General features: G+C 66.4%; 44 protein-coding genes. 15 read left to right on the top strand and 29 right to left on the bottom strand.

Annotated elements, in window-relative coordinates:
- Positions 1-164: 164 nt before the first annotated feature.
- From GM910_RS20110 to GM910_RS20135, 6 genes are all read right to left on the bottom strand, one after another.
- Positions 165-1469: a TRAP transporter large permease gene (locus GM910_RS20110; protein ID WP_159590533.1), complete on the bottom strand. Its 1305-nt coding sequence runs from the start codon at positions 1467-1469 to the stop codon at positions 165-167.
- On the bottom strand, positions 1466-2014 hold the full coding sequence (locus GM910_RS20115) for a TRAP transporter small permease (protein WP_159590535.1): 549 nt from the start codon (positions 2012-2014) through the stop codon (positions 1466-1468). Before GM910_RS20115 ends, GM910_RS20110 begins: the two co-directional genes overlap by 4 nt.
- A 267-nt stretch (positions 2015-2281) precedes the next feature.
- Positions 2282-3403: a C4-dicarboxylate TRAP transporter substrate-binding protein gene (locus tag GM910_RS20120; protein ID WP_159590537.1), complete on the bottom strand. Its 1122-nt coding sequence runs from the start codon at positions 3401-3403 to the stop codon at positions 2282-2284.
- A 69-nt stretch (positions 3404-3472) separates the two neighbouring features.
- On the bottom strand, positions 3473-4342 hold the full coding sequence (locus GM910_RS20125; RefSeq protein WP_159590539.1) for an amidohydrolase family protein: 870 nt from the start codon (positions 4340-4342) through the stop codon (positions 3473-3475).
- Between the two features lie 167 nt (positions 4343-4509).
- Positions 4510-5001 carry a MarR family winged helix-turn-helix transcriptional regulator gene (locus tag GM910_RS20130; protein WP_159590541.1) on the bottom strand — a complete coding sequence of 164 codons (492 nt, stop codon included), beginning with the start codon at positions 4999-5001 and terminating at the stop codon, positions 4510-4512.
- Positions 4998-5786, bottom strand: a complete 789-nt coding sequence (locus tag GM910_RS20135; RefSeq protein ID WP_159590543.1) for a crotonase/enoyl-CoA hydratase family protein — start codon at positions 5784-5786, stop codon at positions 4998-5000. Before GM910_RS20135 ends, GM910_RS20130 begins: the two co-directional genes overlap by 4 nt.
- A gap of 333 nt (positions 5787-6119) precedes the next feature.
- Here GM910_RS20135 and GM910_RS20140 point away from each other — a divergent pair, with 333 nt between their 5' ends.
- Positions 6120-7982 carry a feruloyl-CoA synthase gene (locus tag GM910_RS20140; RefSeq protein ID WP_159590545.1) on the top strand — a complete coding sequence of 621 codons (1863 nt, stop codon included), beginning with the start codon at positions 6120-6122 and terminating at the stop codon, positions 7980-7982.
- 261 nt (positions 7983-8243) lie between these two features.
- Here GM910_RS20140 and GM910_RS20145 read toward each other — a convergent pair whose 3' ends face one another.
- From GM910_RS20145 to GM910_RS20215, 15 genes are all read right to left on the bottom strand, one after another.
- Positions 8244-9512 (bottom strand): LysR family transcriptional regulator, encoded by a 1269-nt coding sequence (locus GM910_RS20145; RefSeq protein ID WP_246226239.1) that lies wholly within the window; start codon positions 9510-9512, stop codon positions 8244-8246.
- 261 nt (positions 9513-9773) lie between these two features.
- Positions 9774-10829, bottom strand: a complete 1056-nt coding sequence (locus tag GM910_RS20150) for a 4-oxalomesaconate tautomerase (RefSeq protein ID WP_159590547.1) — start codon at positions 10827-10829, stop codon at positions 9774-9776.
- A complete protein-coding gene (locus tag GM910_RS20155; protein ID WP_159590549.1) occupies positions 10822-11493 on the bottom strand; it encodes a 4-carboxy-4-hydroxy-2-oxoadipate aldolase/oxaloacetate decarboxylase in 672 nt (223 codons plus the stop codon). Before GM910_RS20155 ends, GM910_RS20150 begins: the two co-directional genes overlap by 8 nt.
- Entirely contained in the window at positions 11493-12224 is a 732-nt protein-coding gene (locus tag GM910_RS20160; protein ID WP_159590551.1) for a PIG-L deacetylase family protein, read from the bottom strand. The genes GM910_RS20155 and GM910_RS20160 overlap by 1 nt, the downstream gene beginning before the upstream one ends.
- A 115-nt stretch (positions 12225-12339) precedes the next feature.
- Positions 12340-13308 (bottom strand): catechol 2,3-dioxygenase, encoded by a 969-nt coding sequence (locus GM910_RS20165; RefSeq protein ID WP_159590553.1) that lies wholly within the window; start codon positions 13306-13308, stop codon positions 12340-12342.
- 56 nt (positions 13309-13364) lie between these two features.
- Entirely contained in the window at positions 13365-14669 is a 1305-nt protein-coding gene (locus tag GM910_RS20170) for a TRAP transporter large permease (RefSeq protein WP_159590555.1), read from the bottom strand.
- Positions 14666-15181: a TRAP transporter small permease gene (locus GM910_RS20175; protein ID WP_159590557.1), complete on the bottom strand. Its 516-nt coding sequence runs from the start codon at positions 15179-15181 to the stop codon at positions 14666-14668. The genes GM910_RS20170 and GM910_RS20175 overlap by 4 nt, the downstream gene beginning before the upstream one ends.
- Positions 15182-15367: 186 nt before the next feature.
- Entirely contained in the window at positions 15368-16363 is a 996-nt protein-coding gene (locus GM910_RS20180) for a TRAP transporter substrate-binding protein (protein WP_159590559.1), read from the bottom strand.
- 527 nt (positions 16364-16890) lie between these two features.
- Positions 16891-18300 carry a syringate O-demethylase gene (desA, locus tag GM910_RS20185; protein ID WP_159590561.1) on the bottom strand — a complete coding sequence of 470 codons (1410 nt, stop codon included), beginning with the start codon at positions 18298-18300 and terminating at the stop codon, positions 16891-16893.
- 299 nt (positions 18301-18599) lie between these two features.
- Positions 18600-19349, bottom strand: a complete 750-nt coding sequence (locus GM910_RS20190) for an IclR family transcriptional regulator (protein ID WP_159590563.1) — start codon at positions 19347-19349, stop codon at positions 18600-18602.
- A 391-nt stretch (positions 19350-19740) separates the two neighbouring features.
- On the bottom strand, positions 19741-20244 hold the full coding sequence (locus GM910_RS20195; protein WP_159590565.1) for a GAF domain-containing protein: 504 nt from the start codon (positions 20242-20244) through the stop codon (positions 19741-19743).
- Between the two features lie 16 nt (positions 20245-20260).
- Entirely contained in the window at positions 20261-21007 is a 747-nt protein-coding gene (locus GM910_RS20200) for an ABC transporter ATP-binding protein (RefSeq protein WP_159590567.1), read from the bottom strand.
- Positions 21004-21840: an ABC transporter ATP-binding protein gene (locus GM910_RS20205; RefSeq protein ID WP_159590569.1), complete on the bottom strand. Its 837-nt coding sequence runs from the start codon at positions 21838-21840 to the stop codon at positions 21004-21006. The genes GM910_RS20200 and GM910_RS20205 overlap by 4 nt, the downstream gene beginning before the upstream one ends.
- Positions 21837-22742 (bottom strand): ABC transporter permease, encoded by a 906-nt coding sequence (locus tag GM910_RS20210; protein WP_159590571.1) that lies wholly within the window; start codon positions 22740-22742, stop codon positions 21837-21839. The genes GM910_RS20205 and GM910_RS20210 overlap by 4 nt, the downstream gene beginning before the upstream one ends.
- Positions 22739-23767, bottom strand: a complete 1029-nt coding sequence (locus tag GM910_RS20215; protein WP_246226243.1) for an ABC transporter permease — start codon at positions 23765-23767, stop codon at positions 22739-22741. Before GM910_RS20215 ends, GM910_RS20210 begins: the two co-directional genes overlap by 4 nt.
- A gap of 442 nt (positions 23768-24209) precedes the next feature.
- Between GM910_RS20215 and GM910_RS20220 the strand changes: the two genes are divergently transcribed.
- Both GM910_RS20220 and GM910_RS20225 read left to right on the top strand, forming a co-directional pair.
- A complete protein-coding gene (locus GM910_RS20220; protein ID WP_246226240.1) occupies positions 24210-24911 on the top strand; it encodes a helix-turn-helix domain-containing protein in 702 nt (233 codons plus the stop codon).
- Positions 24908-26506, top strand: coding sequence for an ABC transporter substrate-binding protein (locus tag GM910_RS20225; RefSeq protein ID WP_159590577.1), 1599 nt, complete (start codon positions 24908-24910; stop codon positions 26504-26506). Before GM910_RS20220 ends, GM910_RS20225 begins: the two co-directional genes overlap by 4 nt.
- 72 nt (positions 26507-26578) lie before the next feature.
- On the opposite strand, the gene GM910_RS20230 is transcribed toward GM910_RS20225, so the two are convergent.
- Both GM910_RS20230 and GM910_RS20235 read right to left on the bottom strand, forming a co-directional pair.
- Positions 26579-26887: an addiction module antidote protein gene (locus GM910_RS20230; RefSeq protein WP_159590579.1), complete on the bottom strand. Its 309-nt coding sequence runs from the start codon at positions 26885-26887 to the stop codon at positions 26579-26581.
- Positions 26868-27188 (bottom strand): type II toxin-antitoxin system RelE/ParE family toxin, encoded by a 321-nt coding sequence (locus tag GM910_RS20235; protein ID WP_159590581.1) that lies wholly within the window; start codon positions 27186-27188, stop codon positions 26868-26870. The genes GM910_RS20230 and GM910_RS20235 overlap by 20 nt, the downstream gene beginning before the upstream one ends.
- Positions 27189-27306: 118 nt before the next feature.
- Between GM910_RS20235 and GM910_RS20240 the strand changes: the two genes are divergently transcribed.
- Complete coding sequence (locus tag GM910_RS20240) at positions 27307-27528, top strand: CopG family transcriptional regulator (protein WP_159590583.1); 222 nt, start codon at positions 27307-27309, stop codon at positions 27526-27528.
- Between the two features lie 8 nt (positions 27529-27536).
- Here GM910_RS20240 and GM910_RS20245 read toward each other — a convergent pair whose 3' ends face one another.
- Positions 27537-29012 (bottom strand): mannitol dehydrogenase family protein, encoded by a 1476-nt coding sequence (locus GM910_RS20245; RefSeq protein WP_159590585.1) that lies wholly within the window; start codon positions 29010-29012, stop codon positions 27537-27539.
- Positions 29009-30226 (bottom strand): mannonate dehydratase, encoded by a 1218-nt coding sequence (uxuA, locus tag GM910_RS20250; protein WP_159590587.1) that lies wholly within the window; start codon positions 30224-30226, stop codon positions 29009-29011. The genes GM910_RS20245 and uxuA overlap by 4 nt, the downstream gene beginning before the upstream one ends.
- Positions 30227-30559: 333 nt before the next feature.
- On the opposite strand from uxuA, the gene GM910_RS20255 reads away from it, so the two are divergent.
- The 5 genes from GM910_RS20255 to GM910_RS20275 all read left to right on the top strand — a co-directional run bounded on the left by GM910_RS20255 (position 30560) and on the right by GM910_RS20275 (position 35378).
- Positions 30560-31255: a GntR family transcriptional regulator gene (locus tag GM910_RS20255; protein WP_201285557.1), complete on the top strand. Its 696-nt coding sequence runs from the start codon at positions 30560-30562 to the stop codon at positions 31253-31255.
- 29 nt (positions 31256-31284) lie between these two features.
- The gene (locus GM910_RS20260; RefSeq protein ID WP_159590591.1) at positions 31285-32253 is read left to right on the top strand and encodes a TRAP transporter substrate-binding protein; all 969 of its coding nucleotides are present in this window, start codon (positions 31285-31287) and stop codon (positions 32251-32253) included.
- A 290-nt stretch (positions 32254-32543) separates the two neighbouring features.
- On the top strand, positions 32544-33050 hold the full coding sequence (locus GM910_RS20265; RefSeq protein WP_159590593.1) for a TRAP transporter small permease: 507 nt from the start codon (positions 32544-32546) through the stop codon (positions 33048-33050).
- Positions 33047-34324 carry a TRAP transporter large permease gene (locus GM910_RS20270; protein WP_159590595.1) on the top strand — a complete coding sequence of 426 codons (1278 nt, stop codon included), beginning with the start codon at positions 33047-33049 and terminating at the stop codon, positions 34322-34324. The genes GM910_RS20265 and GM910_RS20270 overlap by 4 nt, the downstream gene beginning before the upstream one ends.
- Before the next feature lie 7 nt (positions 34325-34331).
- On the top strand, positions 34332-35378 hold the full coding sequence (locus tag GM910_RS20275; protein WP_159590597.1) for an L-idonate 5-dehydrogenase: 1047 nt from the start codon (positions 34332-34334) through the stop codon (positions 35376-35378).
- Positions 35379-35619: 241 nt separating this feature from the next.
- Here GM910_RS20275 and GM910_RS20280 read toward each other — a convergent pair whose 3' ends face one another.
- From GM910_RS20280 to GM910_RS20295, 4 genes are all read right to left on the bottom strand, one after another.
- Complete coding sequence (locus tag GM910_RS20280; RefSeq protein ID WP_159590599.1) at positions 35620-36729, bottom strand: ABC transporter ATP-binding protein; 1110 nt, start codon at positions 36727-36729, stop codon at positions 35620-35622.
- A 6-nt stretch (positions 36730-36735) separates the two neighbouring features.
- Positions 36736-37566 (bottom strand): carbohydrate ABC transporter permease, encoded by an 831-nt coding sequence (locus GM910_RS20285; RefSeq protein ID WP_159590601.1) that lies wholly within the window; start codon positions 37564-37566, stop codon positions 36736-36738.
- Positions 37563-38474, bottom strand: coding sequence for a carbohydrate ABC transporter permease (locus tag GM910_RS20290; RefSeq protein ID WP_159590603.1), 912 nt, complete (start codon positions 38472-38474; stop codon positions 37563-37565). Before GM910_RS20290 ends, GM910_RS20285 begins: the two co-directional genes overlap by 4 nt.
- Positions 38475-38839: 365 nt before the next feature.
- Positions 38840-40201, bottom strand: coding sequence for an extracellular solute-binding protein (locus tag GM910_RS20295; protein WP_246226241.1), 1362 nt, complete (start codon positions 40199-40201; stop codon positions 38840-38842).
- Positions 40202-40570: 369 nt separating this feature from the next.
- Here GM910_RS20295 and GM910_RS20300 point away from each other — a divergent pair, with 369 nt between their 5' ends.
- The 6 genes from GM910_RS20300 to GM910_RS20325 all read left to right on the top strand — a co-directional run bounded on the left by GM910_RS20300 (position 40571) and on the right by GM910_RS20325 (position 46139).
- Positions 40571-41587: a LacI family DNA-binding transcriptional regulator gene (locus GM910_RS20300; protein ID WP_159590619.1), complete on the top strand. Its 1017-nt coding sequence runs from the start codon at positions 40571-40573 to the stop codon at positions 41585-41587.
- 383 nt (positions 41588-41970) lie between these two features.
- Positions 41971-43920 (top strand): DUF5054 domain-containing protein, encoded by a 1950-nt coding sequence (locus tag GM910_RS20305; RefSeq protein ID WP_159590605.1) that lies wholly within the window; start codon positions 41971-41973, stop codon positions 43918-43920.
- Between the two features lie 62 nt (positions 43921-43982).
- Positions 43983-44336 carry a DUF1428 domain-containing protein gene (locus GM910_RS20310; protein ID WP_159590607.1) on the top strand — a complete coding sequence of 118 codons (354 nt, stop codon included), beginning with the start codon at positions 43983-43985 and terminating at the stop codon, positions 44334-44336.
- Positions 44337-44644: 308 nt separating this feature from the next.
- Positions 44645-45328, top strand: a complete 684-nt coding sequence (locus GM910_RS20315) for a glutathione S-transferase family protein (RefSeq protein ID WP_159590609.1) — start codon at positions 44645-44647, stop codon at positions 45326-45328.
- Positions 45325-45678, top strand: a complete 354-nt coding sequence (locus GM910_RS20320; RefSeq protein WP_159590611.1) for an ArsR/SmtB family transcription factor — start codon at positions 45325-45327, stop codon at positions 45676-45678. The genes GM910_RS20315 and GM910_RS20320 overlap by 4 nt, the downstream gene beginning before the upstream one ends.
- Positions 45675-46139, top strand: a complete 465-nt coding sequence (locus GM910_RS20325; protein WP_159590613.1) for an SRPBCC family protein — start codon at positions 45675-45677, stop codon at positions 46137-46139. The genes GM910_RS20320 and GM910_RS20325 overlap by 4 nt, the downstream gene beginning before the upstream one ends.
- The last annotated feature ends 136 nt before the right edge of the window (positions 46140-46275 follow it).

Below are 46275 nucleotides of genomic sequence, written 5' to 3' on the forward strand. Positions count from 1 at the left end.
GGGGGAGATTGTGCTGGCCGCTTGCTTCGGCGCCATCCCTGCAATGCTTGCGATTGGCGAAAACCGCCATGACGGCCAATCTCCCCCCTTGCGGGGGAGATGTCCGGCAGGACAGAGGGGGGCGCGAAGGGGCGCCCGCGTCTCCATACCCAGCCAACCATGTCTCACCGCCCCCGCAACCCCGCAACCAACGTCACAAGCTCCGGAAACGCGATCAACAGCCCGATGATGACGATGTCGGCCACGATGAACAGGGCAACGCCGCGGAAGATGTCGCCGAGGCTGGCATATTTGTGCGCCACGTTGCGGATGACGAAGACGTTCATGCCGAGCGGCGGGGTGATCATGCCGACCTCCAGGAGCTTCACCAAGAGAACGCCGAACCAGATCAGGTCGATGGACGCCGCGTTGAGGAGCGGCAGGAGAACCGGCAGGGTGATCAACATGGCGCCGAAGGGCTCCATGAACATGCCGAGGATCAGATAGAGAATGACGATCAGCACCATTAATTCGACATAGCCAAGCTCCCAGGCCGTCAGCGTCGTCGAGATGAAGCCGGCGGTGCCGCTGAGCCCCAGGAAGCGGGTGAACATCACCGCGCCGACGCCGATGATGAAAAGCGAAACCGACGTTCCGACCGTCTCCAGGAGCGCGGTGCGGAAGCGCGCCCATGGGAGCCTGCCGGTGAGCGCGGCGATGACGATCGCGCCGGCAGCGCCGACAGCGCCGGCTTCCGTCGCCGTGAAGGCGCCGCCGAAAAGGCCGCCGAAGACGAGGACGACCAACACCAGGATGGGCCAGACGTCCCGGAGGATATTGCCATCGGCAGCACTTCGCGGTTCTTTCGGCAAGGGGGCGATGTCCGGGCGCAGCTTGGCGGTGAGGAAGATCAAGAGGCAGTAGACGGCTGCCGTCATGACGCCCACCGAGATGCCGCCGAGGAAGACCTTCGTCACCGACTGTTCGGCGAAGACGCCGTAGATGATCATGAGGATGGAGGGCGGGATGAGCGCGCCGATGGTGCCGCCGGCGGCCAGCGTTCCCGTGGCGAAGCTCGGCCGGTAGCCGGCCTTGATCATCTCGGGAATGGCGATGCGCCCCATCGCCGCCGCGCAGGCCAGGCTCGAGCCGGAGACCGAGGCGAAGCCGGTGCAGGCGAGCACGGCGGCCATCCCCAGCCCGCCGGGCAGGCGATGCAGCACCCGGTCGGCGGCGGCAAAGAGCCGCGTCGTCAGCCCGGCATGGAAGGCGACGAACCCCATGAGCAGGAACATCGGCACCGCCGAAAGGGTCCAGCTGGCGACGAAATCGTACGGCGTCGTCGTCAGGATGCCGACGGCCGGCGCGAAGCCAAGCATCAGCCAGATGCCGCCGAAGGAGACCAGGATCAGCGCCACCGCCACCGGTACGCGAAGCGCGAGCAGCAGGAGAAGCACGCCGATGCCGGCGAGGCCGGTGGCAACGCTCACGACGATGCGCCCCCCTCGCCATGCTCGGAAAACGCCGCGCCGTCGGCACTGTCCTCCGTGCCGGTGAGGCAGAGATAGAGCTTGAGAACGGAAACGAGGCTCGCCAGCGCGAAGGCGAGCGGCAGGACGAAATATCCCGGCCACACCGGCACCGCCACGCTGAGCGACAGGACGAAGCTTCCCGAACCGAATTCGCGCATCGCGGCGAACCAGGTCGTGTAGGCGAGAAAGGAGAAGGCGGCGAAGCTGAAGAGATTCACCACCGCCATGTCGATGCGCCCCCACCGGCCCTTGAACAGGCTGGCGAAGACGTCGACGGCGATCATCTCGCCACGCCGCTCCGTCCACGCGAGCGGCAGGAAGGCGATGAGGACCATGTAGTAACGCGACACGATCTCCACCGTCGCTGGCACCGGCCGGCCGAAAAGCTGCCGCCCGACGATATCGGCCGTGACGTGGAGGAGCATGGCGAGCACGCCGGCGGCTGCGATGAGGGCGAGCGCGTCGGTGAGGTGGCGGAGGAGGGTCAGGATGCGGGCGCGCATTGGGGGGTTGGCCCTTTGGAACATTCCGCATTTCGGTGGACACGACCGAATGGCACACGTCGCGTCCACCCCCCTCCGCCTGCCGGCACCTCCCCCACAAGGGGGGAGGAAGGCTGGCCGCTTGCTCCGGTGCTTCTTCTGCAATGCTGGCGATTGGCGAAGGCCGTCGCGACGGCTTTCCTCCCTCCTTGTGGGGGAGGTGCCGGCAGGCAGAGGGGGGTGGTGGCGACCTGTGCCGTCATCTCCGATGTCCAGCGTGTCACCCCCTCACATCCCATAGCTCTCGTAGTCGACCTTGTCCCACACCTCCGCCTGCACCGCCGCCGCGATCGCTTCGGGATCATGCCCGGCGTCCTCGACAATGCCGGTCCACTTCTCCACCAGCTCCCGGAAGCGGGCGATCTTCGCTTCGGCGTCGGCAATACCGTACTGGTTTTCCGCAATGCCCACCGCAGCCTCCAGGTCGTCCTCGACGAACGTCTCTGTCAATTCGACCAGCGCCGCATCCGGCTCGATGAACTCCAGCCCCGCCTCGCGCGCCGCCTCACGCGCCTGATCGGGCCGCTCGAACCCCCAGTTCTGCGTGAAGGCGGTGTTGGCCTTGTTGGCGGCACGCATGAAGCCCTTGCGTTCCTCGGTGCTGAGCGAGCGCCAGGTGTCGCTATTGACCGTGAAGTTGGACGTCGCGTGGTAGGTGCCGAGCGGCAGCTCCACCACGTAGCGCGCAAGGTCCACCAGCCGGTAGGACGTCAGGTCGGAGACCGAGCCCATCGTGCCGTCGATCACGCCCTGCGACATGGTCTCGAAGGTGTCGCTGACGGGCACGTTGGCCGGCACCGCGCCGACATATTCGGCCCAGCGGGCAAAGGGCGCACCGCCGCTCCTCAGGCGCAGCGCCTGAAGGTCGGCCTTCGTGCGCACCGGCTTGGTCGTCAGAAGCACGTAGACATCCGACGAGCCGGCGCCGGCGAACACGCCGCCCATCCTGGCGAACTCCGCCTGGCAATCCTCGCAGGTGGCGACATACTCGGTCATGGCCGCCCCCATCACGTGCGGGTCGCGGCCCAGAAACGCCAGGTCCCCCACGAGAGCCGAGTTCGGCAGGTCGCCCGGATAGTAGAGCGGCAGCACGTTGCCCACCTCGGCCACCGACGATTGGAGAGCGCCCTTCATGCCGCCGATATTGACCACTTCGGTGCCCAGGATGATGCCGGTGAGCGCGCCGTCCGTCTCCTTCGGCAGTTCCTCGGCGAGCGTGGAATAGAGCGGCGTATGAGCGGGGTGGGTCGGCGGGCCGCCGGGCGCCAGCCGCAATTCGCGCGCCTCGATGGTGGCGATGGATGCGCAAAGGCTGGTGGCCAAAGCGACGGCAGTGACAAACGCTTTCATGGCTTCTCCTCCTCTTTTACGCGCTCTCCCCCGAACGCGCTTGCAATCGATGCCGCCTCCTCGCAGCCGTCAGATGTTCAGGAGCCTGCGGGCATTCTCCTTGAGAATTCGCGGCCTCACCTCGGGCTTGATGTCGAGCTTCTCGAAATCGGCAAGCCAGCGGTCCGGCAGGATCGCCGGCCAGTCGGAGCCGAAAAGGACGCGGTCCTTGAGCAGCGAATTGGCGTATTTCACCAGGATCGGCGGGAAGTATTTCGGCGACCAGCCGGAAAGGTCGATCCACACATTGGGCTTGTGGGTGGCGACCGCCAGCGCCTCCTCCTGCCAGGGGAAGGAGGGGTGCGCCATGACGATCCGCATCTGTGGGAAATCGGCCGCCACGTCGTCGAGATGGATCGGGTTGGAGTATTTCAGCCGCATGCCGTTGCCGCCCGCCATGCCCGCCCCCACCCCTGTCTGGCCGGTGTGGAACAGCGCCGGCACACCGGCTTCCGCGATCGCCTCGTAGAGCACGTAGGCGCTGCGGTCGTTGGGGTAAAAGCCCTGCATGGTGGGGTGGAACTTGAAGCCCTTGATGCCGTAGTGCTCCACCAGCCGCCGCGCCTCGCGCGCGCCCATCCTGCCCTTGGCGGGGTCGATCGAAGCGAAGGGGATGAGGATGTCGCTGTGCGCGGCGGCAAGCTCGGCCATCTCCTCGTTGTTGTAGCGGCGAAAGCCCGTCTCGCGCTCCGAATCGACGGGAAAGATCACCGCACCGATCTTGCGCTCGCGGAAATAGGCGGCGGTCTCGGGGACGGTCGGCGGGTGCTTGAAGGGCGAGCGGAAATAGGCGGCCATGCCGGCCTGGAAGTCGTCGTAGCCGTCGTCGGCATGGGTGCCGCACGGCTCCTCGGCGTGGGTGTGGATATCGATGGCGACGAGAGCGTCAGGGTCGAGCATCATGGCCTCCATTCAGCCAGGTTGTCGCACATGGACGGGGACCTTGTTCTGCTTCGCCTGGACCCCCACCCCTCCCCTCAAGGGGGAGGGGGGCGCCAACGCCTCAGAATCCCCCTCCCCCTTGAGGGGAGGGGTGAGGGGTGGGGGTCCGATCAGGGGGCGCGGCATCACAGCGGCGGCCATCCCGACACCTTTCTGAGCAGCGCCAGGAACGTCGCGTGCTCCTCGTCCGACAGCATGGGAAGGGCGCGCCGGTCGGCTTCGTACATGAGCGGCGAGAAGGCTTCGAGCAGCTTGCGGCCCTCTTCCGTCAACCGCAGCTCGACCGAGCGGCGGTCCTGCGGCGGCACGAAACGCTCCACCAGCCCCCGCCCCTCCAGCGAGCGCACCAGCTTGGTCATGTTCGACCATTTTATCTTCAAGACATCGGCCATCGCGCCCTGGCGCACGCCGGGGTTTTCCGCGATGGCGAGAAGGATGGTGAACTCGCCGATCTTGACGTCAGCGCCCTTCAGTTCCGCGAACATGCGCTCGAACGCCGTGAGCTGGGCAATGCGCAGGAGGAACCCGGCGGAGCGCTCGAACTTGCCGAAGGAGAGGCCGGCCTTGCCCTCCTCGATCTCGGCCGCCCCGGCCGGCAGGGTCTGCGCGCCGCTCATGGTCGGGCCTCCGTTCCGGTCGGGATGGCGAGGCGCTCCGCCTTCTTGTCGAGGAAGGCGCGCAGCCGCTCATGAGCCTCCGGCGTTGCCTGGGTGAGCGAGGCGATCATGGATTCGAAGAACAGCCCCTCGTCGTAGCCGCTGTCGTGGATGCGCTGCAGGGCATTGACGATGGCGTAGTTGGAAAGCGGCGCGTTCTTCGCCGCAAGCTTTGCCAACTCCTTCGCCCTGGCGAGCGCCCCGCCGGGCTCGGTCAGGTAGGTGACGATGCCGTAGCGCTCGGCCTCGTCGGCCGAAAGCACGCGGCCGGTCAGCATCATGTCGGTCATCCGCGCCACGCCCATCAGGCGGGCGACGTTCACCGAGCCGCCGCCGCCGACGAAGATGCCGCGCTGGCCCTCCGGCAGGGCGAAACGGGTGTTGGCGTCGGCAACCCGCACATGGCCGGCGGCCGCCAGCTCCAGCCCGCCGCCCACCACCGCGCCGTGGAGCGCGACGAAATAGGGGATGGCACCGCGCTGGATGCGGCTGAAGACGGCGTGCCAGCCGCGCGAGCCGGCGATGCCTTCCATGACCGACTTTTCAACCTGCTCGGAAAGGTCGAGCCCGGCGCAGAAGTGCTCTCCCCTCCCGGCGATCACGGCGGCCCTCGCTTCGCCCGCGGCGCGGTCGACCGCGGCGCCGAGATCGGCCAGCATGGCGTCGCTCATGGCGTTGCGCTTCTGTGGCCGACAGAGCGTCAGGACCGCGATGCCGTCGTCGATCTCGTAATTGACCAGCGCCATTGGCCGGGAGCCTCCGTTCTCATGTCTCGGATCAGTGTTCTTGTTGAAATTGACACTGTTCACTTTTCAATTATTACTAATGACCGAATGCATTCGTTTGTGTCAAGTGAGGCGGCCCCCACTCCGGGCCGGCCGAGCAGGGCTATCGCATATGGGTTCTGAGTCCTTGATGGTACCCCCACCCCTCACCCCTCCCCTCAAGGGGGAGGGGGACGAAGCCGTGCTCGGCCTGCCTCCCTCCCCCTTGAGGGGAGGGATTGAGGGTGGGGGTTCCGGCGAAGCCGGCAAAAATGACTCATATGCGATAGCCCTGGGGCTCCGAGGGAGGACTGTATGAACGAATCCGCGCCGCGGCAGCGCCCCTGGCTCGCGGCCCCGTTTCGTCCCGTGCGGTGCTGGGCGCCCGAGGTAGAGGTCCGGCACGGGCCGGGCGGCGTCCTTTACCTGGAGCAGAAGGCTCCCCTGCCGCCCTATCCCGAGCGCATCGCCGACATGCTGGTCCATTGGGCGGCCCGCGCGCCCGACCGGACGGTGCTGGCAGAGCGCGGCGCGGACGGGGACTGGCGCCGCATAAGCTACGCCGAGGCACTCGCCCATGCCCGGCGCCTCGGCCAGTATCTGATCGACCGCGGCCTCTCCGCTTCCGCCCCGCTGGCCATCCTTTCCGGCAACGACATCGAGCACGCGCTGCTCGGCCTCGCCGCCGTCTATGCCGGCATCCCCTATGCCGCCATCTCGCCCGCCTATTCGCTGGTCTCCACCGATTACACGCGGCTGCGCGGGACCTTCGAGACGATCCGCCCCGCCCTCGTCTTCGCCGCCGATGCCGAACGCTTCGGCCCCGCCATCGAGGCGGTGGCGCCGGGGATAAAGCGCCTCTTCACGAAGGGTGCGCGCAGCCCCGAGGAAGATTTTGCCGAGGCGCTGGCGACCGAGCCGGGTCCCGCGGTCGATGAGGCGTATCGCTCCGTCACCGGCGAGACGATCGCCAAGTTCCTCTTCACCTCGGGCTCCACGGGAACGCCGAAGGCGGTCGTCAACACGAACCGCATGATCTCGTCCAACCAGATCATGAGCCGCGAGACCTTCGCCTATTTCAAGGACGAGCCGCCGCTGCTGCTCGACTGGGCGCCCTGGCACCACACGGCCGGCGGCAACAAGCTCTTCTACATGCCGATCTTCAACGGCGGCACGCTCCATATCGACGACGGCCGCCCCACGCAGGCCGACATCGGCAGGACGGTGCGCAACCTCAAGGAGGTTTCGCCGACCTGGTATTTCAACGTCCCCAAGGGCTTCGAGGCGCTGATCCCGCATCTTCAGGCCGACGCCGCCTTGCGCGAGAGCTTCTTCAAGGACCTGAAGCTCCTGTGGTACGCCGGCGCCGGCATGGCGCAGCACACCTGGGACGCGCTGGAGCGGCTTGCAGTCGAAACCACCGGCCGGCGCATCGTCATCGCCACCGGGCTCGGCGCCACCGAGACGGCACCGGCGGCGCTCATGTGCACCTGGCCGCAGGAGAAGGCCGGCAATGTCGGCCTGCCCTGCCCCGGCGTGTCGCTCAAGCTGGTGCCGCTCGACGGCAAGCTCGATGCGCGCGTGAAGGGGCCGAACATCACGCCGGGCTACTGGAACGCGCCGGCTTTGACGGCGGAAGCCTTCGACGAGGAGGGCTACTACCGCTTCGGCGATGCGCTGCGCTTTGCCGATCCGGACGACATGCAGGCCGGCTTCTTCTTCGACGGCCGCACGGCGGAGAACTTCAAGCTCGACACCGGCACCTGGGTCAGCACCGGCGCCTTGCGCACCCGCTTCATCGACCATTTCGGCGCGGCGGTCCGCGATGTCGCCATCGCCGGCGCCGACCGCCCCTACCTCGCCGCCCTCGTCTTCCCCGACCTGGGCGTCCTCGCAAAGCTTGCCGCTCCCGGCACACCGAAGGAGGCGCGAAGCCTCGCCGCGGACGAGAACGTGCGCGCCCATCTGCGCGAGAAGCTGAAAGGCCTCGCCGCGACCAGCACCGGCTCCTCGACGCTGATCCGCAGGATGATCCTCGTCGATCCCCCTCCCTCCATGGACAGGGGCGAGATGACCGACAAGGGCTCGATCAACCAGCGCGCCGTGCTGCGCAGCCGAAGCGAATGGGTGGAGGAGGTTTATTCGGACAGCGGGCGGGTGATTGGTATCGGGGAATAGAACACTCTGCTGTTGGGTGGGTTCGCCAAATGGATATGATGACACTCCTTCGCGCCCCCCTCTGCCCTGCCGGGCATCTCCCCCACACGGGGGGAGATTGGCTGTCACGACGACTTTCGCCAATCGCCGAGGCAGAACAGGCGCCGGAGCAACCGGCCAGCGCAATCTCCCCCCGTGTGGGGGAGATGCCCGGCAGGGCAGAGGGGGGCGCGAAAGGGCGCCGGCATATCCATTTGGCCGGCCCCACCAAAAGCACCACCCCTACCCCCGCGCCGCCTCCCGCAACGCGTCGACGAAATCGCGCTGCAGCGCCGTCGGCTGCCAGTCGCTGCGCGCGGTCATGCCGATGGGCCGCTCCGACTGCGGCAGCGCGAAGGGGATGACCTTGAGGAGGCCCGCCTTCTCGTCGTACTCGATCTGCTGGCGCGAAAGGATCGTCAGGCGGTCCGTCTGCATGAGGATGCCGCGCACGGCGATCAGCGAGCCGGTGACGACCGCCCCGTTCCACCGCCACTGCGGCGGGAAGTTTTCGGCAAGCGCGTTGAAGATCGCCCGCGTCGGCGTCCCCTGGCGCGGCAGCACCCAGGGGTAGCCGGCCAGGTCCTCGTAGGTGACCGTCCGTTTGTGCACCAGCGGATGGTCGGCGCGGCCGATGATCGACACCCCGTCGCTGAACAACGTCTCCTCCACCAGGCCCTTCCCCACGGCACCGCGCCGCAGGGCGCCGACGAGAAGGTCGATCTTGCCGATCAGGAGCGCGCGGATCAGGCTGTCATAGTCGCCGTCGAGGATCTCGACCGTCGCCCGCGGGCGCGAGGCGCACAGCCTGGCAATGGCGCTCGGGATGATCCTGGTGCGCACCAGCGGCAGCGTGCCGACGATGACGCGGCCGTCGAAGGTGCCTTCATATTCGCGCACTTCCTCCAGCGCGCTCTCGAACTCCCTGAGGATCAGATGCGCATGGCTGGCGAGCGTCAAACCGGCCGGCGTCAGGTGGAGTGCGCGATAGGCGCCGTCGAACAGGGGAACCCCGCCGATGCGCTCCACCTGGCGCGCCGCGCGCTGCACCGAAGGCTCCGCCTGGCCGAGAAGCCGCGCCGCGCCCTGGAACGTGCCGGCCTCGGCGAAGGCGGCGAGCGCGCGCAGCTGGGTGCTCGTCGCATGCACCTCCAGGAGATCGACCGCCAGCCCCTTGCCGATGCGCGACTGCCGCGCAAGGCTCACGCTCGCCGCGCGCAGAAGCTCCAGGCTCCGCCGGGCGCGCCGGGCGAGGATGGCGCCGCGCTCGGTGGGAAAGACGCCGGCGCCCTGCCGGTCGAGCAGCGGGCCGCCGAACAGCTTCTCGAGCCGGGAGATCGCCTGCGAGGCGGCCGGCTGCGAGATGTGCACCTTCTCGGCGGCCCTCGAAAGGGAGGAGGAGGCGATTGCGGCGTCGAACAGCCGGACATGGCGCAGGTTGGGTTGCGTCTGCATGCCGTACTCTACGACAGCAGGCGTCTCATCGGAATGTGCCGAAGTCATCGACGACATGCTATGCCTTCCGCTCGTAATCGGCAGAGAGAAAGCGCTCCGTCGCGCCCCCCTCTGTCCTGCCGGACATCTCCCCCACACGGGGGGAGATTGCGCCGGCCGCCTGCTCCGACCCCTATTCCGGGAGGGGGACTGGCGAAAGCCGGTGCGACGGCCAATCTCCCCCCGTGTGGGGGAGATGTCCCGCAGGACAGAGGGGGGCGCGACGGGGCGCCAAGTTTTCCGCCTGCCCGCTTTTCGCTCCCGCTCGCCCCACTCCACTCAGGGAAAAACAACCCCATCCGCAAGCTTCCGCGCCGTCCTCAAGACGCCGGCCGATTGCACCTTCCCATCCTCGCCGAGATTGGCGATAACGGTGAACTCACCCGTCGGGTGTTCCACCGACATGGATTTCGTGCGCCCTTCCGGCACCTTCGCGTGCCGCGCCGCCGGCCCCTCGGGCAGCAGGCAGGCGGTGGCCACGCTGACGGCGCCGAGAACGCCGATAGCCGCATGGCAGCGATGCGGAATGAAGGTACGGGTGGAGATCGCCCCGCCATGGCGCGGCGGGCTCACCAGCGTCATCTTCGGCACGGACTTTTCCTTCACGTCGCCGAGGTTCATCATCGGCCCCGCCTCGAGGCGGATGGCCTCGAGGCGGGCCTTCAGCGCCGCATTCGCCTCCAGTTCTGCCGGCGTCTCGTCGCCCCTGATGCCGAAGTCCGCCGCGTCGAGCACGACGCAGGGCATGCCGTTGTCGATCAGCGTGACCTCCACGCCGCCGACCGTGTCGACTTCCCTGCCCGACGGCAGAAGCGCCCCGCAGGTGGAGCCGGCGGTGTCCTCGAAGACGATGGGAATGGGCGCCGCCGCGCCGGGCACGCCGTCGATGCGCGCCTCGCCCATATAGTTGACCCTGCCGCCGGGTGTGGCGACCGTGGCGACTGCGACCTGGCCGGTGTTCTCCATAAAGATGCGCACCTCGGTCTCCTCCGACCGCGCCTTCACCAGCCCGCGCTCGATGGCGAAGGGCCCGACGGCGGCCAGGATGTTGCCGCAGTTCTGGCTGTCGGTGACGATCGCCTGGTCGACGAAGACCTGCAGGAACAGGTAGTCCACATCGACGCCTTCCCGCTCCGACCGCCGAACCACGGCGACCTTGGACGTCAGCGGATCGGCTCCGCCGAGGCCGTCGATCTGGCGCGGGTCGGGCGAGCCCATGATGCGCAGGAGCATGGCGTCGCGCATCTTCGCATCCTGCGGCAGGTCGGCGGCGAGGAAATAGCCGCCCTTCGACGTGCCGCCCCGCATCCACATGGCGCGAATACCCTCAGACATATTTGAGACCCTTCTCCTTCAGCCGTTCGCGCATGCCGTAGATATCGAGGCCGAGCTCGCCGGCGGCGAGCCGCTTGCGCTTGGCCTCCTCGTTCGCCATGCGCGCCTCGGCAGCCTTCAGGACATCGCCGGCGGCCTCGCGGCGGACGACGCAAACGCCGTCGTCGTCGGCGACGATCACATCACCCGGATTGACGAGAGCGCCGGCGCAGACCACCGGCACGTTGACCGAGCCCGGCGTCTCCTTGACGGTGCCCTGCGCGCAAACGTGGTGCGACCAGATGGGGAAGCCCATCTTCGTCAGATCGGCGACATCGCGCACGCCAGCGTCGATCACCAGCCCCCTGCAGCCGCGCGCCATCGCAGAGGTGGCGAGAAGGTCTCCGAAATAGCCGGCATCCGATGGCGAGGTGGGCGCCAGCACGAGGATATCCCCGTCCTTGAGCTGCTCGATGGCGACATGCACCATCCAGTTGTCGCCCGGAGGCGCGGAGATCGTCACCGCCGAGCCGGCAATGCGCGCACCGGGATAGATCGGCCGCATATAGGAGGCGAGGAGCCCGCTGCGCCCTTGCGCCTCGTGCACGGTCGCCACGCCGCATTCGGCCAGCCCGGCGATGACTTCCGGGTCGGCCCGCTCGATATTCTCAACGACGATGCCCATCACAACTGATCCACGGTTCTCGGGAAGATCGACTGGAACGCCTCGGCGTATCTGGCGGCGCGCCCGCCCGCCTGCCCGCCGGAGTTGCGGCGGAACTGGTTGGCCCGGTTCTCCGCGACGTTCGTGTAGTAATCCCACAGGTGCTGCTGGCCCTCCATGCACTCGATGGCCGCGCGCTTCTTGTCCCATACCTCGGTGATGTCGAGGATGGTGTCGGGCTTCCAGCCGCATTGCTCCGTCTGATGCGGCTCGAAGAGGTAGAGCTGCGGCGCCCCCAGCACCTTCTCCCCCGGCTTGTGCCCCCAGGCCTGCGCGATCATGCGGCATTCGAGCGCCATCCGCGTCGCATAGGGATGGTCGGTGTTGTACGGGTCGTCGAGCGAGTGCGAGAGCATGAAGGCCGGCTGCACCCGGCGGATCACGTCCACCAGCCGGTCCTTTCCCTGGCGGTCCATCTCCAGCGGATAGTCGCCGAGGTCGAAGAATTCGATCTCGTGTGCGCCAAGCGCCTTCGCCGCGTTCTCCGCCTCCTTGCGCCGCGCTGCCTTGACGCCTTCCAGGCTCGCCCCTTCATCCTTCCAAAGCTTGGCGCTCTCCCCGCGCTCGCCATAGGAGAGGCAGACGACGGTGACGTCGAAACCTTGCTCCTGATGCAGCGCGATGGCGCCGCCGCAGCGCCAGACGAAGTCGGCCGAATGGGCGCTGATCACCAAAACTGTCTTTTCGCTCATGGCTTGGCTCCTAATTTTACAGTTACGATTTACCGCCGCGCCCCTTCGCGCGCCCCCCTGTCCTGAGCTTGTCGAAGGGCCGGACAGAGGGGGCGTGAAGGGGCGCTGACCATTGCTAGGCTTTGTCCGTGCTTGCCTTCACCGGCGGCGTGCCGTGGGTGTGGAACGATTCGATCGTCTTGAGCCCCCAGGCCTGCCCCTTCCTGCGCTCCGCCTCGGTCCAGGTGACGGGCTGCCAGTCCGGCCTGAGGATCAGCCGCGCCCCGGCATTGGCAACCTCCACGCGGTTGCCCGCCGGCTCGTACACATAGAGGAAGAAGGTGCCCTGGATGGCGTGCTTGTGCGGCCCGGTCTCGATGAAGACGCCGTTCTCCAGGAAGATGTCGGCCGCGCGCAGCACGTCCTCGCGGCTGTCGACCGCATAGGTGACGTGGTGGAAGCGGCCGGACATGCCGGAATGGTCTTCGGTATAGGCGATGTCGTAGCTCTTGTTGTTGACCGTGAACCAGCAGCCGCCGAGCCGCCCGTTGTCGAGCTGGATCTGCTCGGTCACGCGGCTGCCCAGCGCCGTGCACATGAAGTCGCGGATGACGGCTATGTCCCGGGCGAGAAGGTTGAGATGGTCGATCCGCCGCACGCACACGCCCCGCCCATGGTAGCGCTGCGCCAGGTTCTTGAGCGCCGGGCGCTCCTCCGGCGGCGCCTCGTAGGGCTTCGTGTCGTAGTAAAGTTCGAAGATGTGGCCGTCCGGATCGGTGAAGCGGTAGGCCCTCCCGTGCCCCAGATCGCCCTCCACCCAGCCGATCCCCCAGCCCATCGCCTCGATCACGGCGACCCGCCGCTCTAGCGCCTCGGGCGAAGAGGTGCGGTAGGCGACGTGGCCGACGCCGGTGTTGTCGGACCGGGTGAGCTTGAGCGTGTGGAACTCGTAGTCGTCCCAGCCGCGCAGATAGGCCGACGCATCGTCGCGGCCGCTCTCGGTCAGCCCGTAGACGTTGACGAAGAAGTCGAGGCTCTCCTCGAACTTGTCCGTCAGCACCTCCACATGGCCAAGATGGGCAACGTCGAAACAGGGTTCGGTCATTTCATCATCTCCCTTTACTTCATTCGGAGAAACATACGTGCCGCCATGTCGCTCCCCTATCCGATCATCGTGTTCGGCAGGAACAGTGCGATCTGCGGGAAAAGGACGAGCAGGATCACCGCGATCAGCATCACGAACCAGAACGGCATGACGCCGGCGAAGATGTCGCGCAGCGGGATATTCGGCGCCACCGACTTGACGATGAAGACGTTGACGCCCACCGGCGGGCTGATCAGCCCCATCTCCAGCGTCAGCACCACCAGCACGCCGAACCAGATGGGATCGAAGCCGAGCCCGACAACGATCGGGAAGAAGATCGGCATCGTCAAAACCAGCATGGCGAAGCCTTCGAGGAAGAGGCCGAGCACGAGATAGCATAGAAGGATGAGCGCCAGGATGCCGGTCGGGCCGATATCGAGGCCGGTCAAAAGCGTTGCCACCTCATGCGGGATCCGGCTCAAGGCGAGGAACGGGTTGAGCAGGTGCGCGGAGATCAGGATCAGCATGACCGTCGCCGTAGTAGTGATGGAATCGCGCACCGCATGGTAGAACGACTTCATCGTCAGCTGGCGCGCCACGACGCTGAAGAGCGTCACCAGCCCGGCCCCCACCGCCGCCGCCTCCACCGGCGAGAAGAAGCCGACATAGATGCCGCCGATGGTCAAAAGCACGATACCGATGATCGGGACGGCGCCCAGGAGGGCGGCCGACTTCTCCCGCAAGCTCCTGTGCGGGCCGCTCGGCCCGTAGCTGGGCCGCAGGATGGACAGCGCCGTGATGAGCAGGATGAACAGGAGCAACAGCATGATGCCCGGCAAAACGCCGGCGAGGAACAGGCGGCCGATCGATTGCTGCGTCAGGATGGCGTAGACCACGAAGCCGGTGGACGGCGGAATGAGGATGCCGAGCGTGCCGCCGGCCGCCACGGCACCCGTCGAAAGCCTGGGGTCGTAGTTGAACCGCTCCATCTCGGCGAGCGACACGCGGCCCATGGTGAGCGCTGAGGCGACCGAGGAGCCGCACAGCGCGGCAAATCCGCCGCAGCCGACGATGGTGGCCGAGGCAAGCCCGCCCCTGATCGAGCCGATGATCGCGTAGGCCGCGTCGTAGAGCCGCCGGCTCATGCCGCTGGCGGTCGCCACGTTGCCCATGAGGATGAAGAGCGGCACCACGATCAGCTCGGCACTGGAGGCCAGCGTGAAGGTCTCGCTGGCGAGGAGGTTGAACGCGTTGGCCGGGCTCGACAGAACCGACACGCCGGCAAGCCCGACGACGAACATGGCGAAGGCGACGGGAATGCGGAGCGCCAGAAGCGCGAACAGCGCGAGGATGCCGATCAGGCCGACCAGGCCCGGGCTCAAAGCACCTCCCTCCCCTGTTCTCCGCCGGCCTCAAGGCCCGCCAGAACGATCTCGGCGGCCCGCAGCGCCATCGTCAGCGCGGTGAGAATGGAAAAGCCGGCCAGCGCCCACTGGAACCACGCCTTGGGCAGGTTGATGATGTTGGTGGACAGGTTGAGCATCAGCGACAGCTGGGCCGACTGGATGATCTTCCAGGCAATGGCCGCGAAGATCGCAGCACCGAGCAGCGCGACGGCGATGTCGATCGCGCGGTTCAGCCGCGGCGGAAAACTGTTCTCGAAGATGTCGACGGCGATGTGCCCCTTGATGCGGTCGCAATAGGCCATGCCGCCGAAGACGATGATCACCATCGACATCTGGCCGATGTCCTGCGCCCCGCGCAGCGGCGCCCCGAAATAGCGGCCGATCACATCGACGAGCACGACACAGGTGACGAGCACCAGCGCCGCGCTGCCGGCCATGCTGGACAGGCCGATCAGCCTGTCCACGTTTGTCCGCAAGAAATCCAGCATCGAACCCGCTCGCTGTAGATTATTGGAACGACGCATCGTGCTTTCCGAAAATCGATCCCGATTTTCGGGCCGATGCGCTGGAGCAATTCCAGGAAAAGTGGACACCGGTTTTCCGTCCGGAATTGCGTAAAATCAAAAGCTTAGATCGTTTCAGCGTTTCCGTGAAACACTGAAACGATCTAGCCGTCAGTTGCCGGTCATGGCCGCCAGCACGTCCTCCGCCCCCATGTCTTCGAGCAGTTTCTCGCGCAGGGGGTCGGCGATCTCGGTGAAGGCGGCGACCTCCTCCTCCGTCAGGTCGATCACCGTGTTGTCCGGGTTGTCGCGCAGCGCCAGCAGCGTGCGCTCGGCCAGGGCGTTCCATCCCTCCTCGCCCTTCTGCGAGAGGCCGCGCCCGGTGTGCTTGTCGAGGATGGCGCGATGCTCCTCGCTCAGGCCCTCATAGCGCGCCTCGTTCATGACCAGGTAGAACATGATGTGGCCGAGCGGCGCGCCGACCGAATAGGAATTCGCCACCTCGTCGAGCTTGAAGTCGTTGACGGCGCTGGCGCCTGTCACGATGCCGTCGATCAGCCCCGTCTGCAGCGCATTGTACATCTCGCCGGCGGGCATCTGCACGGGCGTCGCGCCGAACGCCTCGACAAGCGCGCCCGGCACCGAGCCGGAGACGCGGATGCGCAGGCCTTTCAGATCCTCGGGCGAGCGTATCTCGCGGTCGCGCATGATGAAGATGCTGGGCTCGGAGACCCACAGCGCGAGCGGCCGCGTGCCGGGAAACTCGTCGGACAGATGCTCGTCGAGGGCGTTCCACAGCATGTCGTAGCCGGTCACGCCCTCGGGGATGGCGCCGGGCATCTCGACGATCATCGACTTGGGAAACTGCGAGGACGTATAGCCCGACAGCCCCCAGGTGATGTCGGCGACGCCCTGGACGGCGCGCACATACTGCTCCATCGGGCCGGCGCCCAATTCGCCGCCGGGATGGACCTGGATCGTCAGGTCGCCGCCGCTGTCGGCCTCCACGCCCTTCGACAACGGCTCCACCACCGAGGCGGTGACCACATGCGCGGGCGCCACGAAATGCGCCAGCGACAGCGTCTCGGCGGGCGCCATTGCCGGCGCCGCGATCATGCTTGACGCCAGCATCAGCAAACCGGCGGACTTATTGAAGAAAGCTTTCATCTCATTCTCCTCCCTCATGCCAAAAGGACCGCCGGCGCCGATACCGGCACGGGCCCGATGACGAACGCAATGGTTAGGCCCGGCCCCGGCTCCAGGCCAATTCGAAGTCGGTTCGCGGCATAAGTTTTTGCTATAATTGTGTTTGAAGGGATGGCCTTGGCGCCCCTTCACGCCCCCCCCTCTGTCCTGCCGGACATCTCCCCCACACGGGGGGAGATCAGCCGTCATGCTCGTTTTCGCCAATCGCCAGCCTTGCAGAAGAGGCGCCGGAGCAAGCGGCCAGGGTAATCTCCCCCCGTGTGGGGGAGATGTCCGGCAGGACAGAGGGGGGCGCGAAGGGGCGCCGTCATCTCCATTGGCCGAACGCCCAAGGCGATGTTCATGGCATGCTCTCCCACCGATGCATGGCATCTCACAGACCCGATTGCCTGAATGATCGGCCTATGCCGGAACATCGAAACACCACCAGCGATCGATGCCAAGCAAACGTTAGCAGTGAGCCCTCGCGGAAGCCCCTGCCCCGCACCTCAGCTCATCGGCCCGCCTTCCGCGCGCCAGCCCTTGCCGACATACACCTTGCGCGCAGCCTCGGCATAGGGAACGGGGCTGACGATGGCGCGGATCTCCGTCCGCGTATGAGGCTCGACGGCGGGCTTCCTCGTACCGCCCCCTTCCTCGCCCCAGACGAAGGTGACCTCCGTGCCCGGCTCGGCATATTCGGTGTCGAGGATGGCCAGCGTCAGCATCCTGCGCTCGTTCGAACTGTAGCCGATCCAGGTGGAGATACCGATCGTCTTTCCGCCGGCGGTCACCTTGTCGAAGGGGTGCATGGAATAGACGGCCGACGGGAACTCCATGAACTTGGCGCGGCCTTCGCCCTTCTCGAATTGCGAGGCGATGGCGCGCATCACGTCCTCGTTCTCCAGCGCCAGCGTCACCTTCTTGCGGTGCGGCCCCCCGGCCTTCTTCTCCAGCGCCTCGCGGCCGATGAAGTCGTGGTCGAACTTCACGACATGGCCGTAGCCGAGGTCCCAGGGGGTCAGGTAATAGTCCTCGATATCGTCGGAGGCGAAGCTGCCGCCGATCGAGGCCTTGGCCTCGTAGCCGTCGTCGGGCAGCCACTTGCGGTAGGGCTTCATCGCCTCGCCCGTGTAGATCGCCGGCAGCGGCGACGGGATCCAGCCCGATTCCAGCGTGTTGGACGAGTAGGCCCGCCCGCCCACCTGCAAGAGGCCGAACTCCTCTCCCGCCGCGACGATCGCCTCGCGCACCGCCTCCCCGTCCGCCCACGGCCCGAAAAACTCGAACCCGGGCTGGCCGGCCATGCCATGGCGCAGCGCCCGCACCTTCCTGCCGGCGATCTCGACCGGCGCCATATTGAAGAATTTGACGTCCGGCGCCGGCCCTCCCAGCACCTTCTCGATGACCTTCATCGCATTCGGCCCCTGCACCTGGAAGCGGTAGGACTTGCGGTTGAAGGGGTCGGGGCGCGCGGCCGAGCGCTCGTCGAGCTCGGTCTTCACGTCGTAGCCGCCGGTCTCGGCGTTAAAGCGCACCCAGTTGAGCGCCGGAATGCGGCCCACCAGGTTGAACGTGTTCTCGGCCAGGTAGAACAGGATGACATCGCCGATCACATAGCCGTCGGGACTGCATGGGATGAACTGCTTGGCCTTGTCGACGGCGAAATTGGCGAAGCTGTTGATGCCGAGACGGGAGATGAGCTTGAGCGCGTCCGGCCCTTCCACGGCAAGGTCGGCCATGTGGTAGGACTGGTTGAAGAGCACGCAGGTGTTCTGCCACGCCGCCTGCTCGTCGCGCCAGTTGGTGAACTCGGCCGGCACGCCGGGATAGACGTTGGGTCCCGTTATCTGATTGCGGAGGAGCTCGACGGGATTGCGGCAATCCTGGAGCAGATCCTCGAGGCTACGTTTCGACATCGGCCTTCCTCCCTTTACCGGTATCCATTGGGCTTCATGGATATGAAGTACATATATATGAAAACAGCCGAGCCGCCTCCTTGTCAAGACCTGCACCCCTCGTCACCACCCCCCTCCGCCTGCCGGCACCTCCCCACAAGGGGGAGGAAAGCCGTCGCCAGCGTTGCAGAAGAAGCGCCGGAGCAAGCGGCCAGCCTTCCTCCCCCCTTGTGGGGGGAGGTGCCGGCAGGCGGAAGGGGGTGGTGGCGACGGGAGCCATCATCTCCCTTTGCCGACTCCCACCTGGAAAACAGACCGCCCTACGCCGTCTCCCGCCCCCACCCGTCCATCTCATCCACAATCCGGACGATCTCGTCGGCGATCCTTCTCTCGGTGAGATGGTCGAAGCGCGGCGAGGGGATCGCCACGCTGAGGCTGTATCGGCCGTCGAGCGCCACGCCGATGCCCATGACGCCGATCGTATGCTCCTCGCGCGATAGGGCGTATCCGCGGTCCGCGGTGCGCTTCAGGTCCTCCCGCAGGCTTTCCTCGTCGACCAGCGTATAGGGCGTGAAGCGCGCGCACGGCATGGCCGCCAGGCATTCGTCGAGTTGATCCGGCGGGAGTGCCGCCAGGAGCGCCTTGCCGGAGGCGAAGCTGTGCAGCGGCACGCGCATGCCCTTTTGCGGCGTGAACCGCAGCGGGTGGGCGGAAAGCTCCACATCCACCACCTCCACGTCGTTGCCGCGCCGGATGAAGAGGGACGAGGTCTCGCCCGTCGAGCGGGTGACGGCGCGCAGGATCGCCGCCCGCCGCTCGGCAAGCGTCGGCGGGGCGCCGGAGGCAAGCCGCGCGAGCGCCGGGCCGATCACATAGGCCCGATCAGTGCCGGGCAAAAGCCAGTGCCGGCTGACCAGTGTCGTCAAAAGGTAGGAAAGGCTGCTTTCGGGAATGCCGGTGGCACGGCTGATCTCGCGCGCCGTCGCCGATCCTGAGCGCGAGACCTGCTCGACGATGTCCATGGCGCGGGCGGCGGACTTGACAGAGGCTGGCTGTTTGTCTTTCATCATCATGTAGCTTCAAATATGTGAAATTCGGAATCCCGTCAATTCGGCATGTCGGGGGGCGAGGCCGGGAGGACGGGCAAAGGAGAATGCGTTCGCCGCACCCCACGGGCGTTAGCAAGCCCGGAACGGAGGTGACGCTCACCTGGGGCGAGGAAGGTGGCGGCACCCCGCGCCCGGTGGTCGAGAGGCATGTCCAGACGGAGATCCGCGCGACGGTGGCGTGTGCCCGTATTCGGCGGTGGCGCGGGAGGCGTATCGGGTTTGAGGCAGGATTGCGGGTCGCGGCTGACCTCTCCGGAGGCGATGGGGCGGAAGCGGAAAGCTCAGGGCAGAGGGGGGCGCGAAGGGGCGCTGAGCCAGCCAGAAAGCTTGCGCCAAGCCAATGCACCTCGCCCTACCCCCGCGAAAGATACACACCCGCCAGATAGGCCGCCTTCGCCGGCACGGGCAGCACCCTTCCAACCAGCGCCTGCCGCTCCGGCGTATAGTGATCCTCGCCGTGCAGCATGTTGACCGTCCCCACCAGCGCGTCGCCCAGCACCACGGGCAGGTTGATGACCGAGCCGCAGCCCAGCGCGCCGATCAGCGCGTAGTCGGGAAAGATCCTGGCGATATCGGCCAGCTTGTTGGCGACGAACATGCGCCGCGCGTCGTGCACCTCTTCGAACCAGCGGTCCTGGCGGACAGGCTTCGTGCCGGAGGAAGGATAGCTGTTCGGGTCGCTCGTATAGGCGCGGCGGACAAGCCCCCTCTCCATCTCCACCGTCGTGAAAGTGAAGAGCTTGGCGCCGACGAGCGCCTGGGTGAGCGCGAAAAGCGCTGCAAAGGGCGCCTCCGGCTCCTTGGCAAGTGAGAGCGCCTGGTCGAATGCGGCGAGCGCGCCGTCGATATCCGTCATTATGAAATGTCCCGATCTATGCTGGTTGAAGAGTGCCGCCGCTGGCGGCATAGAGTTCGCGCGAATAGGGGTCGGCAAGCCTCCCCGTCTTCAGCGCCTCGACATGCGCCACCTCGACGATGCGGCCATGCCGCATGACGGCCAGCCGGTCGCAGAGGAAGGAGACGACGGGCAGGTTGTGGGTGACGAGAAGATAGGTCAGCCCCTCGGCCCGGCGCAATTTCTTCAACAGGTTGAGGATTTCCGCCTGCACCGAGACGTCGAGCGCCGAGGTCGGCTCGTCGAGAAGCAGGATGCGCGGCTCCAGCATCAGCGCGCGGGCGATGGCCACACGTTGCCGCTGCCCGCCGGAAAGCTGGTGCGGATAGCGGAAGCGGAAACGCCGGTCGAGGCCGACCGCCGCAAGCGCCGCCTTCACCCTCTCGTCGCGCCCGCCGACGCCATGCACGGCGAGCGGCTCGGCCAGGCAGTCGTCCACCGTCTTGCGCGGATGCAGCGAGCCGTAGGGGTCCTGGAACACCATCTGGCAGGTTTTCGCAAAGCCGCGGTCGGGCCGGTGCGCGCGCGGATTGCCGAGAACTGAGATCTCCCCCGTCCATTCCGGCGCCAGCCCGGTGATCGCCTTGAGGATGGTCGATTTGCCCGAGCCGCTCTCGCCGACGAGCGCGAAGCTCTCCCCCTCGGCAACGGTGAGCGACACGTCGTGCACGACCCTTGCCGGCCCGTAGGCGATATCGAGACGGGCAAGTTCGATGGCGTTCATGTGGCCGCCCATGCGGTTCTGTCGAGCACCGGCAGTTCCTCCCGGTCCTCGTCCATGCGCGGCATGGCGGCAAGCAGCCCGCGCGTATAGGGGTGTCTCGCCTTGTCGAGATCGCGCGCCGCGCATTCCTCGACGATGGCCCCGCCGTTCATCACCAGGATGCGGTCGCAATAGCGCGCCACGAGGCCCAAATCATGGCTGATGAGGATCAGCCCCATGCCGTTCCTCCTCACCAATTCATCGATGATGTCGAGCACCTGCGCCTGCACCGACACGTCGAGCGCCGAGGTCGGCTCGTCGGCGATCAAAAGGTCGGGCTCCGGGATCAGCATCATGGCGATCATCACCCGCTGCCCCATGCCGCCCGACACCTCGTGCGGGTAAAGGTCCGCCACCCGCTCCGGCTCGTTGATGCGCACCGCTTCGAGCATCTCCAGCACCCGCGCGCGCAATTGGCGCCGCGGCATCGGCCGGTGCGTCTGCAGCGCCTCGCCGATCTGCTCGCCCACCGTCATCACCGGATTGAGCGAGAACTTCGGGTCCTGCATGACCATGGAGATGCGCGCCCCGCGCAATTCCCGCATCCGCCGCTCGCGCAGCCCCATGAGATCGATGCCGTCGAACACCATCTCGTCCGCCGTCACCCGCCCGGGCGGGCGGATGAGCTTGAGGATCGAGCGCCCGGTCATCGACTTGCCGGACCCGCTCTCGCCGACGATCCCCAGCCGCTCGCGCCCAAGTGAGAAGGAGATGCCGCGCACCACCTCCACCGGCCCCTTCGGCGTCGGAAAGGTGACGGTGAGGTTCTTGATGGTAAGGAGCGGCGCCGTCATCTCCCGTCCCTCTGCTTGGGGTCGAGCACGTCGCGCAACCCGTCGCCCAGAAAGCAGAAGCCGAGGCTGACGGCGATGATGGCGAAGCCCGGCATGGTGGCGACCCACCACTGGTCGAGGATGAAGTTGCGCCCGCTGGAGATCATGGCGCCCCACTCGGGCAGCGGCGGCTGCGCGCCGAGGCCGAGGAAGCCCAGCCCCGCCGCCGTCAGGATGATGCCGGCCATGTCGAGCGTGACGCGGATGATGGTGGAGGAGGCGCACAGCGGCAGCACGTGGCGCAGGATGACGCGCACCGAGGAGGCGCCCTGCAGCTGAACGGCTGCGATGAATTCGGAATCGCGGAACGTGATGGTCTCGGCACGCGCGATGCGGGCATAGACGGGCCAGGCGGTAATCGCGATGGCGATGATGGCGTTCTCGATGCCCGGCCCCAGCGCCGCCACGAAGGCGAGCGCCAGGATAAGCTTGGGCATGGAGAGAAAGATATCCGTGACACCCATCAGCACACGGTCCGTCCAGCCGCCGAAATAGCCGGAGACCGCGCCGACGAGAAGCCCGATGGGCGCGGAGATGACGGCCACCATGGTGACGATCATGAGCGTGATGCGCGAACCGTAGACGACACGCGAGAAGATGTCGCGGCCAAGCTCGTCCGTGCCCATCCAGTGAAGGGCCGATGGCGGCGCCAGCCGGTTGGCAAGGTCCTGCCCGATGGCCGAATGGGGCGCGATCCACGGCGCGAAGACGGCCATCACGATCAGCACCACGATGATGAGCGCGCCGGCCACCGCCAGCGGATTGCGCATGAGGGCGGAAAAGCTGCGCCAGGCGCGCCCGAGGCTCGCCTGCAGGCGCGAGGACGGGGAATCATCGAGAAGCCAGTCGCGCACCGCACTCATCGCCGCGCCCTCGGATCGAGTATGCGGTAGAGCACGTCGGAAACCTTGTTGATGAGAATGAAGACGGAGCCGATCACCAGCGTGGCGCCCAGCACGGCGTTCATGTCGGCGTTCAGAAGCGCCACCGTCAGATACCGGCCGATGCCGGGCCAGGAAAAGACCGTCTCGATCATCACCGAGCCTTCGAGAAGGCTCGCATAGGAAAGCCCGATCACGGTGATGAGCTGGATGCGGATCGGATAGAAGGCATGGCGCCAGATCACCCGCCGCTCCGGCACGCCCTTCACGCGCGCTGTTGTCACGTATTCCTGGGAAAGCTGGTCGAGCATGAAGGAGCGCGTCATGCGGGCGATATAGGCGAGGCTGAAGAAGCCGAGGATCGAGGCCGGCAGCAGAAGGTGGCTCGCCGCGTTCCAGAAGACTTCCCATTCGCCGGCCATCAGGCTGTCGATCAGGTAGATGCCCGTCACCGGCTCCACCAGGCCCTCATAGAAGATGTCGATGCGCCCCGGTCCCGCCACCCAGCCGAGCCCGGCATAGAAGACGGCAAGCCCCACCAGCCCCAGCCAGAAAGCCGGCACGGAATAGCCGAGCAGGCCCAGGACGCGGATCACCTGATCGGCCCAGCTTCCCTGCCGCCTCGCCGCCGTCACGCCCATCGGCACGCCGAGCGCAACGCCGATCAGGATGCCCACCGTCGCCATCTCCAGCGTGGCGGGAAAGAAGCGGCCGAGATCGTCGACCACCGCCCTGCCCGTGGAGATGGACTGGCCGAGATTTCCCGTGAGCACGTCGCCGACATAGGAGAAGAACTGCACGAGGAGCGGCCGGTCGAGCCCCATCCGCTCGCGCGCCGCCTCATAGACCGCCGCCGTCGCCCGGTCGCCGACCACGGCCAGAACCGGGTCGATAGGCACCACGCGGCCGATGAAGAAGGTGATGGCCAGAAGCCCGAGAAAGGTCGCCGCCACCACCAGCACGAAGCGGGCGATGCCCGCCACCCCCCGCGCCGCCTGCCCAGCCATGACGCCGGCGCTCATACGCGCGCTGCTGTCTGCCGGTGATGGTTCGAACGCCACGGAACGGCCTCTCAATGGGACGGGTTCAGGGAGAATAAAGCATATGCTTGCAGCCTCGGCTCCCCTTTGCGCCCCCCTCTGTCCTGCCGGACATCTCCCCCACATGGGGGGAGATTGGCCGTCGCATATGGTTTCGCCAACCACCAGCGTTGCAGGAAAGGCGCCGGAGCAAGCGGCCAGCCAATCTCCCCCCGTGTGGGGGAGATGTCCGGCAGGACAGAGGGGGGCGCGAAGGGGAGCCGGCGTTCCAACAACTGAACCAATCTCAATACAACCTGAATGCCACTTCCGGCGCGAAGGGGTTACCTCCTCTACCGACCCAAAAAACCCCTTGGAGCATACAAAGAAGTCTGCTTACATCAAAAAAATTTTTCTGAGGGAAAAAGTTTTGAGCAGCCTCGAGAAAGCCGAGCGCGATGTTCAGGCAAGGCTCGGCGTCCTCATCCGTGCCCGCCGGCGCAAGCTCGGGCTGACGCTCCAGGAGCTCGGCAAGGCCGCCGGCCTTTCGGTCGGCTATCTGAGCCAGGTCGAGCGCGACAACGCCACGCCCACCCTCGGCACGCTGGCGCAGATCGCCCGCTCGCTCGACGTGCCGCTCGATTATTTCATCTCCGCTCCGCGCGCCGAAGATGCGCTGACCAGGGCCGAGGCGCGGCGGCGCTTTTCCATCGACGGCTCGTCCATCGTCTATGAGCGGCTCGGCACCGAGTTTCCCGGCAACGTGCTCTCCTCCTTCATCCTCACCGTGCCTCCCGGCTATGCCTCCGAGACGGTGAGCCACGAGGGCGAGGAGATCATCTACATCCTGGAAGGCTCCATCACCCAGGTTCTCGACGGCAAGGAGATGGTGATGGGCGCCGGCGACAGCCTGCATTTCCGCGGCAACGTGCCCCACGCCTGGGCCAATCCGGGCGGCGAGCCGGCGCGCATGCTGTGGACCGGCACCCTGGCGCTCTTCAACGCGGCAAACCGCGTCGCGCTCGGCACGCCGGACGTGATCGCCGGCGACCAGACAACCAAAAGCGGCCAAACAGCCAAAAGCAGCAAGACAAAACCAAAAACCTCCGGAAACAGGGAACGCAAATCATGAAACCTCTGAAATCCGCCCTCCTGGCGGCAGCCCTGTCGCTGCCAGTGACAGGAACGATGGCAGCCACGGCCTTCGCCGTCACCCCGCCCAACCTCCTGGTCGTGGCGCAGAACATCGACGATATCGTCGCCATCGACCCGGCCCAGGCCTACGAGTTCTCCTCCGGCGAGCTCGTCACCAACGTCTACGACCGCCTCGTGCAATACGACGCGGAGGACCCGACGGTGCTCGCCCCGGGTCTTGCCGCCGAATGGGAGGCGGACGCCGAGGCCAAGACCATCACCTTCACCCTGCGCGACGACGCCACCTTCCATTCCGGGAACCCGGTGCGCGCCGAGGACGTCGTCTTCTCCTTCGCCCGCGTCATCAAGCTCAACCTGACGCCGGCCTTCATCCTCGCCCAGCTCGGCTGGACGCCGGAGAACGTCGCCGAGATGGTCACCGCCGAGGGCAACACGGTGACGGTGAAATACGAGGGCGAATTCTCGCCCGCCTTCGTGCTCAACGTGCTGGCCGCCCGCCCGGCTTCCATCGTCGACGAGAAGACAGTGATGGAGCACGAGGCCGATGGCGACATGGGCAACAAGTGGCTCAACGCCAACTCCGCCGGCTCCGGCCCCTTCGAGCTTCAAACCTACCGGCCGGGCGAACTGGTGCGCTTCAAGGCGAACCCGGACTATTTCAAGGGCGCGCCCAAGGTCGAGGGCGTCCTGATCCAGCACGTGGCCGAGGCCGCCACCCAGCAGCTCCTCCTGACCTCGGGCGACGTCGACATGGCGCGCAACCTGACGCCCGACCAGATCGCCGGGATCACCGGCGACGACATCAAGGTCGAGACCTTCCCGCAGGCCGCCGTCCACTTCCTCTCCTTCAACCAGAAGGTGGAGGCCCTGCAGCCGGAGCCCCTGTGGGAGGCCGCGCGCTATCTCGTCAACTACGAGGGCATGGCGGGCAGCTTCCTGAAGGGCCAGATGGAGATCCACCAGGCCTTCTGGCCCAAGGGCTTTCCCGGCTCCTACGACGAGACGCCCTACATCTACGACCCCGAAAAGGCCAAGCAGATTCTCGAAGAGGCCGGCGTTGAGACGCCCATCAACGTCACCCTCGACGTCATCAACTCCACCCCCTTCACCGACATGGCGCAGTCGCTGCAGGCAAGCTTCGCCGAGGCCGGCATCAACTTCGACATCATCCCCGGCACCGGCTCGCAGGTCATCACCAAGTACCGCGAGCGCAGCCACGAGGCGATGCTGCTCTACTGGGGGCCGGACTTCATGGACCCGCACTCCAACGCCAAGGCCTTCGCCTATAACAGCGACAACTCCGACGAAAACTACCAGGCCACCACCACCTGGCGGAACGCCTGGGCCGTGCCGGCGGAGATGAACGAGCTGACCATGGCGGCGCTCGCCGAATCCGACCCGGAAAAGCGCAACGAGATGTATGTCGACCTGCAGGAACAGGTGCAGGCGGCCTCCCCCATCGTCATCATGTTCCAGGCCGCCTACCAGGTGGCCATGGACAAGGGCGTGGAAGGCTATGTGAATGGCGCGACGTCGGACTTCGTCTATTACCGGCTGGTGACGAAGGAGTGAGGAGGGCCGCCGGCCCGTCGAAACCAAGAAAGCCGCCCCAAGCTGGGCGGCTCTCGTTCGCGAGGGAGCTGGCTACGCGGCGTTCTGGTGCTTGTCCTCCGCACGGACGATCGTCAGCCGGAACCCCAGAGCTCGCGCAACCTTGGCGATGGTCGCCAGTTCCGGATTTCCCTCGCCGCTGAGCGCCTTGTAGAGCGCCTGGCGTGTCAGGCCAGTCTTGCGCGATAGATCGGAAATGCCGCGAGCGCGCGCGACCACGCCCAGCGCGTGGGCGATTTCCGCCGGGGATCCGTCTTCGCAGGTAGCCAGAAGATATTCCTCCTGAGCCTCCTCCGTGGTCAGATAACGTGCCGGATCAAAGTCACGGGTCTTCAGGGCCACTTTCGTTCTCCTTCCACGCTCTTGCTAGCTCCTTGGCCCTCCTGATGTCCTTCGGCTGCGTCCGCTTGGCGCCGCCACACAAAAGTATCACCAGAGCTGCACCACGGCTCAGAAAATAGACGCGGTAGCCGGGACCATAGTCGATGCGCAGCTCGCTAACACCTTCACCGACCGGTTTGACATCGCCGGGATTTCCGGCGGCAAGCCGGTCGATCCTGCGCACGATCCGGGCTTTGGCGCGTTCATCTCGCAATCCGCTCAGCCAATCGGAAAATTCGTCCGTCTCGCGGATTGTGAACATGGTTGTATGTAAACCATGGTTGTCGCTTTGTCGAGGCCTGCTGTGGGCCGCCTCGTTGCAGGGTTGAGTACTTTCCCGGTATGATGCTGCGGCGAATTGTGCGCGATTCGAGGAGCCGATGCGAGCCACAATAGAGATTGATGACGATGTCCTTCTGGCCGCAACGGCTATTGCAGAAGAGTACAAGTGCCCACTTGGCGAGGTCATCTCCGATCTGGCCCGCCGCTCGCTCCAGCAGCAGACTTCGGGTAAGCGCAACGGCATCCCGCTGCTCGTCCCGCGTCCCGACGCGCCGTTGGTGACGCACGAGACGGTCAAGGGTCTGTGTGAAATTTCCTGACCAAGCGCTTACCGCGTCACCGCCTTCTCCACAGCCGGCGCCACGCCCTTCTCCAGCATGCCGGACAGAGTGTCCGTGACGAGGCCGGTCCAGCGAGGGTCGTCGACGAGCCTTGGCGGAAACACACCGGGCAGCGCGAAGAGCGCCTGCGCGATGCCGCCGGGATCGTCCGCGCCGGCAAGGGCTGCGCCAATCGCCTCCTCCCGCGGATCACGCAGCGCATAGCCCATGCCGTCGTCCGTGCGCCCAAGGCAGTAGCGCATCCAGGCAGCCACAGCGAAGGCGAAGGGGCGCAGGTCCTGGCTGTGCTCAAGCGCGTAGAGCGCCGGTGCCGCGAGGCGCTGCGGCAGCTTCTCCGTTCCGTCCATGGCGATCTGGTACGTCTCGTGAGCTATCGCAGGATTGGCGAAGCGCCGCGCGAGCGCCTCCGCATAGTCGCCGGTATCGATGCCTTCGAGCGGGGCCAGCGTCGCGGCGGCCGCCTTCAGGTGGCGCCGCACGAGCCTTGCAAGTGCCCTGTCGGCCATCACGTCGCGTACATATTTGCGGCCGGAGAGGAAGCCCGCATAGGCCATCATGGAATGGGTGCCGTTCAGCATCCTGAGCTTCATCGCCTCGTAGGGCGCCACGTCGTTGACGAAGATGGCCCCGCCCCGCTCCCATTCGGGCCGGCCGGCGGGGAAGCGGTCCTCGATCACCCATTGCGAGAAGGGCTCCGTCTCGACCGCCGCCAGATCGCGCACACCCAGGTGCCGCTCCGCCTCGGCCAGCGTGTCCGCCGTGGGCGCCGGGGTGATGCGGTCGACCATGGTCGAGGGGAAGGAGACGGTCTCGATGATCCATCCGGCGAAAGCCGGGTCGAGCCTTGCGGCGAGGTCGAGAAGGCCGGTGCGCACGAGGTTGCCGTTGTCCGGCAGGTTGTCGCAGCAAAGGACCGTGAAGGGCGGAAGCCCCCTCTCCCTCCTCAGCCGCAACCCCTCGGCAAGGAGCCCGAGCACGCCTTGCGGCGCATGGCGATCGGCAAGATCGGCGGCGATCGCCGGGTGCGCCTCGTCCACCCTTCCCCGTGCCCGGTCGATGCCGTAGGCCTTCTCGGTGACGGTGAGGCTGACGATGCGGGTCTCCGGCGCGGCAAGGGCGGCGAGCGGCGCTTCTCGGTCGCGCGCGGCGGCGATGACCTTGCGGATGCTGCCGATCACCCGCGCCGCGACGCCCTCCTCGCCGCGTTCGATCATCGCAAAGAGCCCGTCCTGCGGGTTCAGCGCGTCGGCGATATCGGTGCTGCGCAGGCTGATGCCGTCGATGCGCCAGTCGCCGCCCGCCTCGGCAAGGGCCGTGTCCGAATAGACGGCCTGGTGCGCGCGGTGGAAGGCGCCGACGCCGATATGGACGATGCCGGCGCCATGGTGGGCCGGGTCGTACGCAGGCCGCACCACCTTGGACGGCAGACCGGCGAGCGTCTTAACGCCGAGCCGCCCGCTCATGGCGTCAGCCCGTATTGCGGATGGGAAAGCGCCGTCATGATGCCGCGCAGCTCCGCCAGCCCCTTGAGGCGGCCGATGGCGGGGTAGCCCGGCTGCGCCTGGCGCTTGAGGTCGTCGAGGATGTCCTGTCCGTGGTCCGGCCGCATGGGGATCGAATGGTCGGCGCGGCCGCCCGCCTTGCGGCGCGCCTCCTCTTTCAGCACCTCGGCGATGAGCGCCACCATGTCGGTGCCGCCGGCAAGGTGCTCGTCCTCGTAGAAGGAGCCGGCAACCGCCTCGCCCTCGCGCCTCACGTTGCGCAGGTGCAGGAAGTGCACGCGGCCGCCCAGCCGCCGCATCATGCCGGGCAGGTCGTTGTCGGGCCGGGCGCCGAGCGAGCCGGAGCACAGCGTGATGCCGTTGGCGGGCGTATCGACGGCCTTAATCATGGCCGCGTAGTCGGCCTCGGTGGACATGATGCGCGGCAGGCCGAGCAGGGGGAACGGCGGGTCGTCCGGGTGGCAGCAAAGCCGGATGCCGGCCTCCTCCGCCGTCGGCGCCACCTCTTCCAGGAAGGCGATGAAGTGGCTGCGCAGCCGCTCGGGCGAGATGGCGCCGTAGGCCCTAAGATGAGCCCGAAGCCCCTCCAGGGTCAGATGCTCGGCGGCACCTGGAAGACCGAAGGCGACATTGCGGGCAAGCTTCTCCTTCCGCTCCTCGTCCATCCCGGCAAAGCGGCGGGCCGCCTCTTCCACCACCTCGCCGGGGAAATCGCCCACAGCCCCCGGCCGCTTCAGGATGTGGATATCGAAGGCGGCGAAGTCCGCGAAGTCGAAGCGCATGCAGGTGCCGCCGTGGGGAAGCCGCCAGGCAAGGTCCGTGCGCGTCCAGTCGAGCACCGGCATGAAGTTGTAGCAGACCACCTCGATGCCCGCGGCCGCCAGGTTCTTCAGGCTCGTCCTATAGTTGGCGATGTGCTCGCGCCAGGCGCCGGTCTGCCTCTTGATGTCCTCGGAGACGGGCAGGCTTTCCGCCACTTCCCAGGCGAGGCCCGAGGGCCGGCCGTCGGACATGCGGCCGATCTCGCCCTGCCTCCTGGCGATCTCCGCCGGCTCCCAGACCGCGCCGGCAGGCACGTGATGCAGCGCCGAGACGACGCCCTCCACGCCCGCCTGCCGCATATCGTCCACCGAGACGAGATCCCTCGGCCCGAACCAGCGCCACGTCTGCCTCATCGTGTCTCCCTTCGTACCTCGCGCCTTTTCCTCAAGGGAATGCGCGGATCAATCTACCGCCGTCATCCCGGAAGCCGGAGCAAAGCGGAGGCTGTCCGGGACCAATTCCGCGACTCGTCCATGTTCCGGAATGGATCCCGGCCCTCGCTCCGCTCGGCCGGGATGACGCGCGTGGGATTGACCTAAGCGCATCCCTCTTAAGCGCCGTTGACAGCTGCCAACCTACCCGCCGGCTCCATACCAGCTTCGCTGCGCCAATGGGTAGCAGGAACCGTTCCTGTTGACTAGTATGGAAGTATGGAGATAAATACCGCCTTCGGGAGGCAAGTGCCGATGAACGTCGAACCGCGCAGGGAATGGACGCTGGAACAGGGCGCGCCCATCGGGCCGCAGCTCTACCGCATCCTGCGCGAGCGCATCATCGGCGCCGATTTGACGCCCGGCAGCCGGATCTCCGAATCCGAGGTGGCCAAGACCTATTCGCTGAGCCGCCAGCCCGTGCGCGAGGCCTTCATCAAGCTCGCCGAGGACGGGCTGGTGGAAATCCGCCCGCAGCGCGGCACGCTGGTGCGCAAGATTTCGCCGGCGGCGGTGATGGATGCCCGCTTCGTGCGCGAGGCCATCGAGGCCGACATCGTCAAGCTGGTCGCCGAGGAGGCCGACGACGCGCTCGTCAGGGAGCTGAACGCGCAGCTCGCCCGCCAGCGGGAGCTGCCGGACAACGAGCCCGACCGCTTCATCGCGCTCGACGAGCGCTTCCACCGCACGCTCGCGGAAGCCGCGGGCAAGGCGCATGCCTGGAAGATGATCGAGGAGGTGAAGGCGCAGATGGACCGCGTGCGCTACCTGAGCGCCCTGCACTTTCCCAAGCGCGCGCTCGTCGCCCAGCACACCGAGATCGCCGAGGCCATCGCCCGGCGCGACGCGCAAGCGGCCGAACGGGCCATGCGCGGCCATCTGCGCAAGATCCTGACCGACCTTCCGGCAATTGCCGAGGCGCGCCCGGATTTCTTCGAAGCGACGGACTGAACAATCCCAATCAATAAGGAGGAAACACCATGAAACCAATGACCACCTTCACGACGGCGCTCATGGCCGGCGTCATCTTCGCCGGTTCGGCGCTGGCGCAGGAGATGACGCTGAAGCTCGGCCACCTCGCCAACGAGGAGAACACCTGGCACAAGGCGTCGGTGAAATTCGGCGAGGAGCTTTCGGCGCTGACCGACGGGCGCCTCAAGGTCGAGGTCTATCCCAACGAGTCGCTCGGCAAGGAGATGGACTTGATCAACGGCATGCAACTCGGCACCGCCGACATGACGATCACCGGCGAGAGCCTGCAGAATTGGGCGCCCATGGCGGCCCTCCTCGCCGTGCCCTACGCTTACAAGAGCCTCGAAGACATGGACGAAGTGGCCGGCGGCGAGATCGGCGACCGGATCGAAGCGCAGATCGTCGAGAAGGCGCAGATCCGCCCCATCGCCTATTTCGCGCGCGGCCCGCGCAACCTCACCTCCAACCGGCCGATCACCTCGCCGGACGAGCTCGACCGCCTGAAGCTGCGCGTGCCGAACGTGCCGCTCTTCGTCGACGTGTGGGAGACGCTCGGCGCCCAGCCGACGCCGATGGCCTTCTCGGAGGTCTTCACCTCGCTGCAGAACGGCACCATCGATGCCCAGGAAAACCCGCTGGCGCTCATCCACTCGGCCAATTTCAACGAGGTGCAGAAGAATGTGAACCTCACCGAGCACGTGCGCTCCTGGATCTACCTCACCATCTCCGAGGTCACCTGGAACAAGCTTTCCGACGAGGACAAGGAAGCGGTGATGGAAGCGGCAAACCGCGCCCAGGAATATGAGCGCGAGCTGTTCATGGCCGACGAGGAGAAGCTCGCCAACACGCTCCAGGAGAAAGGTATGACCTTCGTCGAAGTCGATCAGGAGGCGTTCGCCGCGAAGGCGAAGGACGCGGTGCTGGCCAATGTGAACGAGGAAATCCGGCCGGTGGTGGAGAAGCTGTTCGCGGATTGACTCCCGCCTGCCTTTCGTTCCGCTGTTGGGTGGAGGCACTTGGTTGGAAATGATGGCACACGTCGCGTCGACCCCCCTCCGCCTGCCGGCACCTCCCCCACAAGGGGGGAGGAAGCCGTCGCCGCTACCTTCGCCAATCGCTAACGTCGCAGAACAGGCGCCGGAGCGTGCGGCCGGCTTTCCTCCCCCCTTGTGGGGGAGGTGCCGGCAGGCGGAGGGGGGTGGGCGCGACGTGTGCCGTCATCGCCCTTTGGCCGACCCGACCTAAAGCACCCACGCCAGGACCCACCATGCCAAACCGCCTCCACACCGCCCTCATCACCCTCTGCCGCCTCGCGGTGGGGCTCTCCTTCGCGATCCTCATCTTCGCCGTCCTGGTCCAGGTCCTCGGCCGCTCCGTCTTCTCCTCATCCCCCGTCTGGACGGAGGAGCTCACCCGCTTCGCCCTCCTCTACCTCGCCGCCTTCGGGGCCGGCCTTTCCTACCGCTCCGGCGACCTCGTGAATGTCGATATCGTCAGCGAGGCGCTGCCGGGCCGCCTGCCCGTCCTCCTGCGCTTCCTCTCGGCCGCCGCCACCGTCATCCTGTGCGCCGCCCTCATCCTGCCGGCCTGGCGCTTCACCGTCATCGGCAGCCTGCAGACCTCGCCGGCGCTCGGCTGGCGGATGAGCTTCATCCACGCCAGCGTTCTCGTCCTCATCGTCTCCCTCCTGGTCTTCGCCGTAATGCGCGCCGTCGCCATGCTGGCGGGCCGCAGCGACGGGCGCTCCGCCTTCAACCCGGACCTGCCGCAATGAACCTTGCCATCCTCATCGGCGTCTTTGTCGGCGGGCTCGCCGCCGGCATCCCCGTGGCCGTCACCCTCGGGCTCGCCTCCATGTGCTATCTGCTGGCCGCCGGCATCCCGCTCGTCGTCATGCCGCAGAAGATGTATGCTGGCATCGATGTCTTCGTGCTCCTCTCCATCCCCGGCTTCATCCTCGCCGGCAACCTGATGAACCATGGCGGCATCACCGAGCGCATCATCCGCTTCGCCAATGCGCTGGTCGGCTGGATGCGCGGGGGCTTGGGCCTTTCCAACGTGGCGGGCTCGATGCTCTTCGGCGGCATATCCGGCACGGCCGTCGCCGACGCCGCATCCATCGGCGGCGTCATGATCCCCGGCATGAAGAAAGCCGGCTATCCGGCCGATTTTTCCGCCGCCGTCACCGCCGCCTCCTCCACCGTCGGCCCCATCATCCCGCCCAGCGTGCCGATGATCATCGTCGGCTCGCTCTCGGGCATCTCCGTCGGCCGCATGTTCATCGCCGGCGCCGTGCCCGGCATCCTCCTCGGGCTCGCCATGATGGTGACGACCTACATCATCGCCGTGCGCCGCAACTACCCGCATCAGCCCTGGCAGGGCGTTTTGGAGCTCGGCCGCGCCTTCATGGGCGCCTTCTGGGCGCTCGCCATGACCGCCCTCATCGTCGGCGGCTTGCTCTCCGGCATGATGACGCCGACGGAGACGGCGGTGGTCGCCAGCGTCTACGCCTTCATCGTCGGCGCTTTCATCTACCGCGACCTGAAGCTGAAGATGGTTCCCAAGGTGCTCGTCGACAGCGCCGTCTCCTCCGCCGCCATCCTGGCGCTGGTGGGCTTTGCCAACGTCTTCGGCTGGATCCTCGTTTCCGAGCGCATCCCGCAGACCGTCGCCAGCGCCGTGCTCTCGGTGACGGAGAACAAGTTCCTCGTCATCCTGCTCATCAACCTCTTCCTGCTCTTCATCGGCATGTTCATGGAGACGATCGCCGCGCTGATCGTCCTCTTCGTCCCGCTCCTGACGCTGGCACAGGGCGTCGGCGTCGACCCGCTGCACTTCGCCACCTTCGCGGTGCTAAACCTGATGATCGGGCTCACCACGCCGCCCGTCGGCGTTTGCCTCTTCATCTGCGCCAATATCGCCCGGCTGCCGCTGGCGCCGGTGGTCAAGGCGATCGCGCCTTTCCTTCTGACCAATATTCTGGTCTTACTCGCCGTCTCCTACTATCCGCCGCTGGCGACCTGGCTGCCCGGCCTCCTGTTCGATTGAGGTGAAAATGGAAACCCGCGTTTGCCGTCTCTACGGCCCACACGACATCCGCATCGAGCGCCAGAAGGTGGCCGCGCCCGGCACCGGCGAGGTGCTGGTGCGCGTCGGTGCCGGCGGCATCTGCGGCTCGGACCTCCACTACTACCACGACGGCGGCTTCGGCCCCATCCGCGTGCGCGAGCCGATCATCCTCGGCCACGAGGTGGCGGGCACTATCGAGGCCGTGGGCGACGGCGTAGCCCACCTTTCCGCCGGCGACCGCGTGGCGCTCAACCCCAGCCGGCCGTGCGGCGAATGCCGCTATTGCCGCGAGGGGTTGCGCCAGCACTGCCTTTCCATGCGCTTCTATGGCTCTGCCATGCGCTTCCCCCACGAGCAGGGCGGCTTCCGCGACCTGATCGTTTCGCAGGCGTTCCAATGCGAACGGATCGGACCCGAAACGAGCCTTACTGAGGCTGCCGTTGCAGAGCCCCTGGCCGTGTGCCTTCACGCGGTGAGCCGCGCCGGCGCGCCGAAGGGCAAGCGCGTTCTGGTGACGGGCGCGGGACCGATCGGCGTCCTCACCGCAGCGGCATGCGCCCATGCCGGAGCGGCCGAGATCATCGTCACCGACCTGCAGGATGCGCCGCTCGAGGTCGCCCGCGCCATGGGCGCGACGAAGACGGTGAACGTTGCGGCAGAGGCGCAAGTGCTCGAACCCTACTACGACGAAAAAGGCACCTTCGACCTCGCCTTCGAATGCTCCGCCGCCGCGCCCGCCCTGAAATCCGCCATCCAGGCCGTGCGCCCGCAGGGCACCATCGTCCAGGTGGGCGTGACGGGCGAACTTCCCATCCCCGTCAATCTCCTGGTCGGCAAGGAGATCCACCTCATCGGCTCGCACCGCTTCGACGCCGAATTCGCCGAGGCCGTCCGCCTCATCGACAGCCGCGCCATCGACGTACGCCCCATCATCTCCGGCAGCTTTCCGCTGGAAGACGCCGTGGCCGCCTTCGACCGCGCCGGCGACCGCAGCCAGGCGGTAAAGGTGCAGCTCACCTTCGCGGGTAGCTGACAGGTTGTTCGATCGGTCATCTCGGCACCCCTTCGCGCCCCCCTCTGTCCTACCGGACATCTCCCCCGCATGGGGGGAGATTGGCTGTCAAAATTGGCTTCGCAAATCTTCAAGCGCTGCAGAAGAGGCGAAACGTCGATGAAGGGATAATCTCCCCCCTTGCGGGGGAGATGTCCGGCCCCTTCGACAAGCTCAGGACAGAGGGGGGCGCGAAGGGGTGCCGGCGCTTCCGTTTGACCCGTCAACCCTCCTCGCCATCCAACGGCAGCCTCAGCCCCTCTCCGTCGAACAGATGGATATGATCGGCGGCAAACCCCAGCCTCACCCGGCCCTCCAGCGCCACCATCTCGTCGGTGAAGATGCGGGCGGTGAAGCGGGCCGCATCCTCGCGCTCCAGCGTCACCAGCGCTTCCGGCCCCATGTTCTCGTTGGCGAACAATTGACCGGCGATCGTGTTCTCCTCGCCGCCCGATGCGATCGACAGATGTTCCGGCCTTACGCCCAGCGTCAGGCTCTTGCCGCCTTCCAGCGCCTTCGCCGCCGCGCGCGTGACCTTCAAGGGCGACGTCGCCAGCCCGTCCGCCCTAAGGTGCAGCGCGCCGTCGGCAATCATCGCCTCGACGGGCAAAAGGTTCATGGGCGGGTTGCCGACGAAATTGGCGACGAAGGTGGTGGCCGGCCGGCGGTAGACTTCGAGCGGCGGCGCGTACTGCACCACGACGCCGGCATCCATCACCGCCACGCGCGTCGCAAGCGCCATCGCCTCGGCCTGGTCGTGGGTAACGTAAACCGCCGTCATGCCCATGTCGCGCTGCAGGTGGTTCAAGAAGCCGCGCGCTTCGAGCCGCAATTTGGCGTCGAGATTGGAGAGCGGCTCGTCGAACAGGTAGACGTCGGACGGATAGACCAGCGCGCGGGCAAGCGAGGTGCGCTGCTGCTGGCCGCCGGAGATCTGCGAAGGCATGCGCTCCAGAAGCTGGCCGATCTTCAGGACGTCCGCCACCTCGCGGGCCCGCGCGTGGCGCTTCTCCTTACTCTCGCCGCGCACTTTCAGCGGGTAGGCTATGTTGTCGGCCAGGTTCATATGCGGATAAAGCGCGTAGTCCTGGAAGACCATGGAGATCTTCCGGTCCTTCGGGTGCATGAAGGTGACGTCCCTGTCGCCGATCCTCACGCGGCCCGAAGTCGGCGTCTCCAGCCCGGCGATCATCCTGAGCGTCGTCGTCTTGCCGCAGCCCGAGGGCCCGAGCAGGCAGACGAACTCGCCGTCGCCGATCCCGATACCCAGGTCCGAGACCGCGGTGAAGTCGCCGAACTTTTTGGTGACGCTGTCGAAACTGACTGAAGCCATTGCGTATCAAGCCTTGATGCCGCCGAAGAACCGGAAGCCGAACTTCCAGCTCACGAACAGATAGAGGACGATCACGGGGAGCGAATAAAGAAGCGAATAGGCCGCCAGCAGCGTGACGATGGGCGTGCCCGCCTCCGAATAGAAGGAATAGATGGCGACGGAGGCCGGCATCTTCTCGCTGGAGCGCAGGAGGATGAAGGGGATGAGGAAGCTCCCCCAGATGTTGACGAAGGCCCACACCACCACCACGACGACACCCGGCCGGATGACCGGCAGCGCCACGTCGAAGAAGGCCTGCACCGGCGAGGCGCCGGCCACCATGGCGCTCTCCTCGTAGCTCTTCGGGATGCCGTCGATGAAATCGCGCAGGATGAACATGGCCGTCGGCAAAAGCCCGCCGGCGAAGACCAGGATCACCGCGATATGCGTGTCGATCAGGCCCATGCCGTTGACGATCAGGAAGATCGGCACCATCGCCGCCGAGCCGGAGACGACGGAGGAGAAGAGCAGGAGGATATAGGTGACGACATTCTTGCCGCGGATGGGCGAGCGCGACAGCGCATAGGAGGCGAGCGTCGCCCCGGCGCCGACCAGGACCACCCCGCCGACGCTCTGGATCAGGCTGTTCCACAGGCCCCGCAGCGCGAAGGCGTTCTGGAAGACTGTCTCGAAATTCGCCAGCGAAAACGGGTCCGGCACGGCAAGGCCGAGCTCGGCGCGCGGGTTGAACGGCGCGAAGACGAACCAGATGAGCGGCAGCGCGAAGACGGCGCCGAGAACCGCGGTCGCCACGGAAAAGCCGATGCGCGTGAAATAGAGGCTCAAGTACCGCGTCATGCCGCCACCCTTGCCGCCCGCCGGCGCGTGACCCAGAGATAGAACAGCGCGAAGACGAGATTGATCAGCATGATGATGACGCCCACCGCCGCGCCCTTGCCGAACTCGAAGTCGCGGAAGGCGACGCGGTAGGTGTAGATGGAGAGGATCTCCGTGCGAAAGGACGGCCCGCCCGCGGTCAACAGGAACGGCGTGAAGACGTTGAAGGTCCACATGGTGATGAGGATCAGGTCCGTCACCACATGGCCGCGGATGAGCGGCAGCCCGATGTCGCGGAACTTCTGCCAGCTCGTCGCCCCCGCCACATCCGCCGCCTGGAAATAGCTCGGCGGGATCGACGAGAAGGCCGAGTTGAACAGCATCATGGAAAAGGCGGTCCCGCGCCAGGTGTTGAAGACGACGATCACCCAGAAAGGAAAGCTCAAGAGCCAGTCGCCGCGCGGCAGGCCGAGCGCGTCCATGATCATGTTCAGCGTGCCGTCGTCATAGTCGAGGAAGGCGAACCAGGCGAAGGCGATCACCACCTCGGGCAGGATCCAGGCGGCGATCACCACCATCTCCGTCAGGCGCTTGAGCGACTTCGGCACCGACTGCAGCATCCAGGCGAGCAGCATGCCCAGCACCGCCTGCCCGGCGAGCGCTGAGAACAACACGAACTGGACGGTGAGGATCAGCGAGAAGCCGAACTCGCCGCGCGTGAAGAAAGAGGCGGCGTCGAACAGGGAGAAATAGTTGCCGAGCCCCACGAACTCCGGATTGAGCGCCGTGCGCCCAAGCAGCGTCCGGTTGGTGAAGGAGACGTAGATGACCCAGAAGAACGGGGCGATGACGAAGGCGCCGATAAGCACCCCCGCCGGTGTCATGAAGGCCGCGCCGGCGGTCCGCGACAGAAGGGAAAATTGTCTCACCAGTCCTCCGCCCTCCCGCTCTGACCGATGCCGGGCGTCAAGCCCGTCGTGTGGGGATCGGACCCACGCCGGCACCGGTCAGGCGGGGAGGAGTGCGATGTTTCTATGACGTCATACTTAGAAAGCCGGTGCCCCTCTCTCTGTCCTGCTGGTGCCAAGCGCCCTCGTGGTTCGACAGGCTCACCATGAGGGCTACTGGGAGGTCGGCGCTCTCCTGCCGCTTGAGCACTTCGCGCGGTTGCTTGCGCTCTGCTTGGCCGTGATAGCAAGCACGACGCTCCAGTAGCCCTCATGGTGAGCCTGTCGAACCACGAGGGCGCTTGGCACCGGCATCTCAAGCATCCGCATTCCAATCCCACCAACCCTCAGAGCAAACTCACCGTATTCTCCTCACCCACGATCCCGACCACCGCGTCCCGATACCGCGCCATCGCGTCCTGTGGCGACATCTCGCCCGAGACCACGGCCTCCGTCATGCGCTGGATCTCGGCCGAGACGGCGTTGTACTCGGCGCTGTTGGGCCGCGCGGTGGTGAGCGGCAGGAGCGTCTGCGAGGTCTCCGTCAGGAAGGGCGCCTCGGGGATTGGCACGTCGTCGCGGATGCGGATGCGCGGCTGGAAGTCCTGGAACGCGGTGAGCTGCTCCTGGCCGTTCATGAAGGCCAAAAGCTCCCAGGCGAGTTCCGCCTCGTCCGTGTTGGGATTGAGCACGAAGCCGGTGCCGCCGGAGATCGTCACGAAATCCTGGCCGCGCAGGCCGGCACCCGGCTCCTTGGCCGGCATCCTGGCCCACGTCATCACCTCGTCGCGGTTCTCCACCGCGAACTCGGAGCCCGGCGCGGTGACGGAGCGGTAGAACCAGTCGCCCTCCACCAGGAGCGCCGTCGTGCCGTCGCGGAAATTGGCGAAGGTGCGGTTGCGCCCGTCGCCCAGGAGCTGGGCGCGCTGGTCGCCCAGCTTCTCGTCCACATAGATGGTCTTATAGAGGTCGAGCGTGTCGAGGATGCCCTGGCTCTCGACGATCCAGCGCCCCTCCTCGTCGGTCACCTCCTCGCCTGTGCCGAGCAATGCCATCCAATAGCCCTGCATGGTCGTCGCCTCGCCCATCGGCACGCCGGCGTTGAGCTGCAGGGGGAAGGAGTCCGGGTTCTTCTCTTTAAGTGCGCGCGCCGCATCGAGAAGCTCTTCCCACGAGGTGGGCTGCCAGGCCTCGGCGTCGATGCCGGCGTCCTTTAAGATATCGGCGCGCACGAAGATCATGCGCACGTCGGTGCCGAGCGCGATGCCGTAGGGCTGGTCCTGATAGGACATCAGCGCCGACGCGCCCTCGGAGATGTGGTCCCAGCCCTCCCAGCCCGTCACGGCATCGCCCGCCAGTTCCTCGAGCGGCTTCAAGAGCCCGCCCTCGACGAAGCTCGGAATGAGAAAGCCGTCGAAGCCGGCGACATCCGGCCCCGCGCCGGTGGAGAAATCGAGCGCGAGCTGCTGCGTAAGCTGCTCGTCGGAGCCGGCGAACTCGGTGAAGGTGACGTTCACCTCCTCGCCCGCCTCGGCCTTCATCTTCGTGAAGGCGGGGATGACGCTCTCCTTGATCCACATGGCCTGTTCGGAGTTCACCCCGTCCTCGACGCAGCGGCAGGTGATGGTGAGATCGGCGGCCATGGCCGGCGCGGCCAGTGCGGTCGCCGCTGTAAGGCTGATCCAGTAGGCATGCTGACGAATATGCATCGCGATAACCCTCCCTTCGCGACATTTCCGTTGAGCGGCTGCGGCAAATGCGGCCATGCCAGTATCGCACCGAAAGCCCGGTGCCCAAACAATGGAAAAGTGAACACGTTTTCAGTTGAGCGTCAATCCCGCCACGGACAGCGCGAAAACAATGGACGGCGAAAGCCCCGCTCGTGCTGTGGATTGTCATCGAACAGACGTATTTTCCGAGGGGAACAGACGCATTTCCAAGCCCGCGCGGCATGGCTCCCTTGACAGAGGCCGCCTTTGCGGAAAGATGAAAGAAGTGAACACGCTTTCAAAATTGCGCGATAGGCCGGATATTTGACGGGAAAGCCTGAGGGAACGCAGCAGCGGGCGACGGCGGAGATGGTGGCAAGGGCCGCAAAGGTCTCGCGCGCCGCCGTCTCGCGCGCCTTCAACCCCGAGGCGCCGCTGAAGCCGGAGAAGCGGGCGCGCATCCTGAAGATCGCCGGGGAGCTGAGCTACACGCCGGACCGCGCGGCCCGCGCGCTGGTGACCCGGCGCTCGCATCTCGTCGGCGTGATCGTGCCGGACGTCTGCAGCCCCTGGGAAAGCCAGGAGGTCGACGCGCTGACGACGGCGCTGCAGGCGGAAGGCTTTGCCACGCTGCTCTTCAAGACACGCGTCGATTCGAGCATGGACGAGACGCTGCTCACCTATATGCGCGGCTTCAATCCCGATTCTGTGATCGTCTTCACCGAGAACGTGCGCCCGCACATGCTGTCCCGCTTCCTCGACCGGGCCGTGCCGATCTACGTCACCTACCCCATAGAGCGCCCCAAGGAGAACGACGGCAACGGCAGGTGGCCCGGCGAGCCCGACACGCTGTTCGACCGCATCGACGTCGACCAGTGGGAGGGGATGGAGCAGGCGGTGGCGCTGCTCGCCGGCTACGGCTGCCGGCGCATCGCCTATCTTTCCGGCAAGCCGGTATCGCTGGGCCAGCATGCACGGCGCAAGACCCTGGAAGCGCTGATGGCAAGGCGGGGCCTGCCCGCGCTTGTCGTCGTCCCCGGCGATTTCAGCTACGACAGGGGCTATGCCGGCACGCTCGACCTGTTCCGGCTGGAGGGCGGCGCCGACGCCGTCTTCGCCGCCAACGACGAAAGCGCCTTCGGCGCGCTCGACGCGCTGCGCTGCGAACTGAAACTCCGCGTGCCCGAGGACGTGAAGGTGATCGGCTTCGACGACATCGCCCAGTCGCACTGGCGAAGCTACAACCTCACCACCGTCAAGGTCGACCTCGAAGCCCGCGTCCGCGCCCTCGTGCGCCTGATCCAACGCCGCCTGAAAACACCCGACGCCCCGGCCATCACCGAAACCGTGCGCACACGGCTGGTGGTGCGTGGGACGGTGGGGTGAGTGTTGGAACGGTTAGGCAATTCGGACATGACGCCACTCCATCGCGCGCACCTCCGTCCTGAGATTTGTCGAAGGGCCTGGCATCTCCCGATCGAGGGCAGGGCTATTGCATATGGATGGAGTCTTTGTTCGGCTTCGCCGGACCCCCACCCTCAATCCCTCCCCTCAAGGGGGAGGGAGGCTTTGGTGCCTGGCGCCAACGTTGAAGCCAATCGCGCAACGCTGACGTCCCCCTCCCCCTTGAGGGGAGGGATTGAGGGTGGGGGTATCATCAAGGACTCAGAACCCCCGCCCTTGTGGAGGAGATGCCCGGCAGGGCAGAAGGGGCGCCGGCCTTTCCAACTGGCTCGCCTGAACCCATTGCCCTCCAGATCGGAATAAGAATGCCCCCCCGTATCCACCTGGTCTTCAAGACCCATCTAGACATCGGCTTCACCGACCACGCGGAGAAGGTGCGCCAGCTCTATCATGAGCGCTTCATCCCGCAGGCGATCGCCACCGGCGAGCACTTCCATGCCGAAGACCCGGAGAACCCGAAGTTCATCTGGACGACGGGCGCCTGGCTCATCTGGGATCACCTCGATTCGCGCTCGAACGACGAAGTGGCGCGGCTCGAAAAGGCCATCGAGAAGGGCATCGTCCGCTGGCACGGCCTGCCCTTCACCACCCATTCGGAACTGATGAGCCCGGCGCTCTTCCGCGCCGGCCTCTCCTTTTCCGCCGAGCTCGACAAGCGCTTCGGCAAGAAGACTATCGCCGCCAAGATGACCGACGTGCCGGGCCACACGCGCGGCATCGTGCCGCTGATGGCAGAGGCCGGGCTCAAGTTCCTGCACATCGGCGTCAACACCGCCTCACCGCCGCCCGACGTGCCGGAGCTCTTCCGTTGGCGCGCCCCGTCGGGCGAGGAGGTCGTGGTGATGTACCAGCGCTCCTATGGGGAGACACACCTGCCCGAAGGGTTTTCCGACGGCTTGAGCTTCGCCCACACCAACGACAATATGGGCCCGCAGCAGATCCACCAGGTGATCGAGGTCCTGCGCGCCCTTTCCCACCGGCATCCGGGCGCCGAAATCCGCGCGGCGACGCTGGAGGATTACGGCGCCATCCTGTGGGAGAACCGCGCGCTTTTTCCCGTGGTCGACCTCGAGCTTGGCGACAGCTGGATCCACGGCAGCGCCAGCGATCCGGTGAAGACCCAGCGCTTCCTCGCCCTGCAGCGGCTCTACGACGCCTTCGAGGCGGAGGGCCTGACACCCGCCAGGCAGGCCTTCGGCCGCGGCTTGACCATGGTTGCCGAGCACACCTGCGGCGTCGATGTCAAAACCTTCCTGCGCGAGGAGACCGCCTGGGACCGGCCGGACTTCGAGGCTATGCGGGCGAAGGACTTCCGCTTCCGCTACGCGGAAGCCTCCTGGGCCGAGCAGCGCGCCTATCTCGATACGGCGGTAGACGTGCTGCCCGAGGAGGACCGCGCGCGCGCCGCAAAGGCCCTGGCGGAACTTAAGATCCCCTCCTCGCCGCCGATCCTGAGCCGCGCGAAAGAGAACGAGAGCCTGGTCCTCGATGCCTGGCGCGTCGAGATCGACCCACAAAGCGGCGACATCCGCGCCCTGCAGTCGACGGACGGCAAAAGGCTGTGGGGCCTGAACGGCCCGCTCCTGGCCTACCGCTACGAAAGCTACGACGCCGCCGACATGGCGCGCTACCGGGACAGCTACCTCACCGACCGCCCGGAATGGGCGATCCTCGACCACGACAAGCCGGGGCTGGAGCGGGCGCGCAGCGCGCGGTCGGCCGCCTGGACCCCGCGCCTCCTCGGCACCGCCCAGACCAGGGAGAGGCTGATCGTCGCCACCGCCCTGCCCGAGGCCGCCTACGAGACGCTCGGCGCCCCCCGCCGCGTCGACTACGTTCTAACCCCCCACCGCGGCGGGCTGGAGCTTGCCGTCGTCCTGCGCCAGAAGCCGGCAAACCGTATGCCGGAGGCGGGTTTCCTGGACTTCGCGCCGAAGGACACGCAGGGCTGGCACTTCCTCAAGACCGGCCTGTGGCAGGAGGCCGCCCGCACGGCACCGCGCGGCGGTGGTGCTTTGCAGGCGATATCCGTCGCGCGCTCCATGCTCGAAGGCGGAACCCCGCTCCGGATCGCCCCCCTCGACACGCCGCTCGTCGGGCCGCTCGGCCAGCCCTTCATGGTCTTCCCCAAGACGCCGCCATCCTATGACGCCGGCCTGCGCTTCAACCTTCACAACAACAAATGGTGCACCAACTTCCCCATGTGGTGGGAAGGCGAACTTGCCGCCCGCTTCCGCATCGCCGTCGGGGGATGATGTCGGTTTCCCCGCTCCCCATTCGTCCTCCGGCCGCAACCAGACGAAAAAAGGAGGTTCCCATGGCTTATGTCGACGGCTTCATCCTCGCCGTGCCGAAAGACAACATCGAGGCCTACAAGAAGATGGCCCGGCTCGGCGAAGAAGTGTGGAAAGCGCATGGCGCCCTCGCCTATGTCGAGTGCATCGGCGACGACGTCCCCTACGGCGAAGTCACCTCCTTCCCCCGCGCCGTGCAGGCGAAGGAGGACGAGGTCGTCATCTTTTCCTGGATCGTCTACGAATCGCGCGAGCAGCGCGACACGATCAACGCCAAGGTCATGGCCGACCCGCGTATGAATGCCGGCTGGGAGAGCATGCCCTTCGACGGCAAGCGCATGATCTTCGGCGGATTTCAGTCGTTTCTAGGGCTTTAAGCGCCGGTACTTGCCTGCAGATAGAGTCTTTGCCGGCTTCGCCGGGACCCCCACCCCTCACCCCTCCCCTCAAGGGGGAGGGGGCGCCGGCGTCTCAGAATCCCCCTCCCCCTTGAGGGGAGGGGTGAGGGGTGGGGGTCCGGCGAAAGCCAAACAAAATCCCTTCATCCGCTCGGCGCAGTGAGCCGCACGGCAAAAGTTACCCACTCGGGAAACTATCCCTTGCGCGTCGGCTTCGGCGATGTTAGTTAGCCACATGGATAACCTTTCAACAAGCAGGCCGGACCGCCGCCGTCCGCGAGGAAGCCATGTCTCTCACCCTCCATTTCCACCCCCTCGCCTCTTACTGCCATAAGGTGCTGATCGCCCTCTACGAGAGCCGGACGGCCTTCGAAGGCCGGATCGTCGATTTCGCCGACGAGGCGTCGAGCGCGGAACTCTTCGCGCTGTGGCCGGTCGGCAAGATCCCCCTCCTGCGCGATACCGACCGTGACCGCACGGTGCCCGAGACCAGCGTCATCATCGAATATCTGGACCGGCACCATCCCGGCCCCGCCCCGCTCATTCCCGCTGATCCGGAAGAGGCGCTGGAAGCGCGCCTGTGGGACCGGTTCTACGACCTTTATGTCAGCACGCCGATGCAGAAGATCGTCACCGACCGGATCAGGCCCGATGGTAACCGCGACCCGCACGGCGTAGCCGAGGCGCGGGCGATGCTCGGGACGGCCTATGAGATGGTCGAGCGGCGGATGGGCGACAGGCGCTGGGCGGCCGGCGCGGCCTTCACCATGGCCGACTGCGCCGCCGCGCCCGCCCTCTTCTACGCCGAAGCGGTCCTGCCGTTCAGCGGCAGCCATCCGAACGTCGCCGCCTATTTCGACCGCCTGGCCGAGCGCCCCTCCTTCAAGCGCGCGCTCGCCGAGGCCCGGCCCCATTTCCACCTCTTCCCCTATCGCGAGGCGATCCCCGCGCGCTTCCTGGAGGCGCAATGATGCTGCAGACCGTCGATCTCGACCGCGCCTTCCACGCGCTCGCCGACCCGACCCGCCGCGGCATGGTCGACCGGCTTACGGAGGGCCCCGCATCGGTGAAGGAACTGGCCGCGCCGCTGCCGATGGCGCTGCCCTCGGTGTTGAAGCATCTGCGGGTGCTCGAAGCCGGCGGCATCGTCATGTCGGAAAAGGCCGGCCGCGTGCGCACCTACCACATCGAGCCTGCCGCGCTCGCCGGTATCGAGGAATGGGTCACCCGGCGCAAGGCAGCCTGGAACCGCCAGTTCGACCGCCTCGACGAATACCTTTCCGGGCAGGACCAAACCCCACAGCAGGAGACCAGGAAATGACCGGCCGCTCCACCCTCCACACCACCTTCACCATCGAGCGCCGCCTCACCGCGCCGCCGGAGCGCGTCTTCGCCGCCTGGTCCGACCCCGAGGCCAAGCGCCGCTGGTCCTCCTGCCACGAAGAGGCGTTCGAGGTGGAATACCGCCTCGACTTCCGCGTCGGCGGCACGGAGCTCAACCGCGCCACCGGCCCGGACGGCCCGGCCTTCGTCTACGAAGCGCGCTTCCTCGACATCGTGCCGAACCAGCGCATCATCTACGCCTTCGACATGCACTTCGGCGAAAAGCGCGTGACGGTCTCGCTCGCAACCGTCCTCCTCGAGCCGGCGCCGCCCGGCACGAAGATGACCTTCACCGAACAGATCGTCTTCCTCGACGGCTACGACGATCTCGAAGGCCGCAAAAGGGGCACCGAGGAAGGGATGGATCGGCTGCAGCCCTTCCTCGAAGGGAAGCATTAGGGGTGGTTTGCTGGGGCAAGCGTAGCGCCCCTTCGCGCCCCCCTCTGCCCTGCCGGCCATCTCCCCCGCAAGGGCAGGGGAATCGCATATCAGTATTTTCTTTATTGCCAAGAAGGTTTGGATGGATTCTTGAGAG

Origin of the sequence: Chelativorans xinjiangensis (assembly GCF_009812055.1) — a bacterium.
GTDB classification, from domain to species: domain Bacteria; phylum Pseudomonadota; class Alphaproteobacteria; order Rhizobiales; family Rhizobiaceae; genus Chelativorans; species Chelativorans xinjiangense.

Bases quoted from the DNA above. Each gene is read 5' to 3' on its own strand.
- GM910_RS20115 (WP_159590535.1), bottom strand. From the start codon at position 2,014: ATGCGCGCCCGCATCCTGACCCTCCTCCGCCACCTCACCGACGCGCTC.
- GM910_RS20120 (WP_159590537.1), bottom strand. From the start codon at position 3,403: ATGAAAGCGTTTGTCACTGCCGTCGCTTTGGCCACCAGCCTTTGCGCA.
- GM910_RS20125 (WP_159590539.1), bottom strand. From the start codon at position 4,342: ATGCTCGACCCTGACGCTCTCGTCGCCATCGATATCCACACCCACGCC.
- GM910_RS20130 (WP_159590541.1), bottom strand. From the start codon at position 5,001: ATGAGCGGCGCGCAGACCCTGCCGGCCGGGGCGGCCGAGATCGAGGAG.
- GM910_RS20135 (WP_159590543.1), bottom strand. From the start codon at position 5,786: ATGGCGCTGGTCAATTACGAGATCGACGACGGCATCGCGGTCCTGACG.
- GM910_RS20140 (WP_159590545.1), top strand. From the start codon at position 6,120: ATGAACGAATCCGCGCCGCGGCAGCGCCCCTGGCTCGCGGCCCCGTTT.
- GM910_RS20145 (WP_246226239.1), bottom strand. From the start codon at position 9,512: ATGTCGTCGATGACTTCGGCACATTCCGATGAGACGCCTGCTGTCGTA.
- GM910_RS20150 (WP_159590547.1), bottom strand. From the start codon at position 10,829: ATGTCTGAGGGTATTCGCGCCATGTGGATGCGGGGCGGCACGTCGAAG.
- GM910_RS20155 (WP_159590549.1), bottom strand. From the start codon at position 11,493: ATGGGCATCGTCGTTGAGAATATCGAGCGGGCCGACCCGGAAGTCATC.
- GM910_RS20160 (WP_159590551.1), bottom strand. From the start codon at position 12,224: ATGAGCGAAAAGACAGTTTTGGTGATCAGCGCCCATTCGGCCGACTTC.
- GM910_RS20165 (WP_159590553.1), bottom strand. From the start codon at position 13,308: ATGACCGAACCCTGTTTCGACGTTGCCCATCTTGGCCATGTGGAGGTG.
- GM910_RS20175 (WP_159590557.1), bottom strand. From the start codon at position 15,181: ATGCTGGATTTCTTGCGGACAAACGTGGACAGGCTGATCGGCCTGTCC.
- GM910_RS20180 (WP_159590559.1), bottom strand. From the start codon at position 16,363: ATGAAAGCTTTCTTCAATAAGTCCGCCGGTTTGCTGATGCTGGCGTCA.
- desA (WP_159590561.1), bottom strand. From the start codon at position 18,300: ATGTCGAAACGTAGCCTCGAGGATCTGCTCCAGGATTGCCGCAATCCC.
- GM910_RS20190 (WP_159590563.1), bottom strand. From the start codon at position 19,349: ATGATGAAAGACAAACAGCCAGCCTCTGTCAAGTCCGCCGCCCGCGCC.
- GM910_RS20195 (WP_159590565.1), bottom strand. From the start codon at position 20,244: ATGACGGATATCGACGGCGCGCTCGCCGCATTCGACCAGGCGCTCTCA.
- GM910_RS20200 (WP_159590567.1), bottom strand. From the start codon at position 21,007: ATGAACGCCATCGAACTTGCCCGTCTCGATATCGCCTACGGGCCGGCA.
- GM910_RS20205 (WP_159590569.1), bottom strand. From the start codon at position 21,840: ATGACGGCGCCGCTCCTTACCATCAAGAACCTCACCGTCACCTTTCCG.
- GM910_RS20210 (WP_159590571.1), bottom strand. From the start codon at position 22,742: ATGAGTGCGGTGCGCGACTGGCTTCTCGATGATTCCCCGTCCTCGCGC.
- GM910_RS20215 (WP_246226243.1), bottom strand. From the start codon at position 23,767: ATGGCTGGGCAGGCGGCGCGGGGGGTGGCGGGCATCGCCCGCTTCGTG.
- GM910_RS20225 (WP_159590577.1), top strand. From the start codon at position 24,908: ATGAAACCTCTGAAATCCGCCCTCCTGGCGGCAGCCCTGTCGCTGCCA.
- GM910_RS20235 (WP_159590581.1), bottom strand. From the start codon at position 27,188: ATGTTCACAATCCGCGAGACGGACGAATTTTCCGATTGGCTGAGCGGA.
- GM910_RS20240 (WP_159590583.1), top strand. From the start codon at position 27,307: ATGCGAGCCACAATAGAGATTGATGACGATGTCCTTCTGGCCGCAACG.
- GM910_RS20245 (WP_159590585.1), bottom strand. From the start codon at position 29,012: ATGAGCGGGCGGCTCGGCGTTAAGACGCTCGCCGGTCTGCCGTCCAAG.
- uxuA (WP_159590587.1), bottom strand. From the start codon at position 30,226: ATGAGGCAGACGTGGCGCTGGTTCGGGCCGAGGGATCTCGTCTCGGTG.
- GM910_RS20255 (WP_201285557.1), top strand. From the start codon at position 30,560: ATGAACGTCGAACCGCGCAGGGAATGGACGCTGGAACAGGGCGCGCCC.
- GM910_RS20260 (WP_159590591.1), top strand. From the start codon at position 31,285: ATGAAACCAATGACCACCTTCACGACGGCGCTCATGGCCGGCGTCATC.
- GM910_RS20265 (WP_159590593.1), top strand. From the start codon at position 32,544: ATGCCAAACCGCCTCCACACCGCCCTCATCACCCTCTGCCGCCTCGCG.
- GM910_RS20270 (WP_159590595.1), top strand. From the start codon at position 33,047: ATGAACCTTGCCATCCTCATCGGCGTCTTTGTCGGCGGGCTCGCCGCC.
- GM910_RS20275 (WP_159590597.1), top strand. From the start codon at position 34,332: ATGGAAACCCGCGTTTGCCGTCTCTACGGCCCACACGACATCCGCATC.
- GM910_RS20280 (WP_159590599.1), bottom strand. From the start codon at position 36,729: ATGGCTTCAGTCAGTTTCGACAGCGTCACCAAAAAGTTCGGCGACTTC.
- GM910_RS20285 (WP_159590601.1), bottom strand. From the start codon at position 37,566: ATGACGCGGTACTTGAGCCTCTATTTCACGCGCATCGGCTTTTCCGTG.
- GM910_RS20295 (WP_246226241.1), bottom strand. From the start codon at position 40,201: ATGCATATTCGTCAGCATGCCTACTGGATCAGCCTTACAGCGGCGACC.
- GM910_RS20300 (WP_159590619.1), top strand. From the start codon at position 40,571: ATGGTGGCAAGGGCCGCAAAGGTCTCGCGCGCCGCCGTCTCGCGCGCC.
- GM910_RS20305 (WP_159590605.1), top strand. From the start codon at position 41,971: ATGCCCCCCCGTATCCACCTGGTCTTCAAGACCCATCTAGACATCGGC.
- GM910_RS20310 (WP_159590607.1), top strand. From the start codon at position 43,983: ATGGCTTATGTCGACGGCTTCATCCTCGCCGTGCCGAAAGACAACATC.
- GM910_RS20315 (WP_159590609.1), top strand. From the start codon at position 44,645: ATGTCTCTCACCCTCCATTTCCACCCCCTCGCCTCTTACTGCCATAAG.
- GM910_RS20320 (WP_159590611.1), top strand. From the start codon at position 45,325: ATGATGCTGCAGACCGTCGATCTCGACCGCGCCTTCCACGCGCTCGCC.
- GM910_RS20325 (WP_159590613.1), top strand. From the start codon at position 45,675: ATGACCGGCCGCTCCACCCTCCACACCACCTTCACCATCGAGCGCCGC.